A 57,671-nucleotide genomic window follows, 5' to 3' on the forward strand; every position below is an offset into this window, starting at 1 on the left:
ATCCTAAGAGAGTTCCGCAGGGATTGAAGTATTATTCCGCGGAACTGCACAAGGCTGCATTCGTGCTTCCTCAGTTCGCGCAGAAACATATCGTTCGTAAATAAACGTCTTACCGGGGAGGGAATATGAATTTCCAAAGCAAATTCCTGACCCGGAGCCGATCTCTCCAATCGCTTCTCTGTGTCGGACTCGATCCAGACTACTGCAAACTCCCCGAAATTATTAAACGAAGTCCCGAACCTCTCGTGCATTTTTGCAGGGAGATCATCGACGCGACGGCCCCGTATGCGGTCGCGTATAAACCGAATATTGCGTTCTTCGAAGTCTTCGGTTCTTCGGGCATCCGTCAGTTCGAGAAAGTGATCGGACATCTCAAAAGCAATTATCCGCATATCCCGATCGTAGCCGACATCAAACGAGGAGACCTCGATAATACCGCGAGACAATACGCGCGTTATTACTTCGGTGATCTGCAGGTGGATAGTTTAACTTTGTCGCCCTATATGGGCCTCGATTCTCTTCGTCCTTTTTTAGAATATCAGGATCATCTTGTATTCTGGTTGTGTCTGACTTCCAATCCGGACGCCGATCAGTTTCAGAAAAAACGATTCTCCGAAACCGGACGTACTTTGTATGAGGAAGTCGCATACGTAGCGAGTTCGATTTCTCCTTTGAACTTGGGTTTTGTCGTAGGCGCGACCAATCCGACCGAACTTGGAAATCTTCGCAGACAAAACCCGGACCGAGTTTTTTTGATTCCGGGTTTCGGGGCGCAAGGAGCCAAACTCGAAGATTTATTACCCGTTTGCGGCCGTTATTCCCTGATCAATTCATCCAGAGGGATTCACTTCGCGTCGAACGGACTTGACTTCGCGACGCGAGCGGGTCAGGAAGCGGAGAAGATTCACAAGATGATGCAGTCTCAGCTCCCCAATCTTTTTTAATTCCGAAACCTTCTTTTCAAAATCGGGGTTTCAATCGCATTCGAAAAATTTAAAATTCCAGCGGCAAAGAGTTGGATTTCATTCGATCGATGATACGATACGTTGAATCCTGCGGCGAGGTCGGCACTATGAGAACTTCTTCTATTCGAGGACGATCGATTCTTTTTGTTTTATCGTTCGCTTTTTGGTTCGTCCTTTTTTATCCGAATCGAACTCTCGTTGCGGACGATGCAAGGGAGAATCCAAGTTGTCCTTCGGTGGATCGCGGGAATCTTGTATTGAACCTGCATCTGTTTTGCAAAGCGAAGAATATCGAAATTCTTACCGTAAATTTAAACAAGGACAAGATTCGAATTATAGGAATCGAAAAAGAATCGATGGGTTCTACAACCGTTAAGATCGAAATCTCGGAGAAAGAATTCGGAAGAATCTTTTCCGGTTCTATGGAATATCGACTCGTCGAACGATCTTCCAGCTCCGGGCTTTATTGTCAGCCGTATGTCCAAGCGTATCGGATTCCGAAACGTTACAAACGTTGCGTTCATACGATCGAGATCCCGGACCCTCAATTGGAATAATCGATCGTGTTTACCCGATACAACCGTCGAAGAACTCGTTCGAAAGAAATCGTATGCGATCACGATCCCTTTCGATCCATTTGAAGATAACTTTTTAAAACGAAGACAAACTCGCGGTCGATTCCTCTTTTTTGGGAGGTTCGTTTGTTTCTTCTCCGCCGAAATGGAAGCCGAGTCCGATCATACCGGAATAATCGTTGTAATTGATTTTCAGTTCGCGACTGTAATAGCGGCTGATTGCGGAAGCTTCGGCTTCCGTAAAAAGGAAGAATCGATCAAGATTGAGTTTAAAACCCAAACGGGCAAACCCTCGATACGAAGAAAATTTGTCGAATCCGGTGGTTCCGGCGCCGATCGAAAGATACGGATCGAACGTTTTACCCGGTCTCATGTGGAAGGTGGGTCCGATATCCAAAAAGGTCATGGAAAAATTATTTCTTTCCTGAAACCGATTGTCGTGCAACGCGCCGTTGAAAAAAATCTGATTGGAGATGTCCCGCAAATTACTGTTGATGTTATATCCCGCCTGAAGAAGCAGAATAGGGAACGAATCCTCCCAACGATCCGGTATGTTTAGGGAAAAGATTTTGTGAGTAAGTCCGAACTCGAATCCGAAAAATCTAGGATTGTATTCCGCCGAAACTCGATAGTTGTTCGTTTGACCCCTATTTTCATCGTATCGTGTTTCGTGTGCTTCTCCTATACCTCCGCCCGCTTTTAAACTCCAAGGAGCATATTGCGAATTCGACTCCGTCTCCCCTTCGGCAAAAACGACCGCGCCGGGAAACAAGGCGCAAGCCAGAAACATTAGTAAAATTGAATATTTTCTTTTCATAGAGTACTCACTTTGTTGATTGATGCCGCTAGGACCGAAAGGGTTTCAAAAAAAGTTTCAATCAAAAACTTGTTTTTTGGGGCGAGTCAGTTGCAGATGATAAGTTAGGAGCGAGTAGATATAATGTCATCGGCCGAAACACGCGTGATCTCGCCAACAAAAACAGAAAGCCGCACATCGGCGGCTTATGCTAAAATTATAATTTCGGTTTAAACAAATTGCTAAAACGAAGATCGATTGGAAACGGTTTCTTCTTTTTTTGGAGTTTCGTCCCCGCCGCCGAAATGAAAACCGACCCCGATCATCCCCGAATAATCGTTGTAATGCAATCTTAGGTCTCGGTTGTAGTAGCGGTTGATGGCCGACGCTTCCGCTTCCGTAAAAATGAAAAACCGGTCGAAGTTGAGTTTAAAACCCAAACGGGCAAATCCGCGATAGGAAGCGAATCGATCGAAACCGGTGGTTCCGGCTCCGATCGAAAAATACGGATCGAAGGTTTTACCAGGTCTCATATGAAACGTCGGTCCGATGTCTAGAAACGTTAGGTTGAAGTTATTTCTTTCCCGAAGAGGGTCGCTGTGCAGGGAACCGCTAAAGATCGCTCCGTTCAAAACGGAATTGTTCTGTCCTGCGGATTGAAACAACGCGTAAGGAAGAACATGGTTCGTTCGGGGAGGGGCGCTTAAGGAAAAAATCTTGTGTGTTATGCCGAACTCAAAACCGAAATATCTCGGATTGTACTCCGCCGAGATGCGGTAGTTGTTTGTTTTACCCTTGTTTTCCCTGTATTCGGTTTCGCCCACACCTCCGAGACCGCCTCCGGCCTTCAGCGACCACGGCGAAAATTGAGCGTCCGGTTTAGAATCCCCTTGTGCGAAAAGGGAAGAACCGGTAAACATCGTGCAAGCAAGCCCAATTAGTAAAATGGAATATTCTTTTTTCATTGATAGATGACCTCTTTAACAGTGCCTCTAGGACCGCAAGAAGTTCTGAACCTTTCCCGTTCCCGAAAAAACGATTCTATCGGATGATAAAATGTCGAAATATCCGGACTAGAAATCTACATGATCGTAATGAGTTTTATACGTTATGCGGAATCGTATCAAAATCGTTTCGAGACCATCCGATCGTTTTTTGCCTTGCTCCTGAAAAAAAAGTCTGCATCTGACGCTGAATCGGATAGAATCGCATTTATCTACATTGGCTTGAATGCCGGTAAGACCCGCGAGGAAAGAGTAAGATTCCAATCAAACTGAAAAAACGCCCACCTGTGATTCCGCCTCGATGGAAATGGTTAAAAAATCAACGACGGAAATTTCGATTTCGAAAACTCTGGAAACCGATTTCAAAAGTTGAAGATCGGGGATCGAATTGGAATTTGCACTTTGGGAAAGCCTTTCTAAACTCATTCCGCTTTATGGCGGTCCCGGCCTCGCAGTTGTTTCCTTTGCCGCCGCGACCATCTTCCCGTTCAGCTCCGAAGCGGCGCTCGCACTCGCGATCGTATCCGGACTTCCGCCGCTCGAAGCGGTGATTTGGGCCTCGTTCGGAAATTGTGCGGCCTGTCTGTTGAATTACGGACTCGGCTACGGATCTGAAACGTTCGTTCACAAGAAGCTCGATTCTTCTCCTATCTTTCATAAGCTTTTCGAAAGAATGCAAAAGACGGGATGGCCGATTCTATTCTTGTCGTTTCTGCCTGTGATCGGCGATCCAATCACCATTCTGTCCGGCTTCTTTAAACAAAGATTGATTTTGTTTGTGAGTGTAGTGTTCACTCTGCGGATCGTTCGCTATATTCTTCTCGCCTATTTCTTTTTTAAATCTTAGAAATATTTTCCATTCGATGAGCCTTGTATGTTTCGAACTTACAAGCGAACGAATTCTTAAGATTCAATAACTTTTTTTCACATCCGATCGTATTCCCACTGTCTATAATACCGAAATGAAAAAAGAGTCCCTTGCGATCGTTGGAACGGGAATATCAGGAATGGGCTGCGCTCATTTTTTACAAAAGGATTTCGAGCTTACAATCTATGAAAAGGATTCGTATATCGGAGGTCATACCAATACCGTAGACGTCGATGAGGACGGTAAGACGATTCCGATCGACACCGGATTTATCGTGTTCAATCACGTGACCTATCCGAATTTGAAACGTCTTTTCGAGGAGCTGCACGTTCCCACGAAAAAGACTTCGATGTCTTTCAGTGTTCAACACGTCGCAAAAGGACTTGAGTTTTGCGGTTCAGGAATCGGAGGTCTTTTTGCGCAGAAAAGAAACTTTTTGAATCCGAGATTCCTGCGGCTTTTGTACAATATAAACCGCTTTAACAACGAAGCGCCTCGAATTTTAGAAGATTCAAAATATCTACATTACACTTTGGACGAATATATAGAAGCAGCAGGGTATCATCGGGATCTCCTCGAATATTATCTTGTTCCGATGAGCTCCGCGGTTTGGTCTACACCGGATGATCGAATGGCTCGGTTTCCCGCATACGCGCTGGTTCGTTTTTTTCTCAACCACGGATTTATGGGTTTAAATACGCAGCATCAATGGTATACGGTTCACGGTGGATCGAAGGAATACGTTAAACGTCTGACAGCGCCGTTTCTGGATCGGATTTACACGAAGACGGCGGTTCGTTCCGTCGAATCTGAGGGCAAGAAAGTTCGCATAACACTGAATAACGGTCAATCCAATCTTTTTGATAAGGCGATTCTTGCGACGCACGCCGACACTTCGTTAAAGCTGCTGAAAAAACCTTCTTCTTTGCAAAAAGAACTCCTCAAAGAATTCGAATACCAGAGGAATATCGCGACCCTGCACACGGACCGAAGTTTTATGCCGAAAAAGAAACTCGCTTGGTCTTCTTGGAATTATCGCATGCAAAACGTGGAAGGAAGAATGAAAGCGTTCACCGTTTATTGGATGAATTGTCTGCAGGGAGTTAGCGACAAAAGGGATTATTTCGTATCCATCAACGATCCGGGAACCGTCGATCCTAAAAAGGTCATTCAAGAAATTGAATATCATCATCCTCTCTTCAATGTCGGTTCTTTTCGGGCACAAGCGCGTCTGCCCGAACTCAACCGAAAAGGAAATATTTTCTTTTGCGGAAGTTATTTCCGAAACGGATTTCACGAAGACGGACTTTGGTCGGCGAGAATGTTAAGCGAAACTCTTTTAAATCGGAGAGTTTGGGATTGAATTCCTGCGTCTTTCAGGCAAACGTGATGCACGATCGGCGATTCCCGAAACGGAATCGTTTCCGATACGGTATATTTACGTTTGCGCTTGATCTTGACGAACTCGAGGAATTGGATTCGAAGTTTCGGTGTTTCGGTTTTGAAAAACGTGCTTTGTTCCGTTTTTCAAAGGCGGACCATCTCGATTTCGGAAAGAGGAACGTCAAAGAAAATATATTAGAATATTTGCAATCGAATGGAATCACGGACCCGATCGCTAAAGTGATTTTGGTTACCAATCTAAGAGTAATGGGATACGTCTTCAATCCGGTGTCGTTTTATTTTTTTTACGGACCGGAGGATTCTCCGGTTTGTGCGGTCGCGGAAGTGGGGAATACGTTCGGGGAACAGAAACCGTTCCTGCTCGGAAAGGAAACTTGGAAGGACGGCGCTTTTCGGATGAAAACCGGAAAGTTCTTTTATGTTTCTCCCTTTGTCGGATTAAAATCCGAATTCGAATTCGTTCTGAAACCGACGGACGAAGGTTTGAACATTCGGATCGACGCCTTGGAAGAAGGGCAGACCGTGATGGTGACCACCTATGTCGGAAAGAAGCTGGAGTTTAACGATCGGAATCTGATTTTCCTATTCTTCCGCTATCCGCTGGTTACGGTTCAAGTAATCGTTTTAATTCATTGGCAGGCCTTCCGGTTATTTCTGAAAGGCCTCCCTTATATTCAAAAAAATGAAAATATCAATTTGCAAAAAGGAGTTCACATTGGAAAGAACCACTGAATCCGAAATCAAGTTTCCAGATTCGGGAATCGAAATCCCTTCCTCCGAATCGAATTCTTTTAAATTTTATAGGAGCGTGTTTTTCAAAGCGCTTTCCAAAATGCGAAAGGGTTCGATCCGATTGATTCTTCCGAACGGTGAAAAAGCGTATTTAGGCAATCCGGAAAGCGACGATCCGGCCGAATTTCACAAAGGGATCATTCACATTCACAATCCGGTTTTTTTTAAAAAGACGGTGTTAAACGGAGACCTCGGTTTTTCCGAATCGTATATGGACGGAGATTGGGACACGGACGATATACGAGCGATCATATCTTGGTTTCTGTACAATTTGGAAGATTCCCCCTCCGTGAGCGGAAGTAAGAATCGTTTTGCGCATTTGAGTTGGACGAATCTAGGAAGCAGACTTCTGCATCTCTTTCGAAGAAACTCCGTCTCGGGAAGTAAAAAGAATATCGTGGAACATTACGATCTTGGAAACGATTTTTATAATAAGTTTCTCGATCCTACGATGACGTATTCCTGCGCTTATTTTAAATCGATGGAAGAATCTTTGGAAAAGGCGCAACTCACAAAGCTTGAGATTCTTTGTAAGAAACTTAGATTGCAAGAATCCGATCATCTTTTGGAAATCGGAACGGGATGGGCCGGGTTGTCGACCTATGCCGCGAAACACTACGGTTGTAAGGTGACGACGTATACGATTTCGGAGGAACAATATCGTTACGCGAACGAAAAAATCCGAAAAGAACATCTATCGGATCGTATCGAGGTTCGTCTTGCGGATTACCGCAAAGTGGAAGGACAGTATGATAAACTTGTAACGGTCGAGATGTTGGAGGCCGTGGGACACGAATATTTCGAGGACTTCTTTGCGATGTGCAATCGTGTTTTGAAGAAGGACGGAATCATGGCGCATCAGATCATCACTTCTCCCGATTCGCGCTATCAATCATTCCGCAAAGGAGTGGATTTCATTCAGAAACATATCTTTCCGGGTTCTCTTTTACCTTCGATCGCGAGAATCAACCAAGCGATCAATCGAACGAGCGACTTTCATCTGCATTCTTTGGAGGACATCGGAATCAAATACGATCATACTCTGATGACTTGGTTGAAAGGGTTCGATTCCAATATCGCTCTGATCCGCGATATGGGTTTTGACGAATCCTTTATCCGCAAATGGAGATATTACTTTTCTTATTGCGCGGCCGCCTTTTCGATGAGAAATATCAGCGTCGTTCAAGTCGTTTATACAAGACCGAACAACTTGAGTCTGCGCTCTTAAAATCGGATCGGAAACACTCTGTGGAAAAAGAAACGACCTCGATGAATGCGGATCACACTGGAACGAAACGGAAATCGTTTTTCCATTTTCTCAAACATTTTTCCCCAAAGAACGTGATGGACATCATCAGGAGGGAGCTGAAATCGGGAATCACACCCGAAAAGATTTCCTTGAGCATCGTCGTCGGTGCGGGGATCGGCGTCTTTCCTCTGATAGGAACGACGATGACTTTGTGCGGGATCGCGGGCGTTCTGCTTCGTTTGAATCCGGTTTCGATCCAGCTCGCCAATTATCTCGTGTATCCTCTGCAGATTCTTTTGATCTTTCCTTTTTTAAAAACGGGATCGGCCGCTACGGGAACTGCTCTCAACCTGGATTGGGCGGAAACCATCTCCGTGGATAACGTTTCCGCAATCGCAAAAGGAATCTTCGACGTAGCGGGGTTTGCCGTATTGGGTTGGTTGATCTGGGTTCCGGGAATTTCACTGCTTCTATATTTTCTGCTTTTGCCTTTTATGAAGAAGGCGAGCAAATTGTTTCAATCCAAAAAAGATCGATAACGTTTTCTAAAGGATGTCGTATTAAAATGATATTACAAATTCTTACTTTGATGTTAAGCGCGTGGGGTGCGGTCGCCGTTTTGATGTCGCTTCTTTGGTGGATCGGTAAAAAAGCGAAGAATTATGCGATCGTCGACGTGGGCTGGGGACTTTGTATATCGACCGCTGCGATCGTTTATTATTGGTTAGGCGACGGATTTCCGCTCCGCACCGCGCAGATCACTTCGATTGTCGCGTTTTGGGGTTGGAGACTTTCTCTTTTTATCCTGGTCACGCGCGTTTTTAAAGGTCACGAAGACGCTCGTTACACGGCCTTTCGCGCGGATTACGGCGATCAAGTCGATCGCAAGTTTTTTACCAATATCTTTCAGTTTCAGGGAATTCTCGCGGTGTTGTTGAGTATTCCGTTCGTGTTCCCGAATTTAAACGATAATCCGAATCAGAGCGATTTCGAACTCGCGGGACTTGTGCTTTTTGTTTTAGCGGTGATCGGAGAATCGTGGGCGGATTTTCAGTTGAACGAATTTAAAAAAAATCCGAGCAACCAAGGAAAAGTCTGCGATGTCGGACTCTGGAAATATTCCCGTCATCCGAATTATTTCTTTGAGTGGCTGATCTGGGTCGCTTTCGGTTTGTTCGCGCTCGGTTCTCCGTTCGGGTGGATCGGTTTGATTTCTCCGGTCGTCATGTTTATTCTTTTGACCAAAGTCACGGGCGTTCCATTGAACGAGGTCGGTCAGTTGAAATCCAAAGGCGATCTTTATCGGGAATACATGCGGAAGACGAACGCATTCTTCCCCTGGTTCCCGAAGGATTGATCTAGTCGAAACGATTGTCTTGTGTTCCGTCTTTTTTTGTCCGATTCTTATTTCGATAAATCGGATCGGAACGGACGGATGAGAGTGAAGGAAAATTAGAAAAATTGAATATTTTAAATAGGATGGAACCTCGCAATGAAGTGGATGTATGATCTGATGGAAAAGGATGTTTTTCCCCATTGGCTGATCCGTTTTCAGATTCGTCGACTTTTGAAACAAAGACTCGAGCAGGAAAATCAGGGTTCTCTTGAAGCCGATCAGAGACGATTGATTTCCTATGTGGAAACGCTCAAAAAATCTCCGATCGCCGTTCATACTTCCGCGGCAAACGAACAACACTACGAGGTTCCTGCCGATTTTTTTAAGCTCGTAATGGGAAAACACATGAAATACAGTTCGGGTTATTGGGAAACCCCGAACGTCTCTTTCGATGAATCCGAACGAAGAATGCTCGAGATCACCTGTCAACGAGCCAAGATCGAAAACGGTATGAGCGTATTGGATCTCGGTTGCGGTTGGGGTTCTTTATCCTTGTATCTTGCGGAAAACTTTCCGAAATCCTCGATTACCGGCGTTTCCAATTCCAAAAGCCAGAAGAAATACATAGACGAACAGGCAAAGAAACGCGGTCTGAAAAACCTAACGATCCTTACCGCCGACATGAACGAGTTTCGTATTTCGAAAAAGTTCGATCGTCTTGTTTCCGTGGAAATGCTGGAACACATGAAGAATTACGAAAAGCTTTTCGAGAAGTTTGCGTCCTTTCTCAAGCCGAAGGGTTACTTCTTCGTCCATATTTTTACGCATCACAAATACGCGTATGCGTTCGAAGTCGTGGACGATACTGACTGGATGTCCAAATATTTCTTTACCGGCGGTCAGATGCCTTCGCACGATCTGTTTTTATACTTTCAAAAAGATTTTCAAATTCGGAATCAATGGGTCGTCAACGGAAAACACTACGCGCTCACTTCCGAAGAGTGGCTGAAGGGAATGGTTCGAAACCGCGATGAAATTTTGGAAATCTTTTCCGAAACGTACGGTAAGAATCAGGCCTTAAAGTGGTTCGTTTATTGGAAAGTGTTCTTTATGGCCTGTGCCGAACTTTGGAAATACGGAAACGGGGAAGAATGGATCGTTTCCCATTATCTGTTCTCGAAACGTTAGACGAAATCTTGCGTCCGTCGCGAAAGGATCGGCGGACGAACGGTCGGATTTTTAGTAATTCAGTTTGAGAATCTTGATTTCCTTTTCTTCGAAACGAATCGTGTCCTTGAGGGTCTGGAACTTTTCGGCGGAAAAAGGATTCTGATGATTTCGAATCTCCGTCTTCAACTTTAGGATTTCCTCATAGAGTCCGAGGATTTCCAAAGTGTTTTCGTTCGCTTCCTTGCGGTAGAGTTCGCGCACCATCGAGATCAATCTCGTCGGGATATCGGCGTGAACCACTTCGATCCAACTCAAATCTTCGATCTCGCGGAACATCCAATTCTGAAGATACAGAGCCACGAGTCTTTCCATTCTCATGATCTCTTCTTTCGTGCTGCGGGGAGAAATACTTTTATAAAAACGATATCGTTTTCTGAGATGTTTACCGGCGGCCACCGAGTCGACGGGTTGATTCTTAAGTTTCGTCCATTCTCCCATTAAGGAAGGAAAGGATTCTTTGCCGTAGAAAGGTTCGCCGAGTTCACAGATGTGAACCGCCGAAGGTTCGAATACTCTGAGTCTTGCAAGAAATGAATCCGTGTCCGCCGTGACGAGATGCACCGGTGCGATCTCTTCCAATGGACTTAGAATCGCGTTGATCTCTCTCAAAAACGTGCTTTTGAGTTGATCGCTCGGATCGGCCAAAAGAAAAAAATTATAGTCGGACGAATCTTTGAAATCTCCCCTTTGTCTGGATCCGTAAAAAAGGACCTCGAACGGTTTTAGGGAAAATACGGTTTGCAGATTTTGTTTGATCGACTCCATCTTCCCTCTCTATTCAAAAAATAATTTCATACGTGATAAGTTCTCGAGAATCGCATCGTACGCCCGGTCTCTTTCTTCCGGATTTCGAAACGGTAAGGATTTGATATGGTTGAGATCGTTGTAGATAATCTCGATCGAGTTGGAAGAGGGGTTCTTTTTGATCGTGGATATATAATCCAGGTTGATGATTTCAGAATCTCCCAGCTTCAACCACATACCAGATCCTTGCAAAGGATAGGATACGGACCTGTACCGAATCGGTCAAGAAGACTAAAAAATTCTGAGACCTTTGCGGATATTTTCATGAAATTCTTTTCCAAGGACGGCCGGAGATTCCCCCGAATCGTTTTTGGACAGAGTTTCAAAGACGAAAATAAAGGATTCCTTCTGCCATTCCCAGCGGATGTAATATTTCCCGTTATGAATTCCCGTTAAAACGCTGGCCCTTGAGTCGTTGGGCATGGAAAAATATTGATATTGTTTATTCTTCAGCGAACCGAGTTCGTCGGCCGTCAGAATATGTTTGAAATCGATCTGATTGTCTTCGGTATAGGAAGAAGCTCGGATTCGATCGAATTTGTGCGCCGACGAATGGATCGAAAAGTCGTAAAATAGTCCTCTTGCGAACAACCTGCCCGATTCGTAGAGGGTAACCCCTTCGGACGTATCGTAAACGACGTCGTAGTTGAGTCTCAGATAGCGTGGAGTTTCCGCAGCGGAAGCGGTTCCCTTGCTTTCCTGTGTTTTGCACTGCAACGTAACCGCAAAGACGACGACAAACACAAGTGCGAGAAACAAACCGATCCACGTTTCGGAGACCTCTCGGAGGCGGAATTTTCCCTCGAAAAACGCACTTCGCTTAATAACTGATTTCATAGAGTTCGTCCTGATAGTTTCGGAATACGTACGAATGATCCGTCTTTTCCGCGAGATAATCGGTCGGAAGCGGAACCTTGCCTCCGCCTCCGGTCAAATCGACCACGTAAAGAGGAACGGAAAGGCCCGAAATTTTTCCCCGAATCTGCTTCATGATTTCGACTCCTTTGGAGATCTCGACCCGGAATCCGCCGCTTCCCCAAACCTCGTCGCACTGATGGAGGTAATAGGGTTTGATCCCGATCGCGGTCAATCCGTAGAACAAATCTTTTAAAGTTTCCGCGGAATCGTTGATCCCTTTGAGCAGAACTCCCTGGTTCAAAACCATCACGTTTCCTTGCTGGATGAGAAGCGCGATTCTTTCCTTTACCAAAGGTGTGATTTCTTTCGGATGATTGAAGTGCGTTACGAGATAGATCGGAAAATGTTTTTTCAATACGGCGCATAACGAAGCATCGATTCGCATCGGAAGAGTTACGGGATATCGGGAATGAATCCGAACCTGATTGATATGCGAAATGGATTTGAGTTCGCCTAAAAGATAATCCAATTTCTCGTCCGAAAGATTGAGCGGATCTCCTCCGGATAAGATCACTTCCTTAATTTCAGGATGCGATCGAAAGTAAGCGAGAGCCTGATCCCATTCTTCTTTGCCCGGAGTGTGAATGGATTTGCTGACCTTTCGTTTGCGCGTGCAGAATCTGCAATACACGGCGCATACGTGCGATAAATACCAAAGGGCGCGATCGGGATAACGGTGGGTAACGCCCTTGACGGGCATGTGCGCTTCTTCGGCGAGAGGGTCCTGCCTTTCAAAACCGTTTCGGATCAATTCTTCTTTGCGAGGAACGATTTGCAAACGGATCGGACAATGGGGATCTTTTTGATCCGCGAGACGTAAGTAATACGGCGTAACCGAAAATTCGAAGAACTCGGAACAAGCGTCAAAGGAAAGTTTTTCCGTCGGCGTCAACTCGAGATGTTCGGACAACTCGCTTTGTGTTTTGATACGATTTTGAATCTGCCACTTCCAATTCAGCCATTGAGGAGAAGTTGTCTCCCAGTCGGAGGAACGAGGCACGAGATTTGTGAATGAAGAATTAGACAGCGGTTTAACCCCGAGAAACGGTTCTACTGAAATCCTCCGACGAGAACTCCTTGCGTCAACCAAGAAGTGAAATCGCTTCTTTCTAAAAAAAAACCGGAAGTAGGACTTTCGAAACCTCTTCCGGCAATCGTTTTCTATTGCATCTCCGATTGGGAAATTCTCACTTTTTTAGGAGATTCAGGACAAGAATGAGAAGAATCCGAAGGGAGATTCTGTTTACATTCGAGGATGGAATTCTTTTTGCCCAAAGAACGTCCATCCTTGAACGGGGAGACTTACTCCCTCGATACAGAATTGAATGTGTCCTTAAACAGCCGTCGGAGGAGGTAGAGAAAGGTAACGAAAGGAAAGAGAACCTCTACCGGATATGATTTCGATTTTCAGGATAGAATGAGAAGGTAAGAATTTGCCCGAGAAAGAATCGATTCTGAAGAAATCGACAAGCCCTTTATCGTCGTCTCCCGAAGAGAGATTTTTGGTGAAGGGATTGGAAACCTGCTGAATGGTTCTGGATTGAGCCTTGACTCGAACGACCGGTTTGTAGGATTCCAATCGGCTTTCCGCAAAACTATCCGCGAGGAAACATCCTGCGACAAGCAACGCGACGACTCCGAGTATAGCACGGCCCATAACGTTGTATTAGATCCCGAGAATGTCGAAAATCAATCGTTTTCTGCGAAAAAAATCCCGAGATCCTTTCGTTTTTTATCCTATTTTTTGACTTCCACTTCCACTGTAGGAAGGGTTCCTCTCAAATAACCGCTTTTGAGAATCGTCTTTTGTCCGTCTTCGCTCGTTACATACGTGATGAAGTCGTCGATCTTTTGTCCGTGATCGGAAAGATAAAAGAGATACAATCCTCGGGAGAGTTCGTATTTTCTGTTATATACGTTTTCGATGCTCGGAACGACGAACGGTTCCTTTCCGCTCAAGGAATATTCCAGAGCACGAACGCGTCCTTTGTTCTCGAAAACGGCGCTTCCCATTCCCATGAACCCGATCGAGTTTTGGTTTCCGTCGATCGCGGCCGCCATTGCGTCGTTGTCCGCAACCACCTTGGCAGTTTTCACGTACCCTACGTTCTTTCTCACTTCAAAGTTCTTGATTCCTAAATCCTTTTGTTTCAAGACGTGCGTTTCAAAGTAAGCCGCGGTTCCCGATTTGTCGTTTCGGATCACCACGTCGATCTTTCCGGGTTTTCCTCCGACCTTGGACCAATCGGAGATTTCTCCGGCGAATATTTTAGAAGCGTTTTCCAGGCTGATCTTGCGAACCGGATTGGATGGATGAACGATGATTGCGATTCCGTCGTAAGCGACTGCGAGAGATTCGAATTTTCCTTTGGAGTCGAATTCCTTCAGTTCGGTTTCGGTCAGAGGCCTGCTCGCCGCCGCGATGTCCGTTTTACCTTGAAATAACTTTTCGATTCCTTCGATCGAGCCTCCGCCGTGAACAACGACTTGGACTCCGGAGTTTTTTCGGGAATATTCCAATCCGATCATCTGCAACATTATGTGCATCGTTTCCGAACCGGTGACGGTGATCGTTTCTTTCGGTTTGCAATTTCCTGTAAATGCCGCGGCAAGGATGACCGCGGATAGAATTGTGGATCTTAATTTCATACGTCTGTTTTTACGTTCCTATGGAATTCTCCGGGAGAATGCCGTTCGCATCCAAAAAGTCTATTACAATTCGCGCGTGAATTGTTACAAATTGATACAGCCGTTTTGATCGGTCGGAGAAAGACATTCTTGGCATTGAGTAGAAGGATTATCGTGGCCTCTTAGAGAGCACCGTACAACCCTAGGATGTGGGAACTCTTACAAAAAGAAATAGAAGCAAATCGATGAATTTTTGGTAATTTGTGGGAGCTCCCACATTTTGCGATTAGCTTGACAACCGTCCCTTTTAGAGTTTCGAGACGAGTTCTTCGCTTTTGGATTTTGAGATCTTAGTTTCGGGTTTTAGTTTTTGGGTTCTTAGCTTTTGAGATCTTAGCTTCGCAAAGAGCCAATCGCTGATCGCTCCGCGGCTCTTTGGCCACAACGCTCCCTATGGGTTGCGTTGAAGAACTCAGCAGAACTGCTTTGCAGTTCTGGGTTCTTTTTCTTGACAGGGGGGCCTTTTCCCGAGAAATAGAAGGAGGTAAATTATTCTTAGGAAATTCCATGACTCTTGGCATCACAGAAGTAAAAAAAGGTATGGTTCTCAAAGTGGAAGGGGATCTTTATTCGGTAGTCAAAACCGAATTCGTAAACCCGGGAAAGGGTTCTGCGTTTATTAGAACCAAACTTAAGAACCTCACCAGAAACAGCTCGATCGAACGCACCTTCAAGGCGGCGGAAAAACTGGAAAGCGTCGAGTTGGAAAAAAGAAACATGACCATCTGCTACACCGAAGGCGACGACATCATCTTCATGGATTCCAACGACTTCGAACAGATGCCGGTGTCTAAAGAATATGTGGAGGACATTCTTCCGTTCTTAAAGGAAGAAACCGCGATGGAAGTTACGTTCTACGAAGGCAAACCGATCGGAGTCATTCCTCCGAACTTCTCCATCCTTCAAGTTACTTATGCGGAAGAAGGTCTCAAAGGGGACACTTCCGGTACGGCTCAAAAAAGAGTCACCGTCGAAACCGGCGGAGAAATCAATGTTCCGATATTCGTAAAGCAGGGCGACGTTATAAAAATAGACCTGCGCGATCTCACTTACGTAGAAAGGGTCAACAAATAACAATCTGCGGAGGTATCTATGGCAACGATAGTAAGACAAAACGGACAAGCGCCGATTCAGGAAACGAACGAAGTGAAATCCTTTCTCAAAGAGAGAGGAATCGACTACGATCATTGGGTGGTTCCGCCTAACGCGGCAAATCTTACCGATAAGGAAGTGTTGGCCGATTCGGAAAAAGAGGAACTTCTGAAAAAACTGGACGATCGTTTTGAAACTCTCAAAGCCAAAGAAGGTTATCAATCCCGCGATTTGATCGTGCTTCATCCGAACGTTTCCGGATTGAACGAGATGCTCGCGAAATTCGACCGGGTTCATTATCACACGGACGAAGAGGTTCGATACATCGTGGACGGATCGGGAGTATTCGGTTTCGCCTTAAAGGGCGAGAAGTTTCTCGTTCACGTTTATAAGGACGACTTCATCTCCGTTCCAAGAAACACGAACCACTGGTTTTATCTCGACGATAAAAAAAGAATCAAAGCGGTACGTTACTTTCAGGATATGAGCGGTTGGGTTCCGAACTACGTGGAAGAAACGAATACTCTGGACTGATATGTCCGTTAAAAAACAATTGGAGCGGCTCTCGGAATTGGGAGCCGTCTATCACAAAAACGGATGGATGCCCGGAACCGCCGGGAATCTTTCCGTTCGTGTTCCGGAAGAATCCGGATTTTGGGTCAGCGGGAGCGGACTCGACAAAAATCTTCTCAACAAACGCAATTTTCTCTACGTGGATTTGGAATCGGGGCAGCCGGTGGATTCCAAAAATTCCAAGGCGACCAAAGGATTAAAGCCGAGCGCCGAAACTTCGATCCATCGCGCCGTATATCGTGCGTTAGACGGGGTTTCCTGCGGTCTTCATGTTCACACTCTCGAATCGAATTTAATCCGCGCGAACACTTCCAAAAACGAACCCGTTGCTTTACTCGAACTCCCCACAATCGAAATCCTGAAGGCATACGGAATCTGGGAAGAAAATCCAAAGGTTTACGTTCCTGTAATATACAATTTTCCGAATGTGCAGGATATCTCCGATTGTTTGGAAAAGTATCTCAAGGATTACAGACCTAAGGTTCCGTTCTGCATCATCGAAAAACACGGTATCACCGTTTGGGGAAAGGATACGATTCAGGCGAATCGGAATCTGGAAGCGACGGACTTTATTCTCAAATATATGGTCTCTTGGAAAAATCTTTCTTATCCGGGAGAAACGAAAAATCTGCCTACCGACGCATCGGAGCTGGATCGTCAGGAAGTCTTCTCCACCGAATTTCCGGTTTATCCCGCGACTTTCTCTTAAGGGGAAGATCCTTTGTCCTCCGAAAAAGAACACAAGCCCATTCTCGTAGCCGGGGCCGGTTCCGGCATCGGAAAGTCCGTATTAGAAAACTTGAATTTACTTTCGCGGGACGCGATCGGGATTTCCAGAACCGGCGCCGAGTGGAAAAACGCGGAAAGCGGAAGTCCGTTCGAATACGGAAAGAATTTTCAGTGCAATCTTTCCAGGCAGTCCGAGGTTCTCGAGTTCGTGGGCGCTCTGAAATCGCAGGTGAATTCCTTGTCCGGAGTGTATTTTACCTTCGGAAGCGGACTTTTTAAATCCGTGGATCAAATCGCATTAGAAGAATGGAATGCACATTTCGTTCTCAATCTGAATTCTCTCTTTTTACTCACGAAGGAGATTCTGCCGCTGTTGCGGGCCGGTTCCTTTTTGTGTTATCTTTCTTCCACCGCCGGTTATCAGGGCTTTCCGAACTCGACGGCGTATTGTGCGAGCCGCCACGCGATTGCGGGTTTTGCAAAAGCGCTTCGGGAAGAATTAAAATCCCAGGGAATCCGGGTCATTACGGTTTATCCCGGTGCGGTTTATACGGATATCTGGAAGGGAAGGGAAGGGTTCGAACAGGACGACATGATCCCCGTGGATGATTTCGGGAAATGGCTCGCGACTCTCGCGACTCTTCCCGATGCGGTCTATCCGGACGAAATCCGCTTATTGCCTCGCAAAGGGATTTTATAATTTTATAATATTCAGTTTTTAGTATGCACTAAAGGGAGCTTTACGGTAAATACCGTCTTTCCGGGCTCTGATTCGTAAGAAATCGTTCCGTTATGTTTTTCGACGATCTTCAGGCAAATATCCAGGCCGAGTCCGCTTCCTTCTCCCGGAGGTTTGGTCGTAAAGAACGGATCGAAGATCTTCTCTCGAAGGGAATCCGGAATCCCCGGGCCCGAGTCTTCCACCTGAACTACTGCAAAGCCGTTCTCTTTGTTTCCGCTGATATTGAGTTTGCCGGAATAATTCATCGCTTGGACGGCGTTCATGATGAGGTTTGTCCAAAGATGGAGCAGATCGTCCCGGTAGATCGGAATTTTCGGAAGTTCCTCAAAGTTCACGGAAAGATCCACTCCGTGACGGAACAGGTTTTGATAGAGAGCGAGAACGATTTCCACATTCTCCCGTAAATTCGATTCTTCTAATACGCTTTTGCTTTCAAAATGGGCCAAACTTTTCAACGCGTACAGAATTTTGGAGGACCGTTCGACTGCGGTTTGAATCGTCTGAGAATTTCTTTCCGGTCCCAAAAGATCCGTGATCAATTCCAAAATCGGAATCGCTTCCTTATGTTTGAGAAGTTCGATATATTCCTCTTCTCTTCCGTAAAGACCGCATTCGAGCGCGACCTCGCAGAGTTCGTTGGAAGGGGACGGAATGCCCAGACGTTCGAGATTTGTGCGGACGTCTTTTGCCCTTTTTCTTCTTTCCAGGCCTAAAACAAGATCCGAGTGGGTTGCGGCGATGTCGATTAACGAGGAAATTTGATCTCGTATCCGTTCCGGTAATTTTTTTAAAAGACGGAAATAGTTCTTCGATTTTTCCCGAAAGGATTTGGTGTAGTGTTGTATGTTTTGGTTCGAAGCGAGAATGGCGCCTAACGGGTTGTTGATTTCGTGGGCGATTCCCGAAACGAGTTGTCCTAGGTCCGCAAGTTTTGCCGCCTGAACGAGTTGCGCTTGCGTTTTGGTGAGAGTGTCGATGATTTGTTCGAGTTCTTTCTTTTGATCCTCGATCATCTGATTCTTTTTTGTGATTTCCTCGTTGGCAGTTTTGAGATTTGCGATTTCGTTTTCCGCATTGTAAACGTCAGTCAAATCCGCGCCCGCAGTGATGATGTAATTGGTTCTTCCGTTTTTGTCCTTGATTTCACGGTTTTCCCATTGGATCACTTTCCGTTCTTTGAATTTACCGATCCATTGTTCCTGAGTTTTCGGAAGAAACTTTCCTCGGATCATTCTCAGATACACTTTCTTGATCGATTCCTTTTTATGAGGTTCCACGAAGATGTCCCAGAACGCGTGGCCTTTGACCTCGTCGGAACGATAGCCGAACGCGTTTTCACAGGCTTTGTTGAATCGAAGAATTCTTCCTTCGCGGTCGAGGGCGACGAAAAGAACCCTGGTCGAATCCAAAATCATATTCAGGAAGTTCTTTTCCTCGATGGCGCGTTCTTCGCCTAACTTGCGTTCCGTGATATTCCTTAAGGTGAGAATCCAGAAGTCGCTTCGTTCCGATCGGTTTGAAAAATTCCTGAGAATAACCTCGTAGTACCGAAGTTCTCCTTTGATGAACAACCTCAGATCCGGGATCGAATCGATTTCGTTTCGTTTGTATTTCTCGATCAGATAGTTCAAATCGGGATACACTTCCTTCAGGGTGATCCCCGCGGTGTTCAATTGTCCCAGAAAAAGATTGATCGCCGCCTCGTTGTAATCCAGAATGATATTCGTTTTATCTAATATAAGAATTCCGTCTTGAATCAGATTGAAAACTTTGTCCCTGGCGACGGGAATCAGATCCATCATCTTGAAATAAAAAAGACCGTAAGCCCATACGAGGGAAGTCGCACATCCGGTGATCGGAAACACATCCATATGAGGATTGATGAACGGGAATACACCGGCCACTGTCATCAGACCTCCGAGAAACGGAAAAAGAATTCCCACCAAAAGGAGAGACATCTGCGCTTGGCGAAATCCGGTCAGGGTTAAGAATTTCCAGATGAGAATTCCGATGACGGCTGTTTGAGCTCCTAGATAATAAACGATAAACAACTTCATCCAAGGGCCATAGTCGTATGTGAGCGCTTTCCAAGAAGTATCCGTAAGAAATCGAACATTGGTTCTGATCCATTCGGGATGATAACCGGACCACAAAAGCAGTTCGTTGGAAATCGGAAATAGAACTAGAAGCAGGCTCAAAGGGAAACGATATACGAACGTAAGGGCTGTGATTCTTGGAATAAAAAACGAAATGCCGATTACGATGATGTCGTTTCCGATGAACTGAAAATCGTCCCAGAATAAGATCCAATTTTCGTTTCGGGAAAGAATCTCGAAAAAACTACCTAAGGAATAGAGCGCGAAACCGCATAGAACGAAAAGGAATTCTTTGCTTCCCCGTACTTTAAGATTTTTGTATGTAACGTATAGATTGAAAGAGAAGACAAGGAACGAAAAACCGGAATAGAACGCAAACGGGGACCAGGAAAGGTCCATGGTTTCGTGCAGAGGCGGTAGATTCATTGGCGTTTCGCTCCGGGCAGGCAAAGTGCGACCTTCTCCGGATCGGTTGTAGCCTAAGTCAATTTAGACGACGTGAAAAGTAGAAAAACGATTTCAGTTTAAAAATCCGAATTTTTTATTTTGTTTTTCGATTCTTCCGCCCATTCCATAAAACTTTTCGCGGTTGCAATGCCGAAGTCGAGAGTGATCAGGCTCAATATCTTGTTTACTTTCGGATTTTCATGCTGATCCAAAAAGCCTCGGATGTTCGCATAAATTTCGGTGAGACGTTGCACTTCCTCTTTCGTATGTTGCAGATGTCCTATGAGTATTTCCTTTTCCACGTGATTGCCGAAAAAGAGCTTTAAAAGAAGTTCGTTGCGATAGGGAAAATTTTCGACGGGCTTTTCCAGCCACTCCTTAAGTTCTTTTTTTCCTTTGGGGGTTATCTTGTAGATCGTCGATTCCGGGCCGGTTCGTTTTTTCTCTTTGGACGACTTAAGGCATCCTTCTTTTTCGAGTTGTTTGAGAATCGGATAGATTTGTCCGAAACTTTCCTGCCAGAAAAATCCGATGGTTTGTTCGATGGTTTTTTTGATTTCATAGGCGTTTTTGGGACTTTGTGCTACGATACCCAAGAGCGCATAACGCGTTTTGTTGATACGGGCCATTATTTGGGATTTTGAACCTTATGATTTGAGGAGTTTTGCGATTTCTGATTTAACAATTGAGAATAGAGTTTTTCCGGAAATTTCATGGAAAACCGAGACGGCAAAAATAAGTCGCGCAATCTATAGAATGAGAGATATATCTTTCAGATACTATCTGGTAGATAGAGAGATCAAGCAAAATTTATGATTCCGTAAGATCGGATTTGATGCGAAGCTCAGCGATTTTTTGAATGTGAGCAACTGGTCGCATTCAAGATTCGGTTGGCCGCTGTTTCGAGAAAAATCGGCATGACTTTCGAGTGACTTCTCGTCCATCCGGTAAGTTGAAAAACATCGAAGGAGTTCTTTGGGATCTAAAGGATCGGAAAAAGAGGAATATTCTATCCGAGTTGTCGTGGGGTTTTTGCCGGTTCGGCGCGATCGGATGTTGTCGCACCTGTACGGCGGAGAAAAGAAAAAGCCGGGTTATACCCCGACTTCTTCCGCCGTTTCCGATTCTTCTTCGTCGTTCATCAATTCTTTGAGTTCGTTGTATGCTTTTTCTTTTTCCTGAACTCCGGTCTTTTTGATCGCTTTACGAAGCACGTTTTCCCACTGTTTCGCGGGGAGATTCGCTTGAATATCTTCCAATAATTCCAAGACCGCGATGTCGTCTCCCGTGTTGAAGATTTCGGTCGCGTCATAACGGAAGAGCGCGGACAACTCGTCGATGTAATCTCCTACGCTAGTTCCTTTTCCGGAGGCGAGCCTCTTTTCTTGAAGCTGTGTCTTTTTTTCTGCCTTGCGGAGGTCTCTTTCTCTTCTTTCCAGTTCGGTGCGTTTCATAGAAAAACCCTCAAGTATAGCTGATAAGCCAGTTTTTTACGGGGGCTTTTCATGTATAGGAGATTCCCGGGAAGCCCCCGAGACCGGTTGCAAAAACGCTTGTTATAAATTCCATTCTCTCTGTACTATAGACGGACCGAACAATCGTTATGGGCGTTAGAATCGATATAGGAAGAGAAAATAGGAGAATTTGAAATGGCAACGAGTGCAATCGCAGATACAAAATCGAAAACGAACGGCAATTATATGGGAACCGGTTTCCAAGTGTCGCAAAACCCGGCTACGTTGGAAGAAATCGGAAAAGTTCCGAACACGGATCTGGCAAAAATGCCCGAAATTTTCAATAAAGCCCGCGAGGCCCAAAGAAAGTGGGCTCAGACAAAATTCGCCACCCGCAAAAAGCACATTCTCAAGATGAGAGATTATATCGTGGAACACGCGGAAGAACTCGCGGACATCGTGAGCAAGGATAACGGCAAATCCAGAATGGACGCGCTTGCTACGGAAGTTCTTCCGGCCGCGCTCGCGGCGGACTGGTATGCGAAGAATGCAAGACATCACCTGCAACCGAAAAAACTTCCGATGTCCACATTCTTATTTTTTAATAAGAAGAACGAACTGCATCGCGTTCCGCTCGGCGTCGTCGGAATCATCAGTCCGTGGAATTATCCTCTTTCGATTCCTTTCGGGGAAATCGCGATGGGGTTGATGGCGGGGAATGCGATTCTGTTGAAGGTCGCGCAAGCGACGATTCTCGTGGGTCAAGCGATCGATAAGATCGTCGCCGCCGGAGAATTACCCGAAGGTCTTTTTTATCATATCGTCGGTTCGGGCGGAGCGGTTTCCAAATCCTTCTTTGAAAACAAGATCGATAAGATCTTTTTTACCGGCTCGGTTGCGACCGGAAAAACTTTGATGGCGGCAGCGGCTTCCACCTTAACCCCTTTGTCTTTGGAGCTGGGCGGTAAGGATCCGATGATCGTTTTGGAAGACGCGGATCTCGAACGTGCGGCGAACGGCGCGGCTTGGGCCGGTTACCAAAACGCGGGTCAATCCTGCGGCGGTGTGGAACGCGTGTATGTGCAAGACAAGGTATATGATAAATTCGTAAACTTGCTCGCGGCCAAAACCCGAGCGATTCGCCACGGAGCCGACCGGGATTTCGACGTGGAAATGGGTTCCATGACCACGGAAGAACAACTCAATACGGTAAAACGCCAGGTGGACGGCGCCGTGAAACAAGGCGCTAAGATCGTAGCACAATCGCAGCCGAGCGGTAACACGAAGGGATTCTTTTATCCCGCCACTTTGATGGTGGACGTGAATCACCAGATGGAGTTGATGAAAGAAGAAAATTTCGGTCCGATCATTCCCGTGATGAAATTCAAAACGATCGAAGAGGCGATCGCTCTTGCAAACGATTCTTCGATGGCGCTGACTTCTTCCGTATGGACCAAAAATTTAAGTCTGGGCAAAAAGATCGCGAAAAAACTCGAATCGGGTGCGACGACGATCAACGATCACCTCTATACGCACGGTCAATCCGAAACTCCTTGGGGCGGTTGGAAAGAATCGGGTTTGGGAAGAACCCATTCCGGCCTCGGTTTCGACGAGATGACTCAGCCTAAGCTCGTGAACTGGGACATCATTCCTTCCAAAAGGAATATATGGTGGTATCCGTTTAACAAAACCTCGTACGAAGCGATTCTCGCCGCGATGCGGTTTAACTTTTCCAAGAATCCGATTTCGTTGCTCGTAAACGGAACGAAGCTGACTATCTTCATGATCGGCAAGATGTTCACTTCTTGGAAGGTTTGAATTTCGTTTGAGGATTTATCATCGAACCGGTTTCGTATTTTTCTTTTTTCTCTGCGTTCCTTCGTTTCTGTTTGCGGACACCGTTCTTCTCAAGGACGGAGAGGCTCTTCGAAACGTAAAGGTTACGATGGGAGGAGATGTGATTCTCGTCGAAGACGAATCGGGCAATATTAGAAAAATCGAAACTAGCTCGGTGAAACGGATCGTTATGGCGGAAGTGAAATCGGAATCCGAACCTTCCGCGTCGAACGTTCCGAAAAACCAAGGTTCGAAAAAACCGAATTCTTCAGGGGCCGGTCGAGTTTCTTATTCTTCGGGGGTTTCCTTCTGGGAAAGCCGTATCGCAGAACCGGATCGAATCGGAAATTTTTCGGTTCTTGTTCAGTCGGTGTTTCTTCAGGCGGAAACCCGTTTTGAAGGCAGATATGGAATCACTCTGGGGTTGGAAAATTCCCGTTTCGATTTCCGCAGTTCGTCGAACGCATTCTTGAATCCGAGAGCCGCCGCTTTGGTTTTACCCGGTCCGGATAATATTCAAAAAAATGAATCTTCCACGACTCTTCTGGCGTTGTCCTCGCTTGACGAAGGTTATACGCCGTTTAGAACCTCGAACTCTTTTCGGGTGGAAACGGTTTCTTTTCTACCGGGTTTGAAATATTATCCGATCGATGGGGAGAGATTTTCCTGGTTCGCACAGTTCGCGTTCGGATTCGGACGAAGTTATCGAACCGGAATGTACTCCGATCCGTTTTTTCACGGCACTTTATCGTTGGGAACGGGGGTTCAATGGAACGGCGATTCCATAGTGATCGCTCTCTCGGCTCAAATCAGGAACACGCTTCTTTCCAATTCCAACGTTTCGTATCGTTTTACGGAACCGAGTCTTCAGTTTTCTTTCGGAATCCGAATCTGATCCCGCCGCGGGTCTTGAATTAAGGAAAAATCTTTCGGAAACCTTCCGGAAGATTTCCCAATTTACGAGTTGAGTAATCCATAAAAACCACGCCTGTCTTCGCTTCGCAGATCACTTTGCCGTTGGCCGGTCCGTCCGCGTGCGTCATTCTATAATAGATATCGCAACCGCGCTGATTGAAATCTCCCGCCGTGATTTCCACTCGGACCTTATCCCGAAAGAACGCTTCCGCCTTATAGACGACGGCGATGTCGGTCATGATGATCCCGAGTCCGTCCACGTTGAGTTCGTTGTAGTTGTGTTCCAAAAAGAAACGCGCTCTCGCTTCGTGAAGAAGCGAAATCACGCGGTCGTGTGCGAGATGATCCGCAAAATTGATATCGTAGATTCGAACGTCTAGGTCGACGGACCAGACGAATTTATTCGGGAGTTCCAGTTGAATTCTTGCCATAACTATTCCTGAGTTTCATGTCCTTCCGCTTTCGCTTTTTCCATCGCCTTACGGATAATCTCCGCGGCTTCTTGTTCTCCGTGTTCTTCCTCTTCCCTTGTGAGAGGTTTGTGAGAATTCATATTCTCGATCATCTTGTAATCGTTGATATACGAGGAAACTTTAGAGTATTGCAAATAGAGAAGAATCGCCGCAAAAATCGTAAGTACGATCGCGGTTCTTTGTACGGGCGCTTTGAGATACGAAGTCAACGCGAGGTAGAATAGAATCGGGACGTATGCGGTAAACGCGATTCCGAGTCCGATTCCGAGATACGGATGGATGAGTCCTCCGAAACTCTGTAAAAGCAATGCGACCCAAAAAATTCCGAGAACCGCGGTGCTGGCTCGGAAGTTCGATTTCCAGCTTTTATCTCCGCCGCAAATCCAAGAGAAAAACATATAAAGAAAACCTAAAGTAGGGAATACGATAAAACTCGCGAGAAAGTAGGCGAGCGGCATTTCCAATAATAAGAAGGAGAGGGGAGGATTGGAAAAACCGTCCGGCGTCAAGACGGTCATGCTGAGTACGGCGATCCCGTATAAGAAGCCCATAAAAATCAGGGAACGCAGATATAACGGAATCAGAGATTCTTCCGGGGTTTTGGAAAGTTCTTTGAAAAATGAAACCGGTCTGATCAATACGTCCCGCGCTTCTTCCAGGACGGTTAAGAATGAAAAAGAAAATTGAAACATGAAATCTCCGCTTTCGCACAGAATCGAACGCAAAAGCGGGATTGCAAGTGGTAAATTTGGATTCCACGGGCGACCCTCTTTAACTCGGCGGAACGCTTTCTACGAATCGCGTTCTAGATCGCTCGTTATCGATCTTTTGATCACAAAGAGCGTCTTACTTCGGATGATTGTTCGTCGCGTGGTTCGGGTGTTCCACTTTGCTGACACCCTGCATATATTCTTCCAAATACGTGTGATCCGTATAATCGAGCATCTTCGTAAAATGAACGTGATCTCTTTCGTAACCGAGAATCGTTTCCAACGTTTTGAAGATGTTGAGTCCTGCGCTGATCTCGATGTCGCTTCCTCGGAACTGAAGGGGATGTTCGTAGCCCGCTGCGTGCGTTACGGACAAAACTTCTTTGCGGAGTCCTTTGATGTAATTCGCGTTCCGTTCCGCTTTGAGATCCACATCGAGCCCGGCCTGTAGCCAGCGGTTCTGCGTCGCGACTCCTGCGGGACAATGGTCCGTATGACAACGCTGCGCTTGAATGCAGCCGATGGACATCATCGCTTCCCGTGCTACGTTGATGAGATCGCATCCCATCGCGAAGGCTACGATGGCTCTATCAGGAAATCCTAATTTACCGCTTCCGATCCAAGCCATTCTTTCGGAGAGTTTTTCCTTTTGAAAGATCTGATACACTCGCGCGAACCCAACCTTGAACGGAAGGGAGACGTGATCGGCAAAAGCGAGGGGAGCCGCTCCGGTTCCTCCTTCTCCGCCGTCGATCGTGATAAAATCGGGTCCTTTGTTGGTTTGTTTCATCCGTTCCGCGAGTTCGTTCCAAAAATGAATTTCACCGATCGCACTTTTGATTCCCACCGGAAGTCCGCTCGCGGAATGAAGGCGTTCGATAAAGTCGATCAATTCGCTCACCGTTCCGAATTCGGAATGCGCGTTAGGCGAAACACAATCTTGTCCGGCCGGAACTCCTCGAATCGCCGCGATTTGTTTCGTGACTTTTTTCCCGGGGAGAATTCCTCCTTTGCCCGGTTTTGCGCCTTGCGAAAGTTTGATTTCGATCATTCTTATTTGGGGGTTTTCGTGAATCTTTTGTCCGAAAAGATCCAAGGAAAATTTTCCGTTCGCGTCTCTCGCGCCGAAGTAACCGGTTCCGATCTGCCAGACGATATCGCCGCCTAACTGGTGATAGGGGCTGATCCCGCCTTCTCCCGTGTTCTGATAACAATGCGCCATCATCGCGCCCTTGTTCAAAGCGGAGACTGCGTTCTTCCCGAGTGAGCCGTACGACATCGCGGAGATGTTCACTACGGAAGGAGGACGAAACGGTTTTTTGCGATTGTGAAATTCTCCGATGACTTTGAGACAGGGGATCATGGAAGAATCGTTTTTTAAATGTTTTACCTTGGATTCGGGAAACGGAAACGCGCTGTGTTTGATGATCGGATAACCGGCTTCGTATAAAAGTTCGGTCGTTCCGAATCCGAAGTTGTTGTTTTGTTTTTTTGCGGTCGCATAAACCCAGGAACGTTCCGCGCGATTGAACGGCATTTCTTCTTTGTCGTTCGCGACCCAGTATTGCCTTAGCTCCGGTCCGATCGTTTCAAAGAGATATCGGATTCTTCCCACAAGAGGAAAGTTATGTTTGATTGCATGCCTTCTTTGAACGATGTCGTGAACGAGAGCGATGAGTGTGTATGTTCCCATCGCGTAAAAAAAAGAAGACCAAGGATTTTCCGAAATGAACTGCAAGATCGTAGAATAGCCTGGAATTTGCATCCGGCAATTCTGCACCTTTTGAAAAGGTTAAGCAAGAAATATTTTTACTAAACGGAGGAATCTTCCTTGTGTTTGTAAACGAATTCTTTGGAGAATTCTCCCCGTTTGTTCATCTTGGCTCCGATAAAATGAGATCCGTCTTGTAATACGAAGCTGTTGCTTTTCACCCAATCCCCCGTGTTGACGATTCTTAAATGAGGAATACAAAGAAAATCGTGTGTGTGACCCGAAATCAAAAGTCGATCTCCTTGGTGCGTGATTCTAGATAGACGTTCGTAATACCGCAGAATCTCTTCGGTCGTAGTAGGGTCCTGTCTGTTCAGGTGTTTTTGATAGAACGCTTCCGAATAACGGAAAAGGTTGGGAATCAGTACGGCAATCGCATGCAAAAAACGTAATAGAAAAATCGACCCGATCCAGGTGAACCGGTTGTATTGTCCCTGATGGCCGTGCACCGCAATCAGGGTTTCGTTTTCGGTTTTTTCGCAGACTTGCCAATCCCGTTCCTTTAGATACTTTTCTATCTTGGGAGGAAGGCTCATCAGATACGAAGTCGAGTCGTGATTTCCTACGATGTAGATTTTGTCGCCGCCACGGACCGATAAAGAGTCGAGTCTGTCGAAGAGTTTGTTGAATTTCTTTTTACTGCGGCGGAGTTTGCGAGATGCGCTGAAAAACCAATTCTCGATGATGTCGCCCACGAGGTAGATCGTTTGAAAGCGGACGTTCTTTTTTTCGAGATGATCCAGGAACTGAAAGAGTTCTTTGTGTTTGTGGGATTTTATTTTTTTATTGAGAAGGTAGTGAACGTCCGAAAGAAAAATTCCTTCATAAACTTTGTCCCTTTCAAATTTCATCGGAAAGTCGTTTCAAAATCAATTTGACGAAAAACGACGTTTTCGTCAAACGATTCCGATGCGATTCTTTCGTATAAAAAATAAAATTCGATGACAAATACCGCGCCGTTTCCGCGTTTCTTTTTTAAAGAATCTTAAACCGTTCCAACGCTTCTCGTTCGAGTTTTTCTCTGTGATCGGGATGAGCGATCTCGATTAAGGCTTTTGCCCTTTGTCGTAAATTCTTCCCGTATAAATTCGCGATTCCGTATTCGGTCACGATGTAGTGAACGTGCGCGCGTGTTGTGACCACGTTGGCGCCGGGTTTCAACATCGGAACGATTCTGGATTCTCCCTTGGAAGTGGAAGAGGGTAAGGCGATGATGGGTTTGCCTCGTTCCGAAAGGGAGGCGCCTCGGATAAAATCCATCTGACCTCCGACTCCGGAATATTGTCTTGTTCCGATCGTGTCCGCACAAACTTGTCCGGTCAGATCCACTTCCACCGCGGAATTGATCGCCGTGACTTTCGGATTTTTTCTTATCACGTGGGGATCGTTGATATAACCGATATCGAGCATCGCAACTTCCGGATTGTCGTCGATAAAGTCGTAGAGTTTGCGGGTTCCCATCACGAAGCCGGAAACGATTTTTCCGGGATGTTTCTTTTTATGAATTCCGGTGATGATTCCTTTTTGAACGAGTTCCATCACTCCGTCCGAAAACATCTCCGTATGAATTCCCAAATCTTTGTGAGAAGTCAGGCACGTTAGGACCGCATTGGGGATCGCTCCGATTCCCATTTGCAACGTCGCTCCGTCTTCCACAAGAGAGGCCACGTTTTTTCCGATCGAGAGTTCAACTTCGGACGGCGTTTCGGAAACGTGTTCGTACAACGTTTGATGTCCTTCCACCAAAGAATGAATTCTGTCGACGTGGATGATTCCGTCTCCGTGTGTGCGGGGCATGTTTTCGTTGACTTGCGCGATCACTATCTTTGCGGTTTCCACGGCGGCCTTGCTGATGTCCACGGAAACTCCGAGAGAACAATAGCCGTGTTTATCGGGAGGGGAAACCTGTACCAAGGCGACGTCCAAAGGAAGAATTCCGTTGCGGAACAACAAAGGGCATTCGCTTAAGAAAATCGGAATATAATCGGCCCGTCCTTCCTCCACGGCCTTGCGCATATTGGCAGCGACGAACAAAGCGTTCGTAAAGAATTTTCCCTCCATTCCCGGTTTTGCATAAGGAGCGTCTCCTTCGGTATGAAGGTGAATCATTTCCACGTTAGACAACTCGCCGGCTCGGGCGGTCAACGCTTCGATCAAAAGAGTCGGAACGGCCGCCACGCTGTGAACGAAAACTCTTTGACCCGCTTTGACGGAGGAAAGGGCCGAATTTGCGGAAATAAATTTAACTTTCATATGGTGGATTTCCTTTTTTGTGAGGATTCTTTTGCGGGAATTCCAGTCGTTCAATCCATTTTTCCCGTTTTTCTATCTACAGGAAACTGACATTTCTCATGCTATCCAATATCTATGTCTTCCCACCCTTCTCGCAACATTCATGTAAAATCCGAACCGATGCTGATCTTCGTATTAGCGGCCGTTCAATTCACTCACATTCTCGACTTCGTAATCATGATGCCTCTCGGAAGCTACTTTCAAGAAGCGTTTCATATCAATCCGAGAGAATTCTCCTTTCTGATTTCTGCATATACATACAGCGCGTTCGCGGCGGGAATCGTAGGCGCTCTTTTTATCGATCGTTTCAACCGAAAGTCCGCCGCAATTTTCTTATATACCGGTTTTATCGTAGGCACCGCGTTCTGTGCCGTTGCCGATTCGTACATTCTTCTTTTATTGGCGAGAATCATTTCCGGAGCGTTCGGAGGAATTCTGAGTTCCGTCATCTTTGCGATCGTAGGAGACGTGATCGCGATGGAAAGAAGGGGAAGGGCGACCGGCGCGATCATGGGAGCGTTTTCCGTTTCTTCCGTGATCGGGATTCCGTTGGGTTTGAAAGTCGCCGAATTTTACGGATGGAACATGTCCTTTGCGGGAATCGTTTTATTGAGTCTTCCGATTCTGGTTCTGATGTATTATCATCTTCCGAGCATTCCTCCGTTTCAATCCGCGGGAGACAATCCGATTCAAAACTTCATCCGGATTCTCACATACAAACGATACATGGCTTCGTATATGCTTATCATGTTCGTGATCCTCGGCGGTTTTACCGTCATTCCGTTTATCGCGCCTTATATGGAGCGGAACGTGGGAATTCCCAAAGAGAATATCTCTTGGATTTATTTCTTCGGCGGGCTTGTGACCTTCTTTTCTTCGAGACTGGTCGGGATCGCTTCCGACAAGATCGGAAAACACAAGGTATTCTATATTCTGGTTCCGTTATCCTTTATTCCGATTTTTATCATGACCAATCTCGGTAAGGCCGATCTCGTAACGGTGGTGACGTTGACGACCGCCTTTATGGTGATCGTATCGGGAAGATGGATTCCCGCCTTGGCTTTGATCACATCCACGACCGAGCCGAAGGACCGGGGACGTTTTATGACGGTGATCTCCGCGTTGCAAAACCTGGCTTCGGGACTCGGGGCTACGATCGGGGGGAGCATTTTGGTTGCGGCGACTCCGACCGCTCCGTATCAAAACTACGAGGTGGCCGGTTTTCTTGCAATGGGGTTTAACGTGATCGCGATGATATTGATTTCCAGAGTGAAGGCAGTTTCGTAAATCATTTGTTGATTCTTTGTTGCGCGCCGCCGAAGGCGGCGCGAATCGCGGCTTTTGCCGAATGTCGTCGATGAAAGCGCGGTGTCCGCTCGATGCTCCTTTCAGGAAAGAAAATTCTCAAAAAAATCGCTCTGTTCTTGACATTTTAATGAGACAGAATATTCTGCGGCCACACGAAAAGGAGGTGGTCTAGTGAATGATAGTTGTTGTAAACAATTGACCGGTGAGGTGGCTGAGCAATAGCCCGGGTTTCACTTGCAATACAGCCGTAGTCGGGACATTGCAATCCAATCAGACCGCTGACCTTTCTGAGTTTCGAGAACTGGTCATTCTCGAGCTTCCGATCTCGACAGATGGATGTCGACGAAACGATGCAGTCGCTCAGGAGGTTTCCCTCTTTCGAAAAAATCTGTCCCTTTGAGTTTCACTCGACAAACCGAAAATTCTTCACATTTTTTAAACCCTTTGAGATTCAGGTAGAATGAAACGTGCCCTTATTTTATCCGGAGGCGGAGCCAGAGGCGCTTACCAAGCGGGCGTTCTCCGTTATTTGGAAGAAATCCAATTCAAACCGGATATCATCTGCGGAACTTCCGTAGGAGCGATTACCGCTACCGCGATGGGTTGCGGGATGAACGCGATGGAAATCACGAAGTTGTGGAAGTCCATCGAAGCGAAGAAGGTGATGCGTTATTCGATTTGGAACGATCTTGTCGACATCTTCGTCAAAAGCTATTCTCCTTTAACCGATACGACTCCTCTCAAAAATCTTTTGTATTCTCATCTCGACTTCCGCAAGTTGCGGAAGAATCCCGTGGAAGTCATTATCACGGCGGTCAACATTCTCACCGCGGAACTCGTATTTTTTAGAAACAAGGAAATCGACATCGAACATGTGATGGCTTCTTCGGCGATTCCGATGTTCTTCCCTTGGCAATACGTCGACGGAAAACCTCACTGGGACGGGGGAGTTATGGCAAACACCCCGATCCTTCCGGCGGTCGAACGGGGCGCGACGGATATCGTCGTAGTCCTTCTTTCACCCGTCGGGGGAATCGACATGGGTTTGCCGAAAACGAGACGGGAAGGTTTGGAACGCGTATTCGAGCTTTCGCTCATCGGTTCGTATCAAACCGTGATGTCAAACTTGAACTTCGAGAAAAAAAAGAGAAAGAGAAAGAAGTCCAGACTTTCCTCCCTTCTCTCCATCCCCAGCGCCGATCGGCCCGAGTTGAAAATTCGTACGATCGGACCGAGAACCTCGCTCGGATTCGGAAGTATTTTGAACTTCTCGCAGGTGCAGGCGGATTATCTGATCAGCCGCGGCTACGAGGACGCGAGAATTCAATTCGGAGAATATTAGAATATTATGGAAGAATTATTCGTTAAGAACGGACATTTCACCGGAAAAGACGGAGCGATCTATCAGTTGAGAGGAGTGAATCTTTCCGGTTCGGCAAAACTTCCCTCCAAACCGGACGGAACCACACACTTCGATCAGACCTTAACCTTCTTCAATCATAGAAACGTTTCGTTCGTGGGAAGACCTCTCGAAGAGGATCAGGCTGCGGAACACTTCGATCGTCTCCGCAAATGGGGATTCAATTTTTTGCGGTTTCTCATAACGTGGGAAGGAATCGAACACAAGGGTCCCGGAAAATACGACACGGAATACGTCGATTACGTGGAGAGAATGGTCGCACTCGCGGCTCAAAAAGGATTGTATCTGTTTATCGATCCGCATCAGGACGTATGGTCCCGATTTACCGGAGGAGACGGAGCGCCCGGCTGGACCTTGGAGGAACTGGGAATGGATATTTCCAAGATCCGCGATTCGGAAACCGCGATCGTACATCATCATCACGGAAGAAATTACCGAAGAATGTCGTGGCCTCTCAACTATCAGAAATACGCGTGCGCCACGATGTTCACTTTGTTTTTCGGAGGAAGGGAATTCGCACCCGATACGAAGATCGGCGGCAAAAACGCGCAGGACTTTTTACAGGATCATTACATCGAATCCGTACTCAAAATCGTACGTAAACTCAAGAAGTATAAAAACGTAGTCGGCTTCGACTCGTTAAACGAACCGTCTCCCGGTTGGATCGGTAAAAAGAATCTCGGAGAATTCGACGGATTCGGATTCGGTAAGGTGATCAAAACCTCTCCGTTTAAGGAAATGTATCTTTCCGAAGGACGCGCGGTTTCGGCGGAACAAGCGTATATGCTCGGTTTTTGGAGTTTGCCTTGGGGGAAGGTTCGGTTGAACAACGGCGGAATTCCTCTTTGGAAGCGCGGGCATCAGTGTATCTGGAGAAATCACGGTGTTTGGGACTACGATCCGAACGGAGCGCCTATGATGCTTCGTCCCGAATATTTTTACAAAAAGAACGGGAGAAAATACGAATTCTATTCCGACTTCATGCAGCCGTTCATCAGGAAGTTCAAGGAACGAGTGCAGAAGGTGGAAAGTCGGTTTCATATCTTTATCGAAAGCGACCCGTCCCGACTCGAACTCGAATGGAAGGAAACTCCGAAAAAGAATCACGGTTCGATCGTGAACGCAACGCATTGGTACGATATTTCCGTGCTGATGCTCAAACGGTATTATCCCTGGTTCGGGGTTCATGTATTTAAGCAAAAACCTATATTCGGAAAAGAAAATATAGACAAGGCCTACGAAGAGACGATCCGTATGATCCGCGAAATGTCCGAACGACACATGGGTAACTGTCCGACCGTGATCGGGGAAACCGGAATTCCGATGGATTTGAATCAGCGCGCGGCCTATCTCAAAAAAGACTACGGAGTTTTGGAAAAAGCGCTGGATCGGGTCATGAAGGCCGTGGAAAAAAATTTCGTGCATCTTGCGTTGTGGAATTATACGCCCGATCATACGCATAGTTTGGGCGATCGTTGGAACGAAGAGGATCTTTCGATTTACTCGATGGACACTCCGACTGCTTACGATGAAGACGGAGGAAGGGCGGTACGGGCTTTCAGTCGTCCGTATCCGATTCGAACGAAAGGATTGCCGATCGCATTGACCTTCGATATGGAACGATCCTTGTTCAAATATTCGTTTCGGCAGGAAGGGGAATTGTTTCCGGAAACCGAAATCTTTATCCCCGAGATTCATTATAAAACCGGGTTTGAGGTATTGGTTAATGCGGGTACGTATCAATATGATTCCCGCGCCAAAATATTAAAATTTAAGGGAGAAAAAGGAATTCAACATTATGGAATAACTATTCTCCCGTCTAAAAAATCACTTTTCAGGGAACAAGATCGGGTTAAAGTGGTTCCCAATACTCAAAAGAGGAAGATTAGATGAAAAAAGTTCTCATGATTTCCCTAAGCGCTCTTGCAGTTCTTTCATTAACTGTAATGTGCGGCGGACCAAAACATTCAGCGGAAGAGTGTGCTCCTATCGTTGAAGAAATGTTAACCAATCTGACTGCTGGACAAAAAGCGGATGATACTGCAAATATCGCGACTATGAAAGCGACCTTGGTTCCCGTATTACAAAAAGAATGTATGTCCGGAAAATTCGACCTCACTTGTCTTAAGTCTGCAAAAAGTATTCCTGCAATCCAGGCTTGTAAGAAATAAGATTTTTCCTACTTCTCGCCTCGCTTGTCCGATTTCGGTCGGGCGGGGTGCTGAACTCCTATAACGATCGGCTTAAATTCTTTTCGGTTTAATTTCTCCGCCGCACCCTCCCTCGGTTTGGGCGCTCCTGCTCGAGTTCGGCTTCCAACAATACTTTTCTTAAAAATCGCAGGCCAGGCTTGTTCCGCGCTGCGGCTATCGCCTTCGGTCGTCTCGAACGAGCCGACTGCTTCGCACGCTCCACATCCTTAGCGCTAGATTACCGACGAACTTACCGTTGTAAAAGTAAACCGTGGTTGATACGATTTACTTTTGTTTCCCGTGATTCGAATCGGAGAGATTCGGATTTTATTCATCCATCAGAAAAAAACCTTCTTCGTCGGAATAACAACCGTGTTCCCGATACGGTCCCGAAGGATAAAAGTGAATCTTCTGCGCGTATCTTCTCCCGATCTTTAGGCAACTCATACAAATATCCCAACGAATCGCCCAATCACATTCTTCCTTTCGAAATGATGGAAAGACGCGGAGGAGCGGTTTTGTTTCGGCTTGTTCTCGTTGTTGCTGTTTTTCTTGGGAAAAAAGAGACGAGTGAGTTCCTGTCCCGGTCCCGTGGAACAATCCGAAGACCAAAACGATTTCCCCCCAAACGAAAATCGATAAAAGAAACGTTCGAATTTGTAGAATCATTTTGGTTTGGTTGGAATCCCGCCGCCGAAATTTTCGAAGTCGAATTCGACGAAGGAGCGCCTAAGATTTTTATCGAAAAAAAGGGGCGATTTTGGAAGTAGAAAATGCGGTTTTTCTTGTTAATGCGGGCTCGGCTTTCGTTTGAAAGAACCGTGTTTTGATATGGGAAATATCATCTTGGCTGAAACCCAAAAAGTTCGAAAACGTTGGATCGTCGACGGTGAATCAAGCGTGGAAACGTTTTTGATTCCCGAACGCTACTGGACTGGATTGAATGAGAAAGATCGGAAGAATTTGCCGAAACGGATTCCGACGCTGATCCGTAGATATGCAAAGTATATCGTAGCGATGCCGCGTTTGAATTCTAAACCGGGAAAGACGATGTATCAGAAAGATCAAGGTCCTTTGATCCGAATGAATATTAGAATGGGAACTGGAATCGTTTCCATTCTCGCTTCGTTTGCGGCCTCTCACGGAGTGTCCCGCTGTTTTTTAGTGAATTATCTGCTTTGGTTGGAAGAGATCGGAGTCGGGAATTCTATTGTGGAAACGGTTTCTGTGGGAACTCCCACCTTTCACGATGTCTACAGGAATATTCTGACCCTCGATTTCAACTCCAACACGGTTACTCGCGAATTTCAATTCGAACCGAACCCAATTTACGCACAGGATTTGGACTATCGGAATTATTTTTCTCGAAAAATCTTCGAAGATAACTAATTCCAATCAAACGCGAATACGCACACACTGAATTCTTAAATAGGTCCAATGGGGGAGGATGTTTTTTTGCGGTTTACGCATGTCCACATGACGATTCCGAAAAGAAATCATTGCAATTCGCTGTAAATCATACAAAGATAACACTGTATCGCACGAACCCCATACGAATACAAAGGAATAATTCGGCTTTATGAAAGACGAACATATATTAGTACATAGTAAAATTATAAAATATCTTCAATGGTTTTTCCGAACCGATAAACTCGATCCATCGAACGATTTTACATCGGAAAACAAACAAGGACCTATCCGCCGAACCCGCGGTCGAAATCCATTGTCAATGTCTACAACGGCTACGATCGTTTTGATTCTTCTCGTTTGGATCGGTTCGGGTTTTATCGGCCGCGCGAGCCTGTTCGCCTTCGATCATAAACACGGTTCTTTTAACGCCGAACTCAAAAAGTATGTCAAAGAAGGTTCCGTCGATTATACATCTTGGAAAAATAACCGAGCCGCTCTGGATTCTTACCTGCAAACGTTGAGTTCCGTTTCCGAAGCCGAATATTCTTCCTTTAGCCAAACGGAAAAACTGAGTTTTCTGATCAACGCATACAACGCGTTTACGATTCGGCTGATCTTGGATCATTATCCTCTGAAAAGCATCAAGGAACTCGGAGGAATTTTGACGGGACCGTGGAAGATGGAATTCTTCTCTTTGTTAGGATCTAAAAAGAATTTGGATTGGATCGAACATCAAAAACTGAGAAGGGAGTTTCAAGAACCGAGAATTCATTTCGCGATCAACTGCGCATCCAAAGGATGTCCACCGCTTCTCGAAGAGGCGTTTCAACCTTCTAAGCTGGAAAGCCAGCTTTCAAGCGCGGCAAAACGATTTCTTTCCAACCCAAACTACAACCGATACAATGCGACAAAAAACGTTCTGTATCTTTCGAAGATCTTTCAGTGGTTCCAGGAAGATTTCACGCGGAAATCCGGAAATCTCGTGAACTTCTTCAATTCCAACTCGGGACTTTCTCCGGTTCCGGCCAATTCGGAAGTCGAATACTTGGATTACGACTGGAATTTGAATCAAAAGAAATAATCTTCGAGAACCTCCAAAAAAAACCGTCGATCTGAAAAAAAACCGAAATCGCTCTGTTAACTCAGGATAGAAGGCAGGAGCGGCAGAGGAATTTACTTGAAATCGGGTTCTCACTCTTCAACTTAGTTCCAATGACCTCCCGGAAAGATTTTATGGATGCTCTCTATCGAGAGTACAGCGGAAAGATCTTTGATTTCCTCTATAAATACAGCTCCGGGAATCCTGAAGTCGCGATGGACCTCATGCAGGACACATTCCTGAATTTTTTCAGGAAGTATGCGGACACGGATATAGATCGGGAACAGGCGGTCCGTTTGCTTTACACGATCGCCAGAAATCGGTCCATCAATCACTCTCGGAAATTTTCCACCGTAAAGGAAAGTGGAAATCCGGAAATGCAGGACTTTCAGGAACAAAAGCTTTCTTTCGTCAGAAAGGCCGAACTCAAGGATTTGGAAGAGCGTCTTCTCGACTGTTTGGATGAGTTAGAAGAGGACGAGAAGTATGCTTTGATTCTTCGGTTTATGGAAGATTACAATCTGACGACCATTGCGGAAATTATGAATATATCGGTTTCGACCGCTTCGCGTTTGATCGTAAAGGCGACTGCGAAGGTGACGGAAATCGCGGAAAAGAAAAATTTGAAACCCTGATTAAGAGTATCGATAAAAATGGAAGAATCGGGAATGGAAAGGGAAGAGAAGATTAAAGAAATTCTGCTCGATGGGAAGCGGAACGATTTGAGTCCTTCTGTGGAATGGCTGGCCAAAGGCTTAAGCAATTCCTGGGTTGAATATTCGCCCCAAGAAGGAGACTTCGAGTCCCTCTATGCCCGCGCACTTTCCGAAAAATCCGACGATTCTACCTTAAATCGTTCGAATGCAAGTCACGGAATCGCGGCGACCCGCAAAAACAACGTTTTATCCTTTTCCGATTTTGCAAAGAATAAGCTCCTAATCGGGCTTTCCGCCGCGGCGATCTTTTTGTTCGCCGTTACATTAGGATATTATTCTATTCTAAAAGATAAATCCCCCGTCGGTTCCGAAAAAGGCGGCGTCGAAATTTCTCAGGTGGAAGGGGACGCGTATTTAACTTCTTCCGATCCGAAGGATAAAATTCTCCTCAAGCCCGGCGTGCGAATCCAAGAAGGCCAAAGGGTCGTTACCGCTCCGGGTGCGATTCTGAATCTGAAAGTTTCCGATGGAATCGCAGTGAGAATTCTTCCCGACTCGGAAGTTTCGTTCCGTTTGATCGATCTTTCCACACATTATAAGATAGGAATCGATCTGGAAAAAGGCGAACTGCTCGCACACATTCATAAGAATCTTAAAAAAGAAGAATTCATCGTTCGTTCCGAGAACGTAAGCGCCGAAGTCCGGGGAACCAGCTTCAGCTTTCAAAACGTTCCGGGAGAAGGAACTCGGGTTCGGGTTCTCGAAGGACGCGTTGCGATCAGCGCTCGTGAAGAATCCAAAAATACAGCCCCGGAAGGGGAACAGGTTCTTGAACCGAATCAGGGAATTTTCGTAAATCAAAAGGGCTTTGTCCGTAGCCGTTTGAACGACGCAGAAAAGGACCGTCTCGGAACGGAGTTCGAAAAACTTCCTATCGATGCGATTCCTCGCGATAAAAACCGGGCGTATGCGAGTAAACAAGAACTCTTAACGGAGTTTCAAAGAATGGAACGTATCGTTCTGGTCGATGGGAAATCGATCGAAGGTGTGATCGTCGATATGGACGAGAACTCGATGTATGTTCAAACTCTGGAAAGAGAAATCACGATCGAGAGAGCGTCGATCTCCGAAGTGATTCAACTCCACTAAAATCAAATTCTCTTTGACAGTCGGCCGGTAAATCGGGAAATTTAGTCCCGAGGACCTTGCATGACACAGAACGACCCCGGTAAAAAAAGAATTTTTAGCAACTACATCATCGACCGGGACTTTCAACTCAAGTTTTTATTGAATTATTCTCTGCTGATCGTTTTCGGCTTACTCTTAACAGTGGGATTTCTCTATTGGCTGAACTACACGAAGTTCGATAAGGGAGTCGTTTTCCGTTTAAGAAACGATCCGGTCAAGGTCTATCAAAAGGGATTCGAAGATCAGAACGGAGTGGAAAAGGAAAAGTTCGTGGAACGCGAAATCTTTCTGCCGGATTACGATCACAGACTGGACATGTTTACGATTCAGGTGAACGGAATTCTTCTTTTATCCGGTTTGTTTCTCGGAATGACCGCGATCTTTACGGTGATCTATTCTCACAAGATGGCCGGGCCGGTTTACAATATCAAAAATCATCTCAAAAAAATGGCGGCGGGGGAAGAGCCCGTTAAGAAGATTAAGATCCGCAAAGGCGACGAGTTTCAGGAACTCGCCGATCTTCTCAATCAAGTCATCGAAAGAAGAATCAACAACGGCAACGGCTGAATTTTCTTCCGATCTCTCTTACGTCCGATCGTCTTCCGATTATGGCGTCGACGTAAGACGGCCGGGATTGAAAAAGAAGTTCGATCTTTGCGAGAGCCGATCTTCAAACCGGGAAATTTATTGTGGATTTTTTCGGGAACCCGTGTAAATTTTTCCGGTATGATTCGTAAGGTTTTATTTTTTCTTTCCATCGTTTTCCTTGTTCCCCAAGTCCTATCGGCCGACGAAGAGGTTGCGATCGCTTTATTCGTTACGGGAAAAGTTCAGTATTCTCAAAGCGGTAAAACGGAAACGCTGAAGAAGAACACGGTTCTTACCAAAAACGCGAAGGTGGAAACCGGAGACGGAAAGGCCGATCTTCAGTTGGGTGCGAACGCGGTGATCCGTTTGGCGCCGTTTACGAAAATCGAAATCGCGGAACTCTTGTCCGATAACTCCAAAAACACGGCCAAGGTGACTTTGGTTTCCGGGAAACTTTTCGCCAACGTTCAAAAATCGAATAAGAAGGAAGATCTTCAGGTTAGTTCGACTTCTTATACGGCCGGCGTTCGCGGAACTCAGTTCGTGATCAGCGAAGAAAAGAATAAGGCTCCCCGCAACGACGATTCGGATATACCCGACGGAGTTTTCGTGAATGAAGGAGAGGTCGCCGTCAATTCTTCCTCCGGCGGAGAATTGGATCTTAAAACGGGGGAACAAGCTTCTTGGAACGGAAAAGAACTTCTGCTCGAGCCCTTAAAGGAATTCATGAAGGAAAAGATGAAGATCATCCAAAACTTCAAAGCGATCAAGGCCGAGAATTATCAGATGCTCAAGGATCAAAAGTTGAAAAATAAGGAGCTTCTGGAGAACTTTCCAAAATCATAATATTCAATTTGCCTTAAGGATTGGCCGAGATGAAGACTTTTACGACTTCGGCCAATTCTTCCCCTTTGTCCTCCTGCAAAAAATGTCCTCCGTTGGCGATCGTGACGTGTTTTTGTCCTTTCGCACCGGGGATCAACCTTCTAAAAAAGATATCGCCCCCCTTTGTGATCGGATCTTTGTCGCTGAACGCGGTGAGAAACGGTTTCTTCCAAGTTTTTAAAATCTCCCAAGCCTTTCGATTCGCTGCGGATGCGGGATCGTCCGGTGTGATCGGAACCAATGCGGGAAACTTTCGCGCAGCCGCCTTGTAGGTTTCGTCGGGATAGGGCGCGTCGTAGGCGGCTACGATTTCTTTCGTGAGTTCGGAAGTGCAACCGTTCTTTACGATCGTTCCGATTGCCAGTCGTTTCACGTTCTGCGAAAAGTGTCTCCACTTTAAGAAGTCTTCTTTGGGCGGAATATCGCCTGTGGGTAAAAACGTGTTGGCCGCGACGATTCTGGAAAAGCGGTCCTGATTTTCAGCCGCGAGTCGAAGTCCCAAAAGTCCGCCCCAATCTTGACAGAACAGAGTGATCCTTTTCAGATCCAGTTTTTCCATAAATTCCTTCAACCAATCCATGTGCGTTTGATAGGTGAAAAATTGCGGATCGTCCGGCTTATCGGATTTTCCGAAACCGACTAGGTCTGGCGCGATCACTCGGTACCCCGCGGCTGCGAGCGGAGGAATCATCTTTCGGTAGAGATAAGACCAGGACGGTTCTCCGTGAAGGAGAAGAACGGTTTCGCCTTCGGCGTTTCCTTCTTCTACGTAGTGCATTCTCAGATTTTGCACTTCCACATAGTTGGGTTTGAAGTCGTACCCGGGCAGATTTTCAAAAGCGGAGTCCGGCGTTCTTAGGATTTGCATAGGGACAGTAGGATCTTATAAGCTTTCAATCGGGGAAGCATTTTTCTCGGAGCGGAACTTTTTGAGTCAGCGAAAAATGTCCGTGTTGGCCTTTTGCGAATACCCGATGACAGGGATAAGACTGAACCGCTTCCGACTTTGGATCGAGGGAAATTCTTGTGGTCGCCGCCGATTTTCGGTCACTCCGGATTTTTAGGGAGAGAATGTAGGAACTCATACAAGCATTGTTTCGATGTTCGAGAAATCCGTTTCGTGAAGGATGTATTGAGTATAATGTTGTAACCCATGTCTCCGGTTTAGAGTGTTACCGATGTGCCGGAACACACAACCCAGCTCTTTCATAATGCGACATAATGTACATTATCGGAAGTTACCTGTTGCATCACATAAGAATCTACTCCAAACTGTTCACGATGATGGATACGGCTATGATCCGGGGCCTCGTCAAAGACCCAGCAATTGATAAACGAAGTTCACGTCCAAAGATTGCCGAACGTGTCCCGCTAAACGGTCCAGGGATTTTTCAAGATTGTACGAAACTTGGATTTCACCCAAGGGTTGTTTGCCGTTGCGGGTTCGGATCCGATCCAAATAATTTCTCCGAAATTCGTCGCGATCAAAAACCCCGTGAATGTATGTTCCCCAGATTCTTCCCGTAGAATCGCTGTGACCGAGAGCTTCCTTGTCTTCGTTTAAAAAGATCGTTTCGTTTTGTCCGATCGACTCCGTTCTCCCATGATGGATTTCGTAACCCTCCACTTCGCAGCCGCTCGGATTATGAATCGCCTTGACTTGCTTGAGCGATTTATCTTTTTCGAATACGGTTTCCAGATCCAAAAGGCCGAGGCCTTTTGCGTTTCCCCGATCCGTTTCGATCCGATATGGATCCAAGACGTTTCTTCCGAGCATTTGATAACCGCCGCAGATGCCAACGATATCCGTCCTTCCGTTTTTCGACAAGGTTAGGATCGATTCCGCTAAACCGACATTGCGTATATGATCCAGATCGGTGACTACATTTTTGCTTCCGGGAAGAATCAGAACGTCCGGTTCTCCCAGATCCTTTCGACTTTTCACGATGCGAACGCGTACGTCCGGCTCCATCCGGAGCGCGTCGATATCCGTATGATTGGAAATCCTCGGTGTGTCGATTACGGCGACATCGATTCTATTTCCTAAGGGCGATGTGTCGTCTAACGTTCCTGATTTGAATTCAAGGGAATCTTCTTCGGGGAGTTCCAGATTTTGAAGGTGAGAAACGATTCCGAGGACGCGTTTGCCCGTGTGTTCTTCCAGATATTCCGTTCCCGTTTTGAGCAATTCTTTGATTCCTCGAAATCGGTTGATGATAAAACCGGCCACGAGTTTTCGTTCCCATTCGGAGAGAGTCTCCATCGTTCCTAAGATCGATCCGAAAATTCCTCCGTGATCGATGTTTCCGATGAGAAAGACGTTGGCCTTTGCATACTCCGCCATTCTCATGTTTACGATGTCGTTTTTTTTCAGGTTCACTTCGGATGCGCTGCCGGCGCCTTCTATTAGGATCGCGTCATATTCGGACGAAAGGGAATCGTACGCTTTTTTCACCTCTTCAAACGCGAAGGATTTGTATTTCGAATAGTCTCTGAAATCCATGGCGGCGATCGGTTTGCCGTTGATGATTACCTGCGAATCCTTTTCGCTCGAAGGTTTGAGAAGAATGGGATTCATCCGAATGTCCGGAAGAATTTTTGCGGCCTGTGCTTGCAACGCTTGTGCCCGTCCGATTTCCCCTCCTTCACGGGTAACGAAAGAATTTAAGGCCATGTTCTGCGATTTAAACGGAGCGACTTTGATTCCTTCTTGGACGAGAATTCGGCAGAATGCTGCGGTCATGACGCTTTTCCCGACGTTAGACGCCGTTCCTTGAAACATGATGGCCGGAGTTTTACGCGGGATTCTGCGAGGATGTTTTTTACCGTGGAATAACTCGTGGAGAGCGTTTAAAATCGTTTCGTTTTCTTCGGGAGTTCGGACCGCAATGCGAACGAAATATTCCGAGAGTCCGGTAAAATTACCGCAATCTCGGATAGCGATCTTATACTTCGATAGAAGAAAGTTTGTAAGAGTCGCAGCCGTTCCGTATTTCCTTATTTTTACCAGAACAAAATTCGTTTCGCTTGGGAATACATGCAGAAAATCGAATTTACTGAGCTCCGCAACGAAGTTCCCTTTCCATTCGGAAACCTTGTTCCTTGTCGTCTTAAAAAAATCCGAATCGTCGATCGCTTTTTCGTAAACGGCCGCGGCGAGCGCGTTGACATTCCAACTGGGGAGTCTTTTTTTGAGTTGAGAACAAATTTCTGCCGAAGCGTTGCAGAAACCGATCCGCAGTCCCGGAATCGCGAGAATTTTCGTCAAAGACCGGATCAAGATCATATTTTCGGTTCGTTCGTTTTGAAACGAATCCTCTTCGGAAACGAATTCGATAAACGATTCGTCGATCACAAAAAAACTGTCGGAGAATGTCCGCACGAGCGTTTGAATTTCTTTTTTATCTAAAGCGAGTCCGGTGGGATTGTTCGGATGTCCCAAAAAAATCAACGCCCTCCGGTCCGGATTTGATCGTAGAACCTGTTCGATCGCATCGACTCGAAGACGGAACGAATCTTCCTCGAGGAGGCGCAGTTCCGTGCAGGGAAGATTGGCGAGTTGAATCGCTTCCCGATAACCGCCGTAACAGGGTTCAATCAGAATCGCATAATCCGCGTTTACCGCAAATGGAATCTGATGGATAAGTTCCTCCGCTCCGTTTCCGAAGACGATCCGCTCGGGAAATATTCCATACTTTGCATATATTTTTTCCTTTAAAGACGCGTAATCGGGATCGGGATAAGAGACAAGATCGCTGATCTTCGAGTTCAAAAACGGACGTAACCATTCCGGAAACCCGAGCGGATTGATATTTGCGGAAAAGTCCAGGATTTGATCGGGCGTGCACCCTGCTCTGCGTGCAAACTCCCAAAGATTCCCGCCGTGTTTTGTATGTTCCACCATATCGGCTTTTTATCCTATTTGTCTGCCATTCCGATTTCGAACTGCAAGCGGAAGCCCGCTGACCATAAGTAGGCCGAGTTCTCGCTTTGTGCAACGGTTTGATTGCAAGTTCCCAAAAGATGCCTGTAAATTAGGGTAGAATTCTCCGAGAAGCATTAACGCATGTTACTGATAAATTGACTTTTTTAAGTTACGGATCGCCTTACTTCCGAGGACGAAAGGTATCAAATGAACTGTAATTCCACCGGCATTCGGATCGATTCTTTTGGAAAGAAGATTTTTTTCGATCGATCTAAGAATCTTTTCGAGTTGAAACGCTTTTCTCTTTGATCTAAGATAAGATCGATTCGAAGTTTTGGAATTTGTTTGCAGAATTCTCCGGGGTGCGGCGCGGGTTCGATAGGATCGAAAAATCAAGTTTAATGAACTTAAACCTCGCTCTCTACGATCGCTCGGTAGGTTCTTATACTGAAATCGTTTCTAAGAATCCTGCTTGACCCTGAAAAAAAGAAACTTATACAGTTCGCATGTTTTTTTTAGCGCAAGCCCGCCCCATTCTTGTCTGGCCGGAATTTTCCTGGATCCCGGTCATCAACGGAACTATCTTCGTGGCTCTCCTGTTGCTTGCGGGATATTATCTAGAACGTCGTTTTCGAAATTCGATCAAACATCGCGCCGCGTTGCGCGCTAGAATTCTCAAAAGACTTCCGCTGACATACATGAACGGAAGAGACGTGATTCAAATCCACTCCTTTGTGGATCATGCGTCCGTCTCCGTTCTTCAAAAGATCTCGGATTCTCACTCTTGGTTTCAGGAAGTGTTTCTTCCGGAACTTGCTTCGTTTCTCGCACATCAGGGAGAACTCCCCGCTTGGAGAGACGCGCTCATCGTCAAAAGGTTGCAACATCTTATTCACGATCTCGGGCCTCATCCGAGAAAATTGATTCCCGTCGTATTCTTGACCGATGGGGACGAAGCTTTTCCCGGACTTTTGTATTCTGGGCCTCCCGGTGCGGACTCCGTTCAGAAATCTCTTCACACGAAGGTTTTTACGAAGAAGTTGTATCATTCGTTTCCCGTATCGACCGGCGATAAGATTCACGTATTGTTTTCCGGCGAGGACAAGGAATGGATCCGTTTCGACGCGAAGATTCTCAGTTTAAACGGAAACGATATGGGAATTCAAGTCGAAACTCCCCCTGAAAAAGACGCGGAAAAGACGAGGGCTTGGGGTGGAATTCAAATGGGCGGCGTCAGCGTCCAGGAAGATGTCGCGCTTCCGGAGGAATTTCAAGGAAGTCTAACGCAGATTTTGAACTACGCGGCGATGGGGAACTCGGCAACGTCCGAGATTCAACGCAGGGTGCAAGCCTTTAAGGAACATCCCGGTCTTGTCCGCAAGGAACACAAACCCGAAGAAATTCAAACCTTCATTCAACTTTACTCCGCTTGTTATGCGAGATACAGATCGGACATCGGTCCGGTTCCGAAAGCGGTGCTTCTGTTTTTATATTTCTTTTATCTGGACGAGAATCTTCTTTCGGCGGGAAGAATCGTCCAGCTCTACGGAACTCTACAGAAGATCCGAGATTATACTCAGGATGCAAATCCCTCCAATCATAAGATCGCCGTATATTTTTTACCGGAATGGCTCGGACTCATTCTTTCGGGAAAGAAAATTCCTTCGCGAAATCACCTGGCTCAATCGTACGAACAAGTGCGTGCGACGATGTTGCGTAAAACCGGAACGGACGAATTTGCGGGCGACAGCGGAATCGAAGATCTTCTTCATCTTTTGGATTGGGAACTAAGCAATTTATTGTTCAACGGTCTGATCGGAGTATCCGCCAATCCGAACCTCGCGTATCCGATTCTTTCCGAAGATCAGATGTACGGCGAGACGGACGCGTTCTTAATGACTCCGGAAAAACTGAACGCGGTCGTGGATCACGTTCATAAAATCGATAAACATCTTTTTTACAGACAAATCTCTTTCGAACCCGAGCAGACTCCCGGCAAACCCGAACTTGCTATGAAGGAAATCTGTCCCGATTGTATCATTCTTCCCGTATTCGGAAGCAGAGGCGTCCTTTGGCAGGAAATCACTTCGGGACTTTCGTCGAGAGGACGTCTCGTGTTTCCGCAGATTTTAAACGAGAACATGACTCTTGCGATCACGAGAACCCTCGGAGAATTTCGCTGGGAAATCGAACGGACCGTCCGCGGTAGAAAGTGGAAGGATTCTTCCCCTCCTTCGCTGACTTCGGAATATTATTTGTATCTGGAGAATTACCGCAAGTCTCCGGCTTTGACGCCCGACGCAAAAAAAAGCATCGATCAACAACTGGTGAAATATAAGAAAAATCTAAAGGATATGTTCGCTAGCGATTATTCGTATTGGATACTGTTCGAATCCTCGGGCAAACTCAGACTCAACCGCGTTTCGAGGGACATACTCAATCGTTACGTTCCGTTTTCTCCGCAGCTTCGGGCCGAGCTGCAGAAAAATCCGATTCTCAAGGAGTCCATGGATTCTTTCGAGGCGAGAAAACGAAGGCTCGTTTCCGGAATCAAAAAAAGATACAATCCTTATTTTCAGGCGGGAAACGTCCCCGTCGAAGTTCTGGAAACCATCAAGTTTTTCGAGGACATGTAAGAATATTATAATAATCTTTCGAATGGAGAAGTGCGCCAATCCTTCGTTACGAAAAACTTGGAATGGCAGGCCGGGCAGGCGTAGTTTCCGGAAACCTGTATCTTCAGCAGATGAAAACAGCTTGGACAATTTACCAGGACGGGGGAATTCTCCGTAAACGCCTCTCCGCCTGCGTCTTCCGCGGTTAGATGCGCTTTTGCGGATTCCCGATCTCCGAAGACGGGAATTTCGTTTTCTTGTTGGGAAGAAATTTCGATTCCGCCGGGAACGGAGCAGATCGCGAACCGGGTTTGCGGAAAACGCTCCGGAAGTCGGTTTAATATGGAAGCTCCCTCTAACGTTGCCGTTTGAAGTCCCGATGCGTCCAAAAGAATTTTGCGAGGAGCTTCCGTGAGATCTTCCAATTTGGAAAGCAACGCTTCTCCTAACTTAAAGTCCAGATCTCCTTGGAGGTTGATAATAATTTCTTTCAAGGTGTCCCGATATTAGAACCGATTTATTCTCCTATTGGAGTGGGGCAAGAAAAGAATTTCTGCAACACATTTTTCGATTCGCCCAAAAATCGGCCGCATCCATTTCAAAAAGATTGGACTTTTGGGAACAAGCGGATTTTATTTCCTACATGCTCGGTCATTGGAATCGGAGAATGTGGATCTTTCCTTTGGATCTTTTATTCATGGGGATCTCCTACTTTTTGGCGCATTGGATCCGTTTCGAATCGTTCGTTTTTCTCGCTCAACCGGAAAGATTTCTCACCTCTTTACTCATTGTCATCAGCGTTCGAGCCGCGGTTTTTATTCTTTCGGACATTTACAGATCGATTTGGGCCTATGCTTCCATTCACGACCTCGTGGAAATCATCAAGGTCACACTTCTTTCTTCCCTGATTTCGACCACGGCGCTTTTATTCTACAACCGATTCGAACAGCTCTCAAGAATGGTTCCGGTTCTCGATACGCTTCTTCTTTTGAGCTTTCTTTGTATCCGCAGTTTTTCCTGGAGAGTGTTCCGGGATCAGTACATTCTCAAAAAGGCAAAGGAAGAAGGACTTCCTACGCTCATTCTCGGTGCGGGAAAAGTCGGAGCTACGCTTCTTTCCGAAATCCGTAGGCACAACGAACTAAAACTCAATCCGGTAGGATTCTTGGACGACAACGTCCAAAAGATCGGCGCGCATATCCAAGGCGTTCCGATTCTCGCAAAGATCGACCAAGCAGAACAGATGATTCATCAGTTCGGAGTAAAACAAGTCATCATTGCGATCACCAATCCGGACGGAAAGTTGATCAGCCGTTTGATCCGTTCTTTCGAAAGCACGGACGTGAAGTTCAAGATTCTTCCTTCTTTGGGATCTTTGTTTTTTGATTCTCCCAAACTGAATCAACTCCGGGAAGTTCAGGTGGAAGACCTTTTGGGTCGTCCGGTCGTAGACTTGGAAATCGAATCCATTCGTTCTTATCTCAAAGGCAAATCGATTCTCGTGACCGGGGCGGGAGGTTCGATCGGAAGCGAACTTTGCAGACAAGTCGCCGTATTCGAGCCTTCGAGAATTCTCCTGTTGGATTCCGCCGAAACGCCGTTATACGAAATCGAATACGAACTGAAGAAAAAACTGCAAGGTCAGAATGTGGAACTCGTTCCGATCGTCGCGGACATCAAAAATCTTTCTAGAGTCAGTTCGATCTTTGAAAAACATTCTCCGCAGGTCGTATTTCATTCCGCCGCTTACAAACACGTTCCCATGATGGAAGTCAATCCGACCGAAGCTGTGATGAACAACATACTCGGTACGAAAAACATCGCGGACATTTCAAGACTTTCCGGCGTGGAACGTTTCGTTCTTATTTCCACCGATAAGGCCGTCAATCCGGTCAACATCATGGGCGCATCCAAACGCGCCGCCGAATTGTATCTACAACATGTTTCGAGAGAAACCAGAACCAAGTTCATCACGGTTCGATTCGGGAACGTTCTCGGTTCGAACGGTTCGGTGATTCCTCGTTTTAGAGAACAGATCGCAAACGGTGGACCGGTCACGGTAACACACCCGGATGTAATTCGTTACTTCATGACGATTCCCGAAGCGACGCAGCTTGTGTTGCAGGCCGGAAGTATGGGAGAACGCGGAGAAATTTTTATCTTAGAAATGGGCGAGCCCGTCAAAATTTTGAATCTCGCCGAAGAAATGATTCGTCTTTGCGGACTCAGACCGCACGTGGATATTCCGATCCAATTCACGGGACTCAGACCCGGAGAAAAACTGTTCGAAGAGCTTCTTTTGGATTTAGAAGGGATCAAAAAGACGCACCATCCGAAAATCAAGATCGCCGCTCCTCTGGAAAATCAGGAGACGACCACGTTCCTAGCGCGTTTCAACGAACTTCTGAACGCGGGCCGCACCAATAAAGACAAGGATATCTTCCTCGCCTTCAAGGCGCTCGTTCCGGAATACAAAATCCACGGGGATTATTTGAACGAGGCTAACGCGGGAATCGCAGATCAGAATTTAAAGAATGGATAAACAAAATCTAAAAGAAGAAATCCTTACGCTCCGAAAGTTCAAACGTTCTTTGTTCGATCTTTACTGGGATCAGTTCGGAACCTTCTATCTGCAAGCCGTGCCCCATCGCCAACTGGTTATCGGCAAACGCGGGTTAGTCGGCGACGAAAAAGAATCCGGGATCGTTCTCGTATTCGGACCAAAAGGCGGCGTTCGTCGTTTGGATCTTCAGGAAGAATGGATCTACGCGGAACTTCAATTCGGATACGTCTGGGAAGAAGTATTCATTCCCTGGGATTGTGTCCTACGCTATTTTGATAAAACTCAGGCAACATTGACGAATTTAAAAGTTTTTACGACGGAGCCGGAGATCCTGCAAGATTTCCGTTCGGGCGAGAAGACGGTTACAATAGAGAAAAAAGAGGATGAGACGAAGGATGATAAGTCCAACGTGATTCAAGTGGATTTTGGGAGTAAATCGAAACAATGAGCCAAAATAAATTAAAATGGTTTGTACTGGGGGATTTGGACGGCTTTTTCGGTCTGATGATCGACAATCTGATTCAGATTCTCGTTCTTTCTTTTTTGCTGACCACGTTATGTGGTGTTCCGGGCGACTTCGTTTATAAGGTCATTCTTCCGGGAACGGCAATTTCTCTTCTGCTCGGGAATCTCTTTTATTCCTGGCAGGCGCACCGTCTCGCCGAAAAGGAGAATCGAACCGACGTCACCGCCCTTCCCTACGGAATCAACACCGTATCTCTCTTCGCCTTCGTGTTCTTTATTATACTTCCCGTATATAAGAAAACCGGCGATTATAAACTGGCTTGGCAGGTCGGACTCGTTGCGAGTTTTCTTTCCGGTTTGATCGAGATGTCCGGTTCTTTTGTCGCGGAAAAAATCCGCAAGGTGACTCCTCGCGCCGCGCTTCTTTCTTCCCTTGCGGGAATCGCGATCACCTTTATTTCCATGGATTTTCTGGTAAAAACCTTTCAAAATCCTCTGATCGCGTTTCTTCCGTTCGGGGTGATTCTTCTGCAATACTTCGCTAGAGTCGTGTTTCCGTTCCGTCTTCCGGGCGGACTCGTTTCCGTAATCTTAGGAACCATTCTTGCCTGGTCGCAAGGCGCTTGGGGAAATCCGATGATGGACGGGGCGCTGCTCAAAGGTTCCACGAGTCAGATCGGTCTTTATCTTCCGGTTCTTTCCGTTAGCGATTTGTTTGCCGCGTTTCAACATGCGGATATCCGCGAATATCTTTCCGTTTTGATTCCGATGGGGATCTTTAACGTGATCGGTTCGCTGCAAAACATTGAATCCGCAGAAGCCTCGGGAGATTCCTTCAACACCAGAGATTCTCTGATGGCGAACGGAGTGGGAACCGTCGTCGGATCTTTTTTCGGATCTCCGTTCCCGACTACGATCTATATCGGTCATCCCGGCTGGAAGGCGTTAGGCGCTAGAGCGGGTTATTCCACTCTCAACGGAGTGTTTATGACGATCGTAGCGCTTTTCGGTCTTCTCGCATTCATCCAAGCTTTGATTCCGGTCGAAGCCGGAATGGCGATCGTACTTTGGATCGGAATTGTGATCGGTTCGCAAGCGTTTGAAGCGACTCCGAGCAGACACGCCCCTGCGGTTGTGATCGGAATTCTTCCCGCTCTTGCGGGTTGGGGAGTTCTTCTCGTTCAATCCACGTTCAACTACGCGGACCGATCGATTGCGGGAATTCTGGAGAACGCGGGCGTAAAAGAAACCGCTCATCTTTGGATGTCCGATGTTCCTTTAGGGTTGCCGTTTCTTCCCTATCCTCTCGGAGGACTTTTGAGTCTGTCGCAGGGATTTTTGATTTCTTCGATGATCTGGGCTTCGATTGCAGTGTTCGTCATCGATCGGGATTTCAAAAAAGCTCTCATCACTTGTTTGATCGCGGCCTTTCTCGCGGCGACCGGCTTCATTCACGGATTCTCGTTGCGAGGAAACGACATTCTCAATCAATTCGATGTCGGTTTAAATTCTTTCGTAACCGCGTATGTGTTGTTGGGGATTTTATTCCTAATCGCTTCTTTTTTTCGTAAAGAACCGCGAAAGGTTTAAATTCACCGAGGTTAGCGACTCGCTGAGTTTAGGGAGAGTTTCAAAAAAAGTGAGTTTGTCGCGTTAAAAACTCAACAGAACGCTCCCTGAGTTGCGATCCGTAGAGAGCGACTCGCTGAGTTTAGGGAGAGTTTAAAAAAAGTGAGTTTGTCGCGTTAAAAACTCAACAGAACGCTCCCTGAGTTGCGATCCGTAGAGAGCGACTCGCTGAGTTTAGGGAGTGTTTCAAAAAAAGTGAGTTTGTCGCGTTAAAAACTCAACAGAACGCTCCCTGAGTTGCGATCCGTAGAGAGCGACTCGCTGAGTTTAGGGAGAGTTTAAAAAAAGTGGTTTTGTCGCGTTAAAAACTCAACAGAACGCTCCCTATGAGTCGCGTTCTGGGTCTAACTTCCAAATAGAATCCGATAGGATTTCGAACGAAGTGCTTATTTTTAGTTTAAGAAATTCAATCTCGCTCTCTATGAATCGCGAGATAAGGAGAAACCAAAATGTGGTTTAAACGAATTGGGTTGTTTTTACTGACCAATATCCTCGTGGTCGTTACGATTTCGATCGTTACGAGCGTACTGGGAATCGGTCCGTATCTGGATGCAAACGGAATCAATCTGAGTTCATTGCTCGTGTTCTGTTTCCTCTGGGGAATGGGCGGCGCATTCGTATCGCTGTTGCTTTCTAAGTTTATGGCGAAGATGATGATGGGCGTTAAGATCATCGACCCAAGATCCGCCTCCGGAGCCGAAAGAGAATTGTATTCCAAAGTGGAACGACTTGCAAGGACCGCAAATCTTCCGATGCCCGAAGTGGGAATTTATCATTCTCCGGAAGTGAACGCGTTCGCGACCGGACCGTCCAAGTCCAGCTCTCTCGTCGCGGTTTCCAGCGGACTACTGCAAGCGATGGATAGCTCAGAAGTAGAAGGAGTTCTCGCGCACGAATTGGCGCACGTAGCGAACGGGGACATGGTGACCATGACACTGGTACAAGGCGTTGTTAACGCTTTCGTAATGTTCTTTTCGAGAATCATCAGCTACGCGCTCAGCACGATGGTCAAAGACGAACTGCAATACACGGTACGTCTCGTGGCGAACATTGTACTCAGTATTCTGTTCAGCATTCTCGGATCGATCGTGGTCGCGTATTTCTCCAGAACGAGAGAATACCGTGCGGACGCGGGCGGAGCGAAACTTGCCGGACGTCAGAATATGATCGCGGCTTTAGAAAAACTAAGACGCACATTCAACGCACCCGAAGACGAACGAGGCGGAGAAGCTCTTGCCACGATGAAAATTTCGGGACACAGCAAATGGATGGCTTTGTTTTCCACTCACCCGCCTTTAGAAGCGAGAATCGCCGCGCTGAAGAATTCCGGTTATTAAGAACCGATTCTTCCTCGAACGAAATAAAGCCCGGTTTTGCCGGGCTTTTCCGTATTCCGAACAAAAAAGAATTGTTTGAAATGTCTCCGGTTTTTTGAATAGAACCCGTAAATTAAAAACCTGGGACGTAAAACCTAGATGTCTATTGTTAAATCCAAAATCAGAACAATCCCCGATTATCCAAAACCGGGAATCTTGTTTCGCGATATTACATCACTCTTACTCGATCCGGAAGGACTCGCTCTGACCATCGGAACTTTCGTAAACCGCTACCAAGGCAAGGGAATCACAAAAGTTGCAGGAATCGAAGCCAGAGGATTTCTCACGGGAGCTCCACTCGCGTTTCAGCTCGGAGTCGGTTTTATCCCCATCCGTAAAAAAGGAAAACTTCCCTCCGAAACCGTAGCGGAAGAATACGACTTAGAATACGGAAAAGATGTGATCGAAATTCACAGAGACGCGGTCGAACCGGGAGATAAAATTCTTCTGATGGACGATTTGATCGCAACCGGCGGAACCATGATGGCCGCCGTCAAATTACTCAGAAAACTCGGAGCCGAAGTCTACGAAGCGGGGGTCATCATCGACCTTCCCGACTTAGGCGGCGGTAAAAAACTTCAGGAAGAATTGAAGGTGCCGGTTTTCGCGATCTGCGAGTTCGAAGGACATTAGAAAATTCTAAATTAGAAGTTTCTTATTGGGAGGGCCCATTGACGGCTAATCTATTCGGTTTTTTTAGGATTTGGTTTCGAAGAAATTCGAATGTTTCGCTCCGGGCCTTCTCCGTCGTTTTGTTTCTCGTCTTTCAAACCGGCGTTTACGCCGGTGAAAATGCGCTTCCTTTCGACGAACTCCGCAAAGGAGTCGTTCAAATCCGCGTTTATTCCCAAGCGGTCAATCCGTTTTCTCCTTGGACGACCGATACGGTGCGAGCCAGTTCGGGCACCGGTTTTTTAATCGGAAATAAAAGAATTCTTACCAACGCGCACGTCGTCTCGAACGCGAAGTTCGTGCAAGTGCAGAGATACAATCAAACCGAATGGTACGGCGTGAAGATTCTTCATCTCGCTCACGACTGCGATCTCGCGGTTTTGGAAGCGGACAGTCCCGACTTCTACAAGGATTCGAGAGATCTTTCTCTCGGAGAAATTCCCGAACTCAATTCTCCCTTGATTGTGGTCGGTTATCCGATCGGAGGGAACAAGGTTTCCGTTACGCGCGGGATCGTTTCAAGAAAGGATCAATCCGTATATTCTCATTCCGCGGTGGACAGTCATTTGGTTTTGCAAGTGGACGCCGCGATCAATCCGGGTAATTCCGGCGGACCCGCGATTCAGGACGATAAGGTTGTGGGAGTCGCGTTTCAGGTCGCGACCAAAGGGGAGAATATCGGATATCTTATTCCTACGAACGTCATCCGTCACTTCCTCACGGATATTGAAGACGGAAAATACGACGGTTACGTCGAGCTCGGAGTCAGAACTCTCAATTCGTTTAACATTTCTTTGCGAAAAGCGAAAAAGATTCCGGATTCATTGGAAGGCGTTTTCGTCACGCGCGTGTTAAAGAACGGTTCCGCGGAAAAACATCTGAAAGAAGGCGATTTTCTCGTGGAGATCGACGGACATCCGATCGGAAAAAACGGAACCGTGATGCAGGACAAGGATGCACGAGTCGACTTTGTCGAGATCGTGGATAACAAACACGCGGGGGATAAAATTTCGTTTAAACTCTATCGCGACGGAAAGGAAATGTCCGTTTCGTTTCCGGCGCTTCGTATGCTCGATTTCGATTTTATGCGGAATCAATACGACAAGTCGTACGATTATGAGATGATCGGCGGACTTCTCTTTCAAGAAATGTCGCGCGATCTCATTACGAGTTGGAGCCGCGGAGGAAACACTTCCGGCGGAAGCCAGCTATTATACAGATTTTTTTACTTTATCGAAGACGGCCTCAATCGAAGTAAAAAGACGGACGTCGTTTTATACCGTAAACTTTCGCATCCTGTGAACTCCTCTTCGGATTACTTCGTCAACCTCGTGTTGGAATCGGTCAACGGAACCCCCGTCGGAGAATTGAACGATCTCAAACGGATCTTGAAAGAATCCAAAGAAAAATATCTGCGTCTCAAATTTTTGGACGTTCAGGTCCCTTTGATCTTGAATCGGGAAGAAGCCGAAAGAGCGGATGAAAGAATCCGTAAGACTTACGGTCTGGAGTAAATACGAACATGACTCAACTCAGAACTTTGTTTTTTCCCCTCGTTCTATTCGGCTTTGTTTCGATTTCATTTTCAATCTTTGCGGAAGTTTCTCCAAAGGGAGAATCGATTCCGCTTCTTATTAAAAAAAATCACTCTAAAGCGAAACATTCCAAAAATGTAACCGCGCAAAACGGAGCGGCGAACGGTTCCGCAAAGGAATCTCAAAAAGAGGAAAAGAAAGAATCCTCTTCCAAATCCTCGAAATCCACCCAGGAATCGTATTACAAAAGCATTGTGCAGATCAAGGTGACCTATCAGGAACCGGAATACCATCAACCTTGGAAAAAGAAAAATCCGAGAGTGAGGCGCGGGGTCGGAGTCGTAACCGAAGGCAATCGTATTCTGATTCCCTATTCTCTTTTGCCGGACGCGACTCTCATCGAGGTCAAAAAGTATTCTTCGTATTCCGAGATGAAGGCGATCGTATTCAGACAAGATCCGGAATCGAATCTGGCCTTGTTGCGTGTGGAAAAACAGAATTTCTTTGACGATTTGGTCCCTTTGGGTTTTTCTCCCGTGGTCGTATTTCCGAAACAGGTCAACGTTTATCAGTTGGACAATTCCGGTTCCATCCAAGCGACTGCGGCCGCGCTTTTGAGTATGGACATGGATCAAATGCCTCTCGGACAAGTGGAACTTCCCGTTGTGGATTTGAGTTCGAACGAAGGTTTGAACGGATTCGGGGAAGTCGTGATCGAAAACGGAAAAGTCACGGGACTTCTCTATGATTTTACGTCCGGAAAAAATTCAGGAAGAATCATTCCCTCTTTTATCATTCAAAAATTCATCCATACTCCGGGAACCGACGTGTTCGGTTACAAGGGATTTCGTTTTAGACCGATCACCGACGGAGCCGTAAAAAAATATTACGGAATGGAAGAATCGGATTCGGGGATTCTTGTCGCGGACGTGATTCCGGGTTCTTCCGCGAGCGGAGTTTTAAAACTAGAAGACGTCATTCTCGAATTCGGCGGAAAGAACGTGGATTCAAAAGGATATATCGATCATCCTCTTTATGGGAAACAAGTTCTTTCCTTTTTGGCGCATTCGGGAGATTCTTTCGGTTATTCTCTCGGGAAAGAGATTCCGATGCTCGTTCTCCGCGATAAAAAGAAAATTCAACTCAGCATGAAGCTGAAGCCGTTCCCGTATTCCGCGGTTCGAATTCCGTATAAGAGCATTCCGAATTCCAACGATTATGCGGTGGAAGGAGGTTTCGTGTTCTTGGAACTTTCCGAGGCTCTTTTGGAAGAATGGGGAAAGGATTGGAGATCGCGCGTGGATCGTAAGCTTCTTTATCTTTACGACTATTCTAAGTTTCACGAAAAGGAAGGAGACAAGGGAAGAATCGTTCTTCTTTCTCAAGTGTTGCCCGACGAATCGAACGACGGATTTCACGATTTCAGTTTTAAGATCGTGGAGAAGATCGACGATCAAGACGTGAAGTCCGTTGCCGATCTGAAGCGGAATATCCGCGAGGGAAAATCGAATTACGCGGTCATTTCGTTGGACGACGGAAACCAGATCGCGTTGGATCGAACGAAACTCGGTGAAATCAACGAAAGAATTTATAAAAGTTATAAGATTCGCTTTTCAGGAAATTGAAAGACGCTGAATCCGATTCAATAGCAACTCGTTTTGATTCGGTTTTTGGTCGTCGGGCCGAATGATCGCGGTCGGTTGTCGATTGCAAATATAAAGGAACGGATTTCCAATTTCTTTCTCACTTCCAAAGTTCAAAAGGAAGCGGAGTGGAAACAAAGGCGAGCTTAAACAAAAATAAAAAGAAAATGCTTCCGGTTACGAGCCAATAAGCGTTATCCGAAATCGTTTCGTCTTCGATTTTCCACAAAATCAAAAACGCGATCGAAACCGTAAACATTCTCGAAACGTTTTCGTACGAAGACCAATACAGCACGTAACCCGCGGAGAAAACCGAAACGATCACAAAGAAAAAGGAAATTCTAAGTGCGATCGCCTTCTCCCAACTCCCCGTCACAAGTACGGACAATCCAGCGAGAAACAAAAAAAAGATCGGAACTCTCGAGAACTTCTTAGCGAAAAGGATCAATCCCGTTTCAAAGTCCGGAACTTGCAAAAAAGAGAATATACTCGGTTCGTTGATTTCCTTCCAATAACCGAAAAAGCCGTCCAACGGAGCGAAAAAATCCGTGAATCGCGCGGGTGACCAATGCGGAAATTGAATTTTTAAAAACACGCCCCAACAAAACGGTAAAAGCAGGGTCGCGGCGATCGCGATCGAATGTTTCCACTTGCGATCGAACAAGGATTGAATTCCTAAAGGAAACAAAAGAAAGAATGCCTGTTCTTTGGTGACGATCGAAAGACCGCCGAAAAAAGCGAAC

General features: G+C 46.3%; 54 protein-coding genes and 1 pseudogene (2 of these 55 running past the window's edge). 34 read left to right on the forward strand and 21 right to left on the reverse strand.

What is annotated here, in order from left to right; translation table 11 throughout:
• From speE to LFX17_RS18890, 3 genes are all read left to right on the forward strand, one after another.
• A protein-coding gene (speE, locus tag LFX17_RS18880; protein WP_238731748.1) for a polyamine aminopropyltransferase crosses the window boundary here: on the forward strand, positions 1-104 show its end. 739 nt of this gene lie to the left of the window's left edge; 104 of the gene's 843 nt are visible here — the last part of the coding sequence; the start codon falls outside the window, past its left edge; the stop codon is at positions 102-104.
• 21 nt (positions 105-125) lie between these two features.
• Positions 126-944: an orotidine-5'-phosphate decarboxylase gene (pyrF, locus tag LFX17_RS18885; RefSeq protein WP_238748293.1), complete on the forward strand. Its 819-nt coding sequence runs from the start codon at positions 126-128 to the stop codon at positions 942-944.
• A gap of 128 nt (positions 945-1,072) precedes the next feature.
• Positions 1,073-1,522 carry a hypothetical protein gene (locus LFX17_RS18890; RefSeq protein WP_238748295.1) on the forward strand — a complete coding sequence of 150 codons (450 nt, stop codon included), beginning with the start codon at positions 1,073-1,075 and terminating at the stop codon, positions 1,520-1,522.
• Between the two features lie 94 nt (positions 1,523-1,616).
• On the opposite strand, the gene LFX17_RS18895 is transcribed toward LFX17_RS18890, so the two are convergent.
• Together LFX17_RS18895 and LFX17_RS18900 are read right to left on the reverse strand one after the other, a co-directional pair.
• Positions 1,617-2,357, reverse strand: a complete 741-nt coding sequence (locus LFX17_RS18895; protein WP_238748297.1) for a hypothetical protein — start codon at positions 2,355-2,357, stop codon at positions 1,617-1,619.
• Between the two features lie 221 nt (positions 2,358-2,578).
• Positions 2,579-3,301, reverse strand: coding sequence for a hypothetical protein (locus tag LFX17_RS18900; protein ID WP_238748306.1), 723 nt, complete (start codon positions 3,299-3,301; stop codon positions 2,579-2,581).
• Positions 3,302-3,728: 427 nt separating this feature from the next.
• On the opposite strand from LFX17_RS18900, the gene LFX17_RS18905 reads away from it, so the two are divergent.
• The 7 genes from LFX17_RS18905 to LFX17_RS18935 all read left to right on the forward strand — a co-directional run bounded on the left by LFX17_RS18905 (position 3,729) and on the right by LFX17_RS18935 (position 10,177).
• Positions 3,729-4,187, forward strand: coding sequence for a YqaA family protein (locus LFX17_RS18905; RefSeq protein ID WP_238748308.1), 459 nt, complete (start codon positions 3,729-3,731; stop codon positions 4,185-4,187).
• A gap of 115 nt (positions 4,188-4,302) precedes the next feature.
• Positions 4,303-5,571, forward strand: coding sequence for an NAD(P)/FAD-dependent oxidoreductase (locus LFX17_RS18910; RefSeq protein ID WP_238731754.1), 1,269 nt, complete (start codon positions 4,303-4,305; stop codon positions 5,569-5,571).
• Positions 5,568-6,344, forward strand: a complete 777-nt coding sequence (locus tag LFX17_RS18915; RefSeq protein ID WP_255717871.1) for a DUF1365 domain-containing protein — start codon at positions 5,568-5,570, stop codon at positions 6,342-6,344. The genes LFX17_RS18910 and LFX17_RS18915 overlap by 4 nt, the downstream gene beginning before the upstream one ends.
• Positions 6,328-7,632, forward strand: a complete 1,305-nt coding sequence (locus tag LFX17_RS18920) for an SAM-dependent methyltransferase (protein WP_238731755.1) — start codon at positions 6,328-6,330, stop codon at positions 7,630-7,632. Before LFX17_RS18915 ends, LFX17_RS18920 begins: the two co-directional genes overlap by 17 nt.
• A 41-nt stretch (positions 7,633-7,673) precedes the next feature.
• Positions 7,674-8,192 (forward strand): DUF2062 domain-containing protein, encoded by a 519-nt coding sequence (locus tag LFX17_RS18925; protein WP_238748757.1) that lies wholly within the window; start codon positions 7,674-7,676, stop codon positions 8,190-8,192.
• A gap of 26 nt (positions 8,193-8,218) precedes the next feature.
• Positions 8,219-9,010, forward strand: coding sequence for a DUF1295 domain-containing protein (locus LFX17_RS18930; RefSeq protein ID WP_238731756.1), 792 nt, complete (start codon positions 8,219-8,221; stop codon positions 9,008-9,010).
• A gap of 135 nt (positions 9,011-9,145) precedes the next feature.
• Positions 9,146-10,177: an SAM-dependent methyltransferase gene (locus LFX17_RS18935; protein WP_238748310.1), complete on the forward strand. Its 1,032-nt coding sequence runs from the start codon at positions 9,146-9,148 to the stop codon at positions 10,175-10,177.
• A gap of 51 nt (positions 10,178-10,228) precedes the next feature.
• On the opposite strand, the gene LFX17_RS18940 is transcribed toward LFX17_RS18935, so the two are convergent.
• The 6 genes from LFX17_RS18940 to LFX17_RS18965 form a co-directional block, all read right to left on the reverse strand.
• Positions 10,229-10,984 carry a hypothetical protein gene (locus tag LFX17_RS18940; protein ID WP_238731758.1) on the reverse strand — a complete coding sequence of 252 codons (756 nt, stop codon included), beginning with the start codon at positions 10,982-10,984 and terminating at the stop codon, positions 10,229-10,231.
• 9 nt (positions 10,985-10,993) lie between these two features.
• The gene (locus tag LFX17_RS18945) at positions 10,994-11,200 is read right to left on the reverse strand and encodes a hypothetical protein (protein ID WP_238731759.1); all 207 of its coding nucleotides are present in this window, start codon (positions 11,198-11,200) and stop codon (positions 10,994-10,996) included.
• A gap of 54 nt (positions 11,201-11,254) precedes the next feature.
• Entirely contained in the window at positions 11,255-11,860 is a 606-nt protein-coding gene (locus tag LFX17_RS18950; RefSeq protein ID WP_238748318.1) for a hypothetical protein, read from the reverse strand.
• Entirely contained in the window at positions 11,844-12,941 is a 1,098-nt protein-coding gene (locus LFX17_RS18955) for a KamA family radical SAM protein (protein WP_406600717.1), read from the reverse strand. Before LFX17_RS18955 ends, LFX17_RS18950 begins: the two co-directional genes overlap by 17 nt.
• A 333-nt stretch (positions 12,942-13,274) precedes the next feature.
• The gene (locus tag LFX17_RS18960; RefSeq protein ID WP_238731761.1) at positions 13,275-13,598 is read right to left on the reverse strand and encodes a hypothetical protein; all 324 of its coding nucleotides are present in this window, start codon (positions 13,596-13,598) and stop codon (positions 13,275-13,277) included.
• An 80-nt stretch (positions 13,599-13,678) separates the two neighbouring features.
• Entirely contained in the window at positions 13,679-14,590 is a 912-nt protein-coding gene (locus tag LFX17_RS18965; RefSeq protein ID WP_238748320.1) for a phosphate ABC transporter substrate-binding protein, read from the reverse strand.
• 546 nt (positions 14,591-15,136) lie between these two features.
• Here LFX17_RS18965 and efp point away from each other — a divergent pair.
• The 4 genes from efp to LFX17_RS18985 are packed head-to-tail and all read left to right on the forward strand — an operon-like array spanning position 15,137 to position 17,723.
• Positions 15,137-15,703: an elongation factor P gene (efp, locus tag LFX17_RS18970; RefSeq protein WP_020772460.1), complete on the forward strand. Its 567-nt coding sequence runs from the start codon at positions 15,137-15,139 to the stop codon at positions 15,701-15,703.
• An 18-nt stretch (positions 15,704-15,721) separates the two neighbouring features.
• Positions 15,722-16,255: a 1,2-dihydroxy-3-keto-5-methylthiopentene dioxygenase gene (locus LFX17_RS18975; protein ID WP_238748321.1), complete on the forward strand. Its 534-nt coding sequence runs from the start codon at positions 15,722-15,724 to the stop codon at positions 16,253-16,255.
• 1 nt (position 16,256) lies between these two features.
• Complete coding sequence (mtnB, locus tag LFX17_RS18980) at positions 16,257-17,003, forward strand: methylthioribulose 1-phosphate dehydratase (RefSeq protein ID WP_238731764.1); 747 nt, start codon at positions 16,257-16,259, stop codon at positions 17,001-17,003.
• 12 nt (positions 17,004-17,015) lie between these two features.
• A complete protein-coding gene (locus LFX17_RS18985) occupies positions 17,016-17,723 on the forward strand; it encodes an SDR family oxidoreductase (RefSeq protein ID WP_238731765.1) in 708 nt (235 codons plus the stop codon).
• 11 nt (positions 17,724-17,734) lie between these two features.
• Here LFX17_RS18985 and LFX17_RS18990 read toward each other — a convergent pair whose 3' ends face one another.
• From LFX17_RS18990 to LFX17_RS19000, 3 genes are all read right to left on the reverse strand, one after another.
• Positions 17,735-20,287, reverse strand: coding sequence for a histidine kinase N-terminal 7TM domain-containing protein (locus tag LFX17_RS18990; RefSeq protein WP_238748330.1), 2,553 nt, complete (start codon positions 20,285-20,287; stop codon positions 17,735-17,737).
• Between the two features lie 98 nt (positions 20,288-20,385).
• Positions 20,386-20,937, reverse strand: coding sequence for a PadR family transcriptional regulator (locus tag LFX17_RS18995; RefSeq protein ID WP_238731767.1), 552 nt, complete (start codon positions 20,935-20,937; stop codon positions 20,386-20,388).
• Between the two features lie 465 nt (positions 20,938-21,402).
• A complete protein-coding gene (locus LFX17_RS19000; RefSeq protein WP_238731768.1) occupies positions 21,403-21,762 on the reverse strand; it encodes an LB_289 family protein in 360 nt (119 codons plus the stop codon).
• Positions 21,763-21,957: 195 nt separating this feature from the next.
• Between LFX17_RS19000 and LFX17_RS19005 the strand changes: the two genes are divergently transcribed.
• Positions 21,958-23,580 (forward strand): aldehyde dehydrogenase family protein, encoded by a 1,623-nt coding sequence (locus LFX17_RS19005; RefSeq protein WP_238748339.1) that lies wholly within the window; start codon positions 21,958-21,960, stop codon positions 23,578-23,580.
• A gap of 7 nt (positions 23,581-23,587) precedes the next feature.
• A complete protein-coding gene (locus tag LFX17_RS19010) occupies positions 23,588-24,493 on the forward strand; it encodes an LA_0442/LA_0875 N-terminal domain-containing protein (RefSeq protein WP_238748361.1) in 906 nt (301 codons plus the stop codon).
• Between the two features lie 19 nt (positions 24,494-24,512).
• Here LFX17_RS19010 and LFX17_RS19015 read toward each other — a convergent pair whose 3' ends face one another.
• The 5 genes from LFX17_RS19015 to LFX17_RS19035 form a co-directional block, all read right to left on the reverse strand.
• Positions 24,513-24,944 (reverse strand): acyl-CoA thioesterase, encoded by a 432-nt coding sequence (locus tag LFX17_RS19015; RefSeq protein ID WP_238731771.1) that lies wholly within the window; start codon positions 24,942-24,944, stop codon positions 24,513-24,515.
• A gap of 2 nt (positions 24,945-24,946) precedes the next feature.
• Positions 24,947-25,678: a Yip1 family protein gene (locus tag LFX17_RS19020; RefSeq protein ID WP_238748363.1), complete on the reverse strand. Its 732-nt coding sequence runs from the start codon at positions 25,676-25,678 to the stop codon at positions 24,947-24,949.
• A gap of 154 nt (positions 25,679-25,832) precedes the next feature.
• Positions 25,833-27,461 (reverse strand): FMN-binding glutamate synthase family protein, encoded by a 1,629-nt coding sequence (locus LFX17_RS19025; protein WP_238731773.1) that lies wholly within the window; start codon positions 27,459-27,461, stop codon positions 25,833-25,835.
• Positions 27,462-27,508: 47 nt separating this feature from the next.
• Complete coding sequence (locus LFX17_RS19030) at positions 27,509-28,318, reverse strand: UDP-2,3-diacylglucosamine diphosphatase (RefSeq protein WP_238748371.1); 810 nt, start codon at positions 28,316-28,318, stop codon at positions 27,509-27,511.
• 124 nt (positions 28,319-28,442) lie between these two features.
• On the reverse strand, positions 28,443-29,720 hold the full coding sequence (locus LFX17_RS19035) for an acetyl-CoA hydrolase/transferase family protein (protein WP_238731775.1): 1,278 nt from the start codon (positions 29,718-29,720) through the stop codon (positions 28,443-28,445).
• A gap of 114 nt (positions 29,721-29,834) precedes the next feature.
• Here LFX17_RS19035 and LFX17_RS19040 point away from each other — a divergent pair, with 114 nt between their 5' ends.
• From LFX17_RS19040 to LFX17_RS19055, 4 genes are all read left to right on the forward strand, one after another.
• The gene (locus LFX17_RS19040) at positions 29,835-31,046 is read left to right on the forward strand and encodes an MFS transporter (RefSeq protein WP_238731776.1); all 1,212 of its coding nucleotides are present in this window, start codon (positions 29,835-29,837) and stop codon (positions 31,044-31,046) included.
• Between the two features lie 481 nt (positions 31,047-31,527).
• Positions 31,528-32,409: a patatin-like phospholipase family protein gene (locus LFX17_RS19045; protein WP_135780171.1), complete on the forward strand. Its 882-nt coding sequence runs from the start codon at positions 31,528-31,530 to the stop codon at positions 32,407-32,409.
• 6 nt (positions 32,410-32,415) lie between these two features.
• Positions 32,416-34,380 (forward strand): glycoside hydrolase family 5 protein, encoded by a 1,965-nt coding sequence (locus LFX17_RS19050; RefSeq protein WP_238731777.1) that lies wholly within the window; start codon positions 32,416-32,418, stop codon positions 34,378-34,380.
• The gene (locus tag LFX17_RS19055; protein ID WP_100764322.1) at positions 34,377-34,658 is read left to right on the forward strand and encodes a TIGR04454 family lipoprotein; all 282 of its coding nucleotides are present in this window, start codon (positions 34,377-34,379) and stop codon (positions 34,656-34,658) included. The genes LFX17_RS19050 and LFX17_RS19055 overlap by 4 nt, the downstream gene beginning before the upstream one ends.
• 348 nt (positions 34,659-35,006) lie before the next feature.
• On the opposite strand, the gene LFX17_RS19060 is transcribed toward LFX17_RS19055, so the two are convergent.
• The gene (locus tag LFX17_RS19060; protein WP_406600545.1) at positions 35,007-35,348 is read right to left on the reverse strand and encodes a hypothetical protein; all 342 of its coding nucleotides are present in this window, start codon (positions 35,346-35,348) and stop codon (positions 35,007-35,009) included.
• A gap of 162 nt (positions 35,349-35,510) precedes the next feature.
• Here LFX17_RS19060 and LFX17_RS19065 point away from each other — a divergent pair, with 162 nt between their 5' ends.
• The 6 genes from LFX17_RS19065 (at position 35,511) to LFX17_RS19090 (ending at position 40,466) form a co-directional block, all read left to right on the forward strand.
• Positions 35,511-36,068 (forward strand): DUF1564 domain-containing protein, encoded by a 558-nt coding sequence (locus LFX17_RS19065; RefSeq protein ID WP_238731778.1) that lies wholly within the window; start codon positions 35,511-35,513, stop codon positions 36,066-36,068.
• A gap of 340 nt (positions 36,069-36,408) precedes the next feature.
• Positions 36,409-37,170 (forward strand): DUF547 domain-containing protein, encoded by a 762-nt coding sequence (locus LFX17_RS19070; protein WP_238748381.1) that lies wholly within the window; start codon positions 36,409-36,411, stop codon positions 37,168-37,170.
• Positions 37,171-37,322: 152 nt separating this feature from the next.
• Positions 37,323-37,823 (forward strand): RNA polymerase sigma factor, encoded by a 501-nt coding sequence (locus tag LFX17_RS19075; RefSeq protein ID WP_238731780.1) that lies wholly within the window; start codon positions 37,323-37,325, stop codon positions 37,821-37,823.
• 18 nt (positions 37,824-37,841) lie between these two features.
• A complete protein-coding gene (locus LFX17_RS19080; protein ID WP_238748390.1) occupies positions 37,842-38,993 on the forward strand; it encodes a FecR family protein in 1,152 nt (383 codons plus the stop codon).
• 60 nt (positions 38,994-39,053) lie between these two features.
• Positions 39,054-39,599: a HAMP domain-containing protein gene (locus LFX17_RS19085; RefSeq protein ID WP_238731782.1), complete on the forward strand. Its 546-nt coding sequence runs from the start codon at positions 39,054-39,056 to the stop codon at positions 39,597-39,599.
• A 159-nt stretch (positions 39,600-39,758) separates the two neighbouring features.
• Positions 39,759-40,466: a FecR family protein gene (locus LFX17_RS19090; protein WP_238748392.1), complete on the forward strand. Its 708-nt coding sequence runs from the start codon at positions 39,759-39,761 to the stop codon at positions 40,464-40,466.
• Positions 40,467-40,479: 13 nt separating this feature from the next.
• Here LFX17_RS19090 and LFX17_RS19095 read toward each other — a convergent pair whose 3' ends face one another.
• Positions 40,480-41,373, reverse strand: a complete 894-nt coding sequence (locus LFX17_RS19095; protein WP_238731784.1) for a haloalkane dehalogenase — start codon at positions 41,371-41,373, stop codon at positions 40,480-40,482.
• A 444-nt stretch (positions 41,374-41,817) separates the two neighbouring features.
• On the reverse strand, positions 41,818-44,406 hold the full coding sequence (locus LFX17_RS19100) for a cobyric acid synthase (RefSeq protein WP_238748759.1): 2,589 nt from the start codon (positions 44,404-44,406) through the stop codon (positions 41,818-41,820).
• 530 nt (positions 44,407-44,936) lie between these two features.
• Here LFX17_RS19100 and LFX17_RS19105 point away from each other — a divergent pair.
• A complete protein-coding gene (locus tag LFX17_RS19105; RefSeq protein ID WP_238731785.1) occupies positions 44,937-47,066 on the forward strand; it encodes a hypothetical protein in 2,130 nt (709 codons plus the stop codon).
• A 5-nt stretch (positions 47,067-47,071) separates the two neighbouring features.
• Here the strand turns inward: LFX17_RS19105 and LFX17_RS19110 are convergent, their stop codons facing one another.
• Positions 47,072-47,539 carry a hypothetical protein gene (locus tag LFX17_RS19110; RefSeq protein ID WP_238748408.1) on the reverse strand — a complete coding sequence of 156 codons (468 nt, stop codon included), beginning with the start codon at positions 47,537-47,539 and terminating at the stop codon, positions 47,072-47,074.
• A 149-nt stretch (positions 47,540-47,688) separates the two neighbouring features.
• Here LFX17_RS19110 and LFX17_RS19115 point away from each other — a divergent pair, with 149 nt between their 5' ends.
• The 7 genes and pseudogenes from LFX17_RS19115 to LFX17_RS19145 form a co-directional block, all read left to right on the forward strand.
• A complete protein-coding gene (locus tag LFX17_RS19115; RefSeq protein WP_238748426.1) occupies positions 47,689-49,587 on the forward strand; it encodes a polysaccharide biosynthesis protein in 1,899 nt (632 codons plus the stop codon).
• Complete coding sequence (locus tag LFX17_RS19120; RefSeq protein WP_238731788.1) at positions 49,580-50,056, forward strand: ClpXP protease specificity-enhancing factor SspB; 477 nt, start codon at positions 49,580-49,582, stop codon at positions 50,054-50,056. The genes LFX17_RS19115 and LFX17_RS19120 overlap by 8 nt, the downstream gene beginning before the upstream one ends.
• A complete protein-coding gene (locus tag LFX17_RS19125; protein ID WP_238731789.1) occupies positions 50,053-51,663 on the forward strand; it encodes an NCS2 family permease in 1,611 nt (536 codons plus the stop codon). Before LFX17_RS19120 ends, LFX17_RS19125 begins: the two co-directional genes overlap by 4 nt.
• Positions 51,664-52,151: 488 nt before the next feature.
• A complete protein-coding gene (gene htpX / locus LFX17_RS19130; protein WP_238731790.1) occupies positions 52,152-53,039 on the forward strand; it encodes a protease HtpX in 888 nt (295 codons plus the stop codon).
• A gap of 138 nt (positions 53,040-53,177) precedes the next feature.
• Positions 53,178-53,711 carry an adenine phosphoribosyltransferase gene (locus LFX17_RS19135; RefSeq protein ID WP_238731791.1) on the forward strand — a complete coding sequence of 178 codons (534 nt, stop codon included), beginning with the start codon at positions 53,178-53,180 and terminating at the stop codon, positions 53,709-53,711.
• Positions 53,712-53,749: 38 nt separating this feature from the next.
• Positions 53,750-55,264: a S1C family serine protease gene (locus LFX17_RS19140; RefSeq protein WP_238748428.1), complete on the forward strand. Its 1,515-nt coding sequence runs from the start codon at positions 53,750-53,752 to the stop codon at positions 55,262-55,264.
• A gap of 236 nt (positions 55,265-55,500) precedes the next feature.
• Positions 55,501-56,910, forward strand: a pseudogene (locus tag LFX17_RS19145) (PDZ domain-containing protein); the annotation flags it as partial.
• 118 nt (positions 56,911-57,028) lie between these two features.
• On the opposite strand, the gene LFX17_RS19150 reads toward LFX17_RS19145, so the two are convergent.
• A protein-coding gene (locus LFX17_RS19150) for an AZOBR_p60025 family cell surface glycopolymer formation protein (protein ID WP_238748441.1) crosses the window boundary here: on the reverse strand, positions 57,029-57,671 show its 3' portion. It continues 605 nt past the right edge of the window; only the last 643 of its 1,248 coding nucleotides appear in the window; its start codon lies beyond the right edge, outside the window; it ends in the stop codon at positions 57,029-57,031.

Origin of the sequence: Leptospira sanjuanensis (assembly GCF_022267375.1) — a bacterium.
In the GTDB taxonomy this organism is placed as follows: domain Bacteria; phylum Spirochaetota; class Leptospiria; order Leptospirales; family Leptospiraceae; genus Leptospira; species Leptospira sanjuanensis.

Bases quoted from the DNA above. Each gene is read 5' to 3' on its own strand.
- pyrF (WP_238748293.1), top strand. From the start codon at position 126: ATGAATTTCCAAAGCAAATTCCTGACCCGGAGCCGATCTCTCCAATCG.
- LFX17_RS18890 (WP_238748295.1), top strand. From the start codon at position 1,073: ATGAGAACTTCTTCTATTCGAGGACGATCGATTCTTTTTGTTTTATCG.
- LFX17_RS18895 (WP_238748297.1), bottom strand. From the start codon at position 2,357: ATGAAAAGAAAATATTCAATTTTACTAATGTTTCTGGCTTGCGCCTTG.
- LFX17_RS18900 (WP_238748306.1), bottom strand. From the start codon at position 3,301: ATGAAAAAAGAATATTCCATTTTACTAATTGGGCTTGCTTGCACGATG.
- LFX17_RS18910 (WP_238731754.1), top strand. From the start codon at position 4,303: ATGAAAAAAGAGTCCCTTGCGATCGTTGGAACGGGAATATCAGGAATG.
- LFX17_RS18925 (WP_238748757.1), top strand. From the start codon at position 7,674: ATGAATGCGGATCACACTGGAACGAAACGGAAATCGTTTTTCCATTTT.
- LFX17_RS18930 (WP_238731756.1), top strand. From the start codon at position 8,219: ATGATATTACAAATTCTTACTTTGATGTTAAGCGCGTGGGGTGCGGTC.
- LFX17_RS18935 (WP_238748310.1), top strand. From the start codon at position 9,146: ATGAAGTGGATGTATGATCTGATGGAAAAGGATGTTTTTCCCCATTGG.
- LFX17_RS18940 (WP_238731758.1), bottom strand. From the start codon at position 10,984: ATGGAGTCGATCAAACAAAATCTGCAAACCGTATTTTCCCTAAAACCG.
- LFX17_RS18945 (WP_238731759.1), bottom strand. From the start codon at position 11,200: ATGTGGTTGAAGCTGGGAGATTCTGAAATCATCAACCTGGATTATATA.
- LFX17_RS18950 (WP_238748318.1), bottom strand. From the start codon at position 11,860: ATGAAATCAGTTATTAAGCGAAGTGCGTTTTTCGAGGGAAAATTCCGC.
- LFX17_RS18960 (WP_238731761.1), bottom strand. From the start codon at position 13,598: ATGGGCCGTGCTATACTCGGAGTCGTCGCGTTGCTTGTCGCAGGATGT.
- LFX17_RS18965 (WP_238748320.1), bottom strand. From the start codon at position 14,590: ATGAAATTAAGATCCACAATTCTATCCGCGGTCATCCTTGCCGCGGCA.
- efp (WP_020772460.1), top strand. From the start codon at position 15,137: ATGACTCTTGGCATCACAGAAGTAAAAAAAGGTATGGTTCTCAAAGTG.
- LFX17_RS18975 (WP_238748321.1), top strand. From the start codon at position 15,722: ATGGCAACGATAGTAAGACAAAACGGACAAGCGCCGATTCAGGAAACG.
- mtnB (WP_238731764.1), top strand. From the start codon at position 16,257: ATGTCCGTTAAAAAACAATTGGAGCGGCTCTCGGAATTGGGAGCCGTC.
- LFX17_RS18990 (WP_238748330.1), bottom strand. From the start codon at position 20,287: ATGAATCTACCGCCTCTGCACGAAACCATGGACCTTTCCTGGTCCCCG.
- LFX17_RS18995 (WP_238731767.1), bottom strand. From the start codon at position 20,937: ATGGCCCGTATCAACAAAACGCGTTATGCGCTCTTGGGTATCGTAGCA.
- LFX17_RS19000 (WP_238731768.1), bottom strand. From the start codon at position 21,762: ATGAAACGCACCGAACTGGAAAGAAGAGAAAGAGACCTCCGCAAGGCA.
- LFX17_RS19005 (WP_238748339.1), top strand. From the start codon at position 21,958: ATGGCAACGAGTGCAATCGCAGATACAAAATCGAAAACGAACGGCAAT.
- LFX17_RS19015 (WP_238731771.1), bottom strand. From the start codon at position 24,944: ATGGCAAGAATTCAACTGGAACTCCCGAATAAATTCGTCTGGTCCGTC.
- LFX17_RS19020 (WP_238748363.1), bottom strand. From the start codon at position 25,678: ATGTTTCAATTTTCTTTTTCATTCTTAACCGTCCTGGAAGAAGCGCGG.
- LFX17_RS19025 (WP_238731773.1), bottom strand. From the start codon at position 27,461: ATGCAAATTCCAGGCTATTCTACGATCTTGCAGTTCATTTCGGAAAAT.
- LFX17_RS19030 (WP_238748371.1), bottom strand. From the start codon at position 28,318: ATGAAATTTGAAAGGGACAAAGTTTATGAAGGAATTTTTCTTTCGGAC.
- LFX17_RS19035 (WP_238731775.1), bottom strand. From the start codon at position 29,720: ATGAAAGTTAAATTTATTTCCGCAAATTCGGCCCTTTCCTCCGTCAAA.
- LFX17_RS19040 (WP_238731776.1), top strand. From the start codon at position 29,835: ATGTCTTCCCACCCTTCTCGCAACATTCATGTAAAATCCGAACCGATG.
- LFX17_RS19045 (WP_135780171.1), top strand. From the start codon at position 31,528: ATGAAACGTGCCCTTATTTTATCCGGAGGCGGAGCCAGAGGCGCTTAC.
- LFX17_RS19050 (WP_238731777.1), top strand. From the start codon at position 32,416: ATGGAAGAATTATTCGTTAAGAACGGACATTTCACCGGAAAAGACGGA.
- LFX17_RS19055 (WP_100764322.1), top strand. From the start codon at position 34,377: ATGAAAAAAGTTCTCATGATTTCCCTAAGCGCTCTTGCAGTTCTTTCA.
- LFX17_RS19060 (WP_406600545.1), bottom strand. From the start codon at position 35,348: ATGATTCTACAAATTCGAACGTTTCTTTTATCGATTTTCGTTTGGGGG.
- LFX17_RS19065 (WP_238731778.1), top strand. From the start codon at position 35,511: ATGGGAAATATCATCTTGGCTGAAACCCAAAAAGTTCGAAAACGTTGG.
- LFX17_RS19070 (WP_238748381.1), top strand. From the start codon at position 36,409: ATGTCTACAACGGCTACGATCGTTTTGATTCTTCTCGTTTGGATCGGT.
- LFX17_RS19075 (WP_238731780.1), top strand. From the start codon at position 37,323: ATGGATGCTCTCTATCGAGAGTACAGCGGAAAGATCTTTGATTTCCTC.
- LFX17_RS19080 (WP_238748390.1), top strand. From the start codon at position 37,842: ATGGAAGAATCGGGAATGGAAAGGGAAGAGAAGATTAAAGAAATTCTG.
- LFX17_RS19085 (WP_238731782.1), top strand. From the start codon at position 39,054: ATGACACAGAACGACCCCGGTAAAAAAAGAATTTTTAGCAACTACATC.
- LFX17_RS19090 (WP_238748392.1), top strand. From the start codon at position 39,759: ATGATTCGTAAGGTTTTATTTTTTCTTTCCATCGTTTTCCTTGTTCCC.
- LFX17_RS19095 (WP_238731784.1), bottom strand. From the start codon at position 41,373: ATGCAAATCCTAAGAACGCCGGACTCCGCTTTTGAAAATCTGCCCGGG.
- LFX17_RS19105 (WP_238731785.1), top strand. From the start codon at position 44,937: ATGTTTTTTTTAGCGCAAGCCCGCCCCATTCTTGTCTGGCCGGAATTT.
- LFX17_RS19115 (WP_238748426.1), top strand. From the start codon at position 47,689: ATGCTCGGTCATTGGAATCGGAGAATGTGGATCTTTCCTTTGGATCTT.
- LFX17_RS19120 (WP_238731788.1), top strand. From the start codon at position 49,580: ATGGATAAACAAAATCTAAAAGAAGAAATCCTTACGCTCCGAAAGTTC.
- LFX17_RS19125 (WP_238731789.1), top strand. From the start codon at position 50,053: ATGAGCCAAAATAAATTAAAATGGTTTGTACTGGGGGATTTGGACGGC.
- htpX (WP_238731790.1), top strand. From the start codon at position 52,152: ATGTGGTTTAAACGAATTGGGTTGTTTTTACTGACCAATATCCTCGTG.
- LFX17_RS19135 (WP_238731791.1), top strand. From the start codon at position 53,178: ATGTCTATTGTTAAATCCAAAATCAGAACAATCCCCGATTATCCAAAA.